Annotated in this window: 52 protein-coding genes, 1 rRNA gene and 2 pseudogenes (1 of these 55 running past the window's edge); 20 read left to right on the top strand and 35 right to left on the bottom strand. The window is 40.0% G+C overall.

Annotated features, from left to right (window positions below; genetic code table 11):
* The 31 genes and pseudogenes from ST42_RS13110 to ST42_RS03155 all read right to left on the bottom strand — a co-directional run.
* On the bottom strand, positions 1–1,573 hold the 5' portion of the coding sequence (locus tag ST42_RS13110) for a DEAD/DEAH box helicase (protein ID WP_082028565.1). 596 nt of this gene lie to the left of the window's left edge; 1,573 of the gene's 2,169 nt are visible here — the first part of the coding sequence; it begins with the start codon at positions 1,571–1,573; the stop codon falls past the left edge of the window.
* Positions 1,574–1,870: 297 nt separating this feature from the next.
* Entirely contained in the window at positions 1,871–2,464 is a 594-nt protein-coding gene (locus ST42_RS03295; RefSeq protein WP_044072293.1) for a sugar transferase, read from the bottom strand.
* 74 nt (positions 2,465–2,538) lie between these two features.
* Positions 2,539–3,828, bottom strand: a complete 1,290-nt coding sequence (locus ST42_RS03290; protein WP_044072269.1) for a DegT/DnrJ/EryC1/StrS family aminotransferase — start codon at positions 3,826–3,828, stop codon at positions 2,539–2,541.
* 25 nt (positions 3,829–3,853) lie between these two features.
* Positions 3,854–4,957, bottom strand: coding sequence for a nucleotidyltransferase family protein (locus ST42_RS03285; protein ID WP_044072267.1), 1,104 nt, complete (start codon positions 4,955–4,957; stop codon positions 3,854–3,856).
* A 7-nt stretch (positions 4,958–4,964) separates the two neighbouring features.
* Positions 4,965–5,741 (bottom strand): glycosyltransferase family 2 protein, encoded by a 777-nt coding sequence (locus tag ST42_RS03280; protein WP_044072266.1) that lies wholly within the window; start codon positions 5,739–5,741, stop codon positions 4,965–4,967.
* Between the two features lie 157 nt (positions 5,742–5,898).
* Entirely contained in the window at positions 5,899–6,582 is a 684-nt protein-coding gene (locus tag ST42_RS03275) for a hypothetical protein (protein WP_044072264.1), read from the bottom strand.
* Positions 6,560–7,744, bottom strand: a complete 1,185-nt coding sequence (locus ST42_RS03270; RefSeq protein ID WP_052488207.1) for an AAA family ATPase — start codon at positions 7,742–7,744, stop codon at positions 6,560–6,562. The genes ST42_RS03275 and ST42_RS03270 overlap by 23 nt, the downstream gene beginning before the upstream one ends.
* 45 nt (positions 7,745–7,789) lie before the next feature.
* The gene (locus tag ST42_RS03265; RefSeq protein WP_231556897.1) at positions 7,790–8,041 is read right to left on the bottom strand and encodes a glycosyltransferase family 2 protein; all 252 of its coding nucleotides are present in this window, start codon (positions 8,039–8,041) and stop codon (positions 7,790–7,792) included.
* Positions 8,042–8,442: 401 nt separating this feature from the next.
* Positions 8,443–9,321, bottom strand: coding sequence for an ATP-grasp fold amidoligase family protein (locus ST42_RS03260; protein WP_044072290.1), 879 nt, complete (start codon positions 9,319–9,321; stop codon positions 8,443–8,445).
* Positions 9,322–9,411: 90 nt separating this feature from the next.
* Entirely contained in the window at positions 9,412–10,428 is a 1,017-nt protein-coding gene (locus ST42_RS03255; RefSeq protein ID WP_044072261.1) for a CapA family protein, read from the bottom strand.
* Entirely contained in the window at positions 10,425–10,850 is a 426-nt protein-coding gene (locus tag ST42_RS03250; RefSeq protein WP_044072259.1) for a serine O-acetyltransferase, read from the bottom strand. Before ST42_RS03250 ends, ST42_RS03255 begins: the two co-directional genes overlap by 4 nt.
* Positions 10,843–11,916, bottom strand: coding sequence for a glycosyltransferase family 4 protein (locus ST42_RS03245; protein WP_044072257.1), 1,074 nt, complete (start codon positions 11,914–11,916; stop codon positions 10,843–10,845). The genes ST42_RS03250 and ST42_RS03245 overlap by 8 nt, the downstream gene beginning before the upstream one ends.
* Positions 11,885–13,063 carry an O-antigen ligase family protein gene (locus ST42_RS03240; RefSeq protein ID WP_156139284.1) on the bottom strand — a complete coding sequence of 393 codons (1,179 nt, stop codon included), beginning with the start codon at positions 13,061–13,063 and terminating at the stop codon, positions 11,885–11,887. Before ST42_RS03240 ends, ST42_RS03245 begins: the two co-directional genes overlap by 32 nt.
* Before the next feature lie 24 nt (positions 13,064–13,087).
* The gene (locus tag ST42_RS13105; protein ID WP_052488204.1) at positions 13,088–14,032 is read right to left on the bottom strand and encodes a glycosyltransferase family 2 protein; all 945 of its coding nucleotides are present in this window, start codon (positions 14,030–14,032) and stop codon (positions 13,088–13,090) included.
* Positions 14,033–14,036: 4 nt separating this feature from the next.
* Complete coding sequence (locus ST42_RS03230; protein ID WP_044072254.1) at positions 14,037–16,499, bottom strand: KAP family P-loop NTPase fold protein; 2,463 nt, start codon at positions 16,497–16,499, stop codon at positions 14,037–14,039.
* Positions 16,492–17,643 carry a polysaccharide pyruvyl transferase family protein gene (locus ST42_RS03225; protein ID WP_044072252.1) on the bottom strand — a complete coding sequence of 384 codons (1,152 nt, stop codon included), beginning with the start codon at positions 17,641–17,643 and terminating at the stop codon, positions 16,492–16,494. The genes ST42_RS03230 and ST42_RS03225 overlap by 8 nt, the downstream gene beginning before the upstream one ends.
* Positions 17,644–17,653: 10 nt before the next feature.
* A complete protein-coding gene (locus tag ST42_RS03220; RefSeq protein WP_044072250.1) occupies positions 17,654–19,540 on the bottom strand; it encodes an AAA family ATPase in 1,887 nt (628 codons plus the stop codon).
* On the bottom strand, positions 19,537–20,706 hold the full coding sequence (locus ST42_RS03215; protein WP_044072248.1) for a hypothetical protein: 1,170 nt from the start codon (positions 20,704–20,706) through the stop codon (positions 19,537–19,539). Before ST42_RS03215 ends, ST42_RS03220 begins: the two co-directional genes overlap by 4 nt.
* A gap of 13 nt (positions 20,707–20,719) precedes the next feature.
* A complete protein-coding gene (locus ST42_RS03210; protein ID WP_044072246.1) occupies positions 20,720–21,562 on the bottom strand; it encodes a hypothetical protein in 843 nt (280 codons plus the stop codon).
* A gap of 21 nt (positions 21,563–21,583) precedes the next feature.
* Positions 21,584–22,684 (bottom strand): Coenzyme F420 hydrogenase/dehydrogenase, beta subunit C-terminal domain, encoded by a 1,101-nt coding sequence (locus tag ST42_RS03205; RefSeq protein WP_231556895.1) that lies wholly within the window; start codon positions 22,682–22,684, stop codon positions 21,584–21,586.
* A gap of 74 nt (positions 22,685–22,758) precedes the next feature.
* A complete protein-coding gene (locus ST42_RS03200) occupies positions 22,759–24,171 on the bottom strand; it encodes an MATE family efflux transporter (RefSeq protein ID WP_394365282.1) in 1,413 nt (470 codons plus the stop codon).
* Positions 24,172–24,324: 153 nt separating this feature from the next.
* Positions 24,325–24,516: pseudogene (locus ST42_RS13415) on the bottom strand (IS982 family transposase); the annotation flags it as partial.
* 414 nt (positions 24,517–24,930) lie between these two features.
* Positions 24,931–25,812: an Rpn family recombination-promoting nuclease/putative transposase gene (locus tag ST42_RS03195; RefSeq protein ID WP_044072240.1), complete on the bottom strand. Its 882-nt coding sequence runs from the start codon at positions 25,810–25,812 to the stop codon at positions 24,931–24,933.
* A gap of 182 nt (positions 25,813–25,994) precedes the next feature.
* A pseudogene (locus ST42_RS03190) lies at positions 25,995–27,080 on the bottom strand (NAD-dependent epimerase/dehydratase family protein).
* A gap of 158 nt (positions 27,081–27,238) precedes the next feature.
* Entirely contained in the window at positions 27,239–27,451 is a 213-nt protein-coding gene (locus tag ST42_RS14550; RefSeq protein WP_370756885.1) for an endonuclease domain-containing protein, read from the bottom strand.
* 516 nt (positions 27,452–27,967) lie between these two features.
* Positions 27,968–29,335 carry a nucleotide sugar dehydrogenase gene (locus ST42_RS03185; protein WP_044072238.1) on the bottom strand — a complete coding sequence of 456 codons (1,368 nt, stop codon included), beginning with the start codon at positions 29,333–29,335 and terminating at the stop codon, positions 27,968–27,970.
* Positions 29,336–29,356: 21 nt separating this feature from the next.
* Entirely contained in the window at positions 29,357–30,046 is a 690-nt protein-coding gene (locus ST42_RS13100; RefSeq protein WP_052488201.1) for a hypothetical protein, read from the bottom strand.
* Positions 30,047–31,720: 1,674 nt separating this feature from the next.
* Positions 31,721–31,828: ribosomal RNA gene (rrf, locus tag ST42_RS03170) — 5S ribosomal RNA — on the bottom strand.
* A 60-nt stretch (positions 31,829–31,888) separates the two neighbouring features.
* Positions 31,889–33,103 (bottom strand): hypothetical protein, encoded by a 1,215-nt coding sequence (locus ST42_RS03165; protein ID WP_156139283.1) that lies wholly within the window; start codon positions 33,101–33,103, stop codon positions 31,889–31,891.
* 85 nt (positions 33,104–33,188) lie between these two features.
* Positions 33,189–33,749, bottom strand: a complete 561-nt coding sequence (locus tag ST42_RS03160) for an RloB family protein (protein WP_044072235.1) — start codon at positions 33,747–33,749, stop codon at positions 33,189–33,191.
* Positions 33,750–33,751: 2 nt separating this feature from the next.
* Complete coding sequence (locus tag ST42_RS03155; RefSeq protein ID WP_044072233.1) at positions 33,752–34,981, bottom strand: AAA family ATPase; 1,230 nt, start codon at positions 34,979–34,981, stop codon at positions 33,752–33,754.
* Between the two features lie 418 nt (positions 34,982–35,399).
* On the opposite strand from ST42_RS03155, the gene ST42_RS03150 reads away from it, so the two are divergent.
* The 8 genes from ST42_RS03150 to ST42_RS03120 all read left to right on the top strand — a co-directional run bounded on the left by ST42_RS03150 (position 35,400) and on the right by ST42_RS03120 (position 44,862).
* Complete coding sequence (locus tag ST42_RS03150; RefSeq protein WP_042517287.1) at positions 35,400–35,627, top strand: helix-turn-helix transcriptional regulator; 228 nt, start codon at positions 35,400–35,402, stop codon at positions 35,625–35,627.
* A gap of 40 nt (positions 35,628–35,667) precedes the next feature.
* A complete protein-coding gene (locus tag ST42_RS13750; RefSeq protein ID WP_156139282.1) occupies positions 35,668–35,829 on the top strand; it encodes a hypothetical protein in 162 nt (53 codons plus the stop codon).
* Between the two features lie 174 nt (positions 35,830–36,003).
* Positions 36,004–37,716 carry an ATP-binding protein gene (locus tag ST42_RS03145; RefSeq protein WP_082028563.1) on the top strand — a complete coding sequence of 571 codons (1,713 nt, stop codon included), beginning with the start codon at positions 36,004–36,006 and terminating at the stop codon, positions 37,714–37,716.
* Positions 37,717–37,726: 10 nt separating this feature from the next.
* Positions 37,727–38,941 (top strand): hypothetical protein, encoded by a 1,215-nt coding sequence (locus ST42_RS03140; RefSeq protein WP_042517285.1) that lies wholly within the window; start codon positions 37,727–37,729, stop codon positions 38,939–38,941.
* An 11-nt stretch (positions 38,942–38,952) separates the two neighbouring features.
* Positions 38,953–39,495 (top strand): condensin complex protein MksE, encoded by a 543-nt coding sequence (locus tag ST42_RS03135; RefSeq protein WP_042517283.1) that lies wholly within the window; start codon positions 38,953–38,955, stop codon positions 39,493–39,495.
* The gene (locus ST42_RS03130) at positions 39,492–43,148 is read left to right on the top strand and encodes an ATP-binding protein (protein WP_042517281.1); all 3,657 of its coding nucleotides are present in this window, start codon (positions 39,492–39,494) and stop codon (positions 43,146–43,148) included. The genes ST42_RS03135 and ST42_RS03130 overlap by 4 nt, the downstream gene beginning before the upstream one ends.
* Positions 43,145–44,017 carry a hypothetical protein gene (locus ST42_RS03125; protein WP_042517280.1) on the top strand — a complete coding sequence of 291 codons (873 nt, stop codon included), beginning with the start codon at positions 43,145–43,147 and terminating at the stop codon, positions 44,015–44,017. The genes ST42_RS03130 and ST42_RS03125 overlap by 4 nt, the downstream gene beginning before the upstream one ends.
* 5 nt (positions 44,018–44,022) lie before the next feature.
* Positions 44,023–44,862 carry an HNH endonuclease signature motif containing protein gene (locus ST42_RS03120; RefSeq protein ID WP_042517278.1) on the top strand — a complete coding sequence of 280 codons (840 nt, stop codon included), beginning with the start codon at positions 44,023–44,025 and terminating at the stop codon, positions 44,860–44,862.
* Between the two features lie 263 nt (positions 44,863–45,125).
* Here the strand turns inward: ST42_RS03120 and ST42_RS13980 are convergent, their stop codons facing one another.
* Positions 45,126–45,386 carry a hypothetical protein gene (locus tag ST42_RS13980; protein WP_052485392.1) on the bottom strand — a complete coding sequence of 87 codons (261 nt, stop codon included), beginning with the start codon at positions 45,384–45,386 and terminating at the stop codon, positions 45,126–45,128.
* Positions 45,387–45,914: 528 nt separating this feature from the next.
* Here ST42_RS13980 and ST42_RS03110 point away from each other — a divergent pair.
* Genes ST42_RS03110 through ST42_RS03100 form a run of 3 tightly spaced genes read left to right on the top strand, consistent with a single transcriptional unit; the run spans position 45,915 to position 48,612 of the window.
* On the top strand, positions 45,915–46,982 hold the full coding sequence (locus ST42_RS03110) for a Fic family protein (RefSeq protein ID WP_042517276.1): 1,068 nt from the start codon (positions 45,915–45,917) through the stop codon (positions 46,980–46,982).
* Between the two features lie 22 nt (positions 46,983–47,004).
* On the top strand, positions 47,005–48,258 hold the full coding sequence (locus tag ST42_RS03105; RefSeq protein WP_156139281.1) for a hypothetical protein: 1,254 nt from the start codon (positions 47,005–47,007) through the stop codon (positions 48,256–48,258).
* Between the two features lie 12 nt (positions 48,259–48,270).
* Positions 48,271–48,612 (top strand): serine integrase family protein, encoded by a 342-nt coding sequence (locus ST42_RS03100; RefSeq protein WP_231556894.1) that lies wholly within the window; start codon positions 48,271–48,273, stop codon positions 48,610–48,612.
* A gap of 248 nt (positions 48,613–48,860) precedes the next feature.
* Here the strand turns inward: ST42_RS03100 and ST42_RS03095 are convergent, their stop codons facing one another.
* Together ST42_RS03095 and ST42_RS03090 are read right to left on the bottom strand one after the other, a co-directional pair.
* Complete coding sequence (locus ST42_RS03095) at positions 48,861–49,439, bottom strand: hypothetical protein (protein WP_197068901.1); 579 nt, start codon at positions 49,437–49,439, stop codon at positions 48,861–48,863.
* Positions 49,440–49,444: 5 nt separating this feature from the next.
* Positions 49,445–49,948 carry a hypothetical protein gene (locus ST42_RS03090; protein WP_044072228.1) on the bottom strand — a complete coding sequence of 168 codons (504 nt, stop codon included), beginning with the start codon at positions 49,946–49,948 and terminating at the stop codon, positions 49,445–49,447.
* 156 nt (positions 49,949–50,104) lie between these two features.
* Here ST42_RS03090 and ST42_RS03085 point away from each other — a divergent pair, with 156 nt between their 5' ends.
* The 9 genes from ST42_RS03085 to ST42_RS03045 all read left to right on the top strand — a co-directional run bounded on the left by ST42_RS03085 (position 50,105) and on the right by ST42_RS03045 (position 57,357).
* Positions 50,105–51,007: a helix-turn-helix transcriptional regulator gene (locus ST42_RS03085; protein ID WP_044072226.1), complete on the top strand. Its 903-nt coding sequence runs from the start codon at positions 50,105–50,107 to the stop codon at positions 51,005–51,007.
* Positions 51,008–51,012: 5 nt separating this feature from the next.
* Complete coding sequence (locus ST42_RS03080; RefSeq protein ID WP_156139280.1) at positions 51,013–51,687, top strand: hypothetical protein; 675 nt, start codon at positions 51,013–51,015, stop codon at positions 51,685–51,687.
* Positions 51,688–51,792: 105 nt separating this feature from the next.
* Positions 51,793–52,365, top strand: coding sequence for a sigma-70 family RNA polymerase sigma factor (locus ST42_RS13095; protein ID WP_082028562.1), 573 nt, complete (start codon positions 51,793–51,795; stop codon positions 52,363–52,365).
* 12 nt (positions 52,366–52,377) lie between these two features.
* Positions 52,378–53,232, top strand: coding sequence for a hypothetical protein (locus tag ST42_RS03070; RefSeq protein ID WP_044072221.1), 855 nt, complete (start codon positions 52,378–52,380; stop codon positions 53,230–53,232).
* Positions 53,233–53,234: 2 nt separating this feature from the next.
* Positions 53,235–53,564 carry a hypothetical protein gene (locus ST42_RS03065; protein WP_044072219.1) on the top strand — a complete coding sequence of 110 codons (330 nt, stop codon included), beginning with the start codon at positions 53,235–53,237 and terminating at the stop codon, positions 53,562–53,564.
* A gap of 15 nt (positions 53,565–53,579) precedes the next feature.
* The gene (locus tag ST42_RS03060) at positions 53,580–54,839 is read left to right on the top strand and encodes an MBL fold metallo-hydrolase (protein WP_044072218.1); all 1,260 of its coding nucleotides are present in this window, start codon (positions 53,580–53,582) and stop codon (positions 54,837–54,839) included.
* A 10-nt stretch (positions 54,840–54,849) separates the two neighbouring features.
* The gene (locus ST42_RS03055; RefSeq protein WP_042517261.1) at positions 54,850–55,809 is read left to right on the top strand and encodes a hypothetical protein; all 960 of its coding nucleotides are present in this window, start codon (positions 54,850–54,852) and stop codon (positions 55,807–55,809) included.
* Positions 55,810–55,848: 39 nt separating this feature from the next.
* The gene (locus ST42_RS03050) at positions 55,849–56,784 is read left to right on the top strand and encodes a hypothetical protein (RefSeq protein ID WP_044072216.1); all 936 of its coding nucleotides are present in this window, start codon (positions 55,849–55,851) and stop codon (positions 56,782–56,784) included.
* Complete coding sequence (locus tag ST42_RS03045; RefSeq protein WP_044072214.1) at positions 56,785–57,357, top strand: metallophosphatase domain-containing protein; 573 nt, start codon at positions 56,785–56,787, stop codon at positions 57,355–57,357. It abuts the gene before it with no gap.
* A 156-nt stretch (positions 57,358–57,513) separates the two neighbouring features.
* Here ST42_RS03045 and ST42_RS03040 read toward each other — a convergent pair.
* Positions 57,514–57,671 (bottom strand): transposase (locus ST42_RS03040; RefSeq protein WP_231556896.1); only part of this gene is annotated, 158 nt, incomplete at its 5' end.

The raw sequence follows: 57,671 nt of genomic DNA, 5'->3' as shown, positions 1-57,671 counted from the left end.
GCTTTTCGCCTGTGATATATTCCCGTTCCAAAGCCTTCACTTCTTGCATCGCACCTTGCGCATTATACAGATACTGCTCCTTGGCATCTACCGCCAATGGCGACCATGGGTCTTTCCTTCCTACGTATATCATTCGCTCATTCACTTCATGCAGCAGATAATATTTCGTGATGCCGCCTTCCGTCTTGCTGACCAACCGCCAATTTAATCGTACATCTTCGTAGGTCTTATACATCCCCTGCATCTTGTCACCGATACGGATGTACTGTCCGGCTCCCATATATCCAGAACCCATTCTTCGCAAATGTGCCGTTTTGCGGAACATCTTCTGCAACTCTGCCAACTGTAAGTTTACTTTGGGCTGGTCATGGCGTGCGATGACTACCATGTCGGTATTCTGGTCTTGTGTGGCTGCCGCATTATCCATGATGTCAATGCTTCTCAGCGACAGGTCTCTTGCTGCGTCAATCTCGCCCTTACCAGTATCCATACCTCGGAACATAGCTTCCCAGTTCCATTCGACAGTGGGCAAACCAAACAGGCGATATAGTCCTACGTTATCAAGAATAGTGCAGCACTCCTTATCCTTTGCCACTCGCAATCCACGACCTACCATCTGTAGATACTTGGCTAATGACAGCGTGGGACGGGCCAACTGTACGAACTCGACATCCGGACAGTCGAAGCCTTCGCCGAACAAATCCACATTGACTAATATCTGGATCTGTCCGTCCTTGAACTTCTCAATATTGGTGCGGCGTTCATTGAGAGGTGTGTTTGCGCTTATCGCCACCGTCCCAATTCCATATTCCATGTAGTATTCGGCAATATGTTCGGCGTGTTCTATATTGATGGCGTACACTATACCTTTCTTCTTGGGCACGAACTCCATCACCGTTCTATACAGTCTTTGGATTGACGGTTTGCAATCCAACACATCCTGCATCTCCGCTATGCTATAGTCTCCGTCAGTAGCACGCTTCTCCAGTCCGTCGATTTTCTTCTGGTCTTCACTGTTGGGATTAAGCGATACGTAATCAAAGTCTGACAGATGGCCTTTCTTGATGAATTGGGCGATAGTATAGGAACAGAGCAGCTCATCAAATAAATCAGTAAATCCATTTCTGTTTAATCGGCAAGGGGTTGCCGTCACTCCGAGTTTCTTTGCCTTGGGGCAGGCGTTGATGACTTCTGCATAGGTTTTAGCCAACGTATGGTGTGCTTCGTCGATTACTATCAATGATGGAGATGTTTCTATTTCTTGATAGTGACGGGTCAGCCATTGTATAGACAGGACCCTTATCTTACTGTCCTTATTGGCTTCAGAATATGGTTCTATTCCGAATGACACCAAGGTGTCCTCAATCTGTGATACCAACTCTCTACGATGGGTGACAATCCATACACATGGATTCTTCACTCTTCGTTCCTCGTTCTTCACTACACTGACAAGCACATGCGTTTTTCCAGTGCCTGTAGGCATCTGAACCATGACAGATTGACGAGTCTTGAACGCCTCTCCAATCCGTTGCACCATGTCGAGTTGATAATCGTAAAGTTGTATTTGATTCATGTTGACAGTAAGTATATGCTATCAATTATTGATTATAGCCATAATATAGATCTTTTTTGTGCATCTTCACAATTCCTATATTTGAATCAAGCGCGTCAAGTATTTTTGTCAGATATGCCTTCTGAGACCTATCAACATTAAGCCTTCTGAGATCTATCAACATTACAACCAATAAAAACTCTTTTTATTCTGACCGACAGCTGTAGTCTCTTCTTGCCTTTATCTATTTCAGGGCTTAAGAAAAATGAGCGATTAACAGACAGCCGGGCATTCCAGTTTGTCTGATGGGTTATCTTGTCATCGTTCAGTAATAATCACTTTAAATGTTTCAAAAATAAGTTTTATGTCATACCAAAACGAACTGTTCTTCACATATTCCAAATACAGTTTTATCTTCTCCTGCATAATCACGTTGATGTAATAATCCTCTGGGTCTTCAGCCTTCTCCATCAGTTCGTTCTCGTTGCGGAACTTGATGCTTGCAGGGTCGGTAATGCCTGGACGAACATCCAACACGTGCATCTGTTCTGGAGTCCAGTAATTCACATAGTGACGCACTTCAGGACGGGGACCGACCAGACTCATATCTCCAATAAACACGTTAATAAGTTGGGGAAGTTCATCAAACTTGTACTTACGGATGTAATATCCGGAACGTGTGACACGAGGGTCACGGCCGCCGATAGTCACCAACGAACCTTTATCGGCTCCAACTCGCATCGAGCGGAACTTGAATATACGGAAATCCTTGTTGTTGCGTCCTACACGTACCTGTCGGTAAAATACAGGACCTTTGGAATCCAGTTTAATCCATATTGCCAATATCAGGAATAACGGACTTAAAACTATCAATCCACAACCAGAGGCAACAATGTCAAATAATCTTTTCATAATTTTTTTCATAAAAAAAAGCTTGAAGACAAAGATTCTGCACCTTCATCCTCAAGCTTTTTAAAGGTTAAGTATTACAATTTAGATACTATCTCTACGAAATTCTCAATCACATATTCCTGATCTTCATCCGTCATTTTCGTATTCAGAGGCAGCGTGATTTCATTCTCAAACATGTGATAGGCATTCGGGAAATCCTTGATGTCAAAGCCCAACTTCTTATAGGCAGTCATCATAGGCAGTGGCTTATAGTGAACGTTCGTAGCGATGCCACGTTCTGCCATCTTCTCAATCACCTTGTTGGCCTCTTCACGTGTCTTGCCCAACAGTCTGACCAAGTACAAGTGACCGGATGATACATGTTCCTCATCATAATGATTCAATACGGCAACATTCAAGTCTTTGAAAGCCTCGTCATAGCGCTCGATCATCTTCTTGCGGCGCTCCAGCAAACCCTTATAACGCTGCATCTGTACCAGTCCGATTGCTGCCACAACATCTGTCATGTTGCACTTATACCAAGCACCGATGATGTCATACTCCCATGCACCGAGTTTTGTCTTAGCTAATGCATCCTTGTTCTGACCATGCAGACTCAGCAACTGCGCCTTACGATAAAGGTTTTCATTCCATGTCTCGCCCTCGATCTCAGGCACGCCACTGAAAACATTATCTGCATTCTTATCCAAATCTTTCACCACTTTCTCATTACCGAAAGGTAGGTTCCAAGACAATGCGCCACCTTCAGCCGTTGTAAAATTCTTCACGGCATGGAACGAGAAAGAAGAGAAGTCCGCTATCGCTCCCACCATCTTTCCCTTGCGTGATGCACCAAATGCATGAGCGGCATCACAGCAAATGGCTACTCGTCCTATCATCTTCTGCAAGTCTGTTTTTGGAGTAAAGATATCCTTCTTGCTCTCCACTATGGCAAACAAGCGGTCGTAGTCGCATGGAATACCAGCCAAATCCACAGGGATGATAGCCTTAGTCTTGGGAGTGATGGCCTTCTCTACAGCTTCATAGTTCATCTCAAGGCAATCCTTCTGCACATCCACGAAAACGAGCGTCGCTCCCACATGTTCCACGATAGAAGCACTAGCCGTATAGGTATAGGCAGGAACTATCACCTCATCACCTTCGCCCACACCTAACAGACGTAAAGCCATCTCAGCACAAGCCGTCTGTGAGTTGAGACAAACCGCTTTGTCTGAGCCTACAAACTCTGCAACTTCTTTTTCCAACTTCTTTGTGCGTGGTCCGGTTGTAATCCACCCGGACAAAATGGCATCACGCACCTCATTTGCCTCTGCCTCCGTCATATCTGGCGGAGAGAAAGGCACATTACGCAATTTCATTGTCATAATATGTATTTATTGATTAAAATGTTTATTCTTGTTTCCCTTCTTTTCGTTTCAAGAAACCATATACAAACTGCCACACATAGCCAATCGTGCTATAGAGTGCTACATGTCTGAATTTCCAGGAATGTTTGAAAGCGTTGCCGATGACATGCAAACGCTCATACCATCGTCCTTTGCCACGATTGTAGATTGATGTGTCGTCGTTCAAAACGCTCTCTATAGTCCTTGCGGCATACCTGCTGTCAGCGAATATCGTCTTGTCATGCAGTTCTACGCCGAGATATTCCACTGCGATAGTATTCAGAACATCCGTAAAGCCATCCAATCTGAACCGTTTGCAAAGCTCATAAAATTCCTTCCACTGTAGTTTGTCTTGATTCGCTTTCATCCAGCAAGCCCAATCCACGATATGATGCAGACGGATTCCCTCCACCAAGAAATGCGTAAGCGAATGATAAAGCATGAACAAACCTTCCGCTTCTATTGGCAGCGTATAAATGTCAGTCCCGTCAAGCCTTTCGAGTTGGCTTGCGTCACCAATCGCATCTATAATGAATTTATGTAGAGCCATATCTGTTCCACCACGTCGGGCAGAAGTGAAAAACCGGTGATTCTCGATTATCAGCGTCTTGTAGATGATGTGCGAATGCTTATACCATCCGTCATCAACCTTCAATCCATTCTTGCGCGCCACATCATTTCCTTGCTTATATACACAATTGCCTTTGTTGTCAATCAAGTAGCAATCAAAATCTCCCAGTTCCCTATGTGTTGGTTTCGGATAATAACGGCTATGCGCCAGTCCTTTGAATACTATTGTCTTTATGCCATGCCGTTTCCACATTTCGGAAACGTGCTTCGCCAATTCAAAATACCTGGTATGCAAGTTTTCCGTCAGTACTGTCTCGGTGTAGATCTTTAATATCTGCTCGCTCTCAGGAAATCCTTTGATATCAGCCCCACTCTTTTTGAGGTTGTCGAATGCATCATAAACCAAACCGCGAATGCCTTGTTTCTTGGCAAGCGCCAACACATCCTGCCAGTCGGCATTGTCGGGAATTGTCTGCCTCCCCCGTCCGTTTATGACTATGTCTGATAGTTGTAATAAAGCTTCAGCAGATGTGTTCATAGAGGTCTTATTTCAGCTTCTTCACATACCACATTTTCTTCCAGCCGTTGCCCACGACATTCATCATGGTCCAGAACGTAGCCATCACGGGATTCATCCCCTCTGCCACATGAAACAAAGGATAATGTGCCCAGATGCGTTTCCACAACGGCTTCGGAGTGATGCTCACCTTGCGGCGGCGATATCTCGCCAAGTTCTCCTTCAACAAATGGCAAGGAGCCTTTCTCACCACTTTCAGCCAAAGGGCAGTATCATTGTTCTTGCGTACATCCTTAATCTGTATCAGTCCTATGCGCTCTCTGTCATACATCACAGCCAAGCATCCTGGCCAGCAGCACATAAACATGGCAAACTTACTCACTTTCTTGATTCCTGACACATACACGCCCAAATCCTTGCCATCCTCACTCATCTCAGTATATTCATGATAAGAGAAAGCATAACCATTCTCCGCCATAAACTTCAGTTGATGTTCCAATTTTTCTGGCAACCACAAGTCATCAGAGTCAAGAAAAGCGATCCATCGTCCCCTTGCTCTGCGCAAAGCATTGTTACGGGTTATTGCAGCCCCAGAGTTCTCTGGATTACATTCATACTTAATACGTTTGTCAGTCTCCATAAAAGGCTTTACCACCTCAAGTGTATTGTCCTTTGAGCAATCGTCTTGAATAAGAAGTTCCCAATTCTGGTATGTCTGCGCTTGAATACTCTTTATCGTTTCTGCTATAAAATCAGCACACGCCCAAGTGGGAGTGATAATAGATACCAATCCGTAGTCTTGCATAATAAAAAATCTTCGCTTGAATATAAAGGGATACAATATGCTGCCGTATGAGCATCAAAGCCCATACAGCATGTCGTAATAAAAATAAAATCAATTTGAAGTTCCCCACCGCAGTATCGCTCTGCGCTTATGCCGCCACTCGGATGGGGATATATTATTATTTACTGTTGTTGTCTATTTTGAAAGAATAGTCATGACTTATTCTATAATAATCAAAGCCAAACTGTTCTATTTGTGGACAACTTATCTGTGCGCCATTTTCGCCAGCCTCCTCTGCTTCCATCAATCGATTTCTGTTGAAAGCATTAATAGCTTTGTTCTCTGTTCGTTTTATGAGGTATGACATTAGACATACCTTTCTTTTCTTCTTGTTTATATACGACGATATTGATGGCACCTCAGTTAAGGTTTCCAAGCTCTGATAGAGTTGAAGCTCAACCTTTTGATATTTTCCTTTGGGGAAAACAACAGTTCTTGTTCCATCTTTTTGGGTCTTTTCAATAGGACGAGATAGATTTTCTATTCCACCTATAGAGCTTGTCACCTCACACAATAGAATAATATTATAAGTGTCAGTATCTGTCAGGATAAAGTCACATCTGCGCTTACCATCAGAGATTTTGGTACCTGTATATCTGCCAATATATGTATCATAATTGACTACACTCAAGTTAAACGGATTGCCACAAAAAGACGCATACCCCTTTTTGTAACCAACAACAAATTGTGTGTCATCCTCTGTAAGGTCAAATTCACTCAAACTTGTTGTGTTTTCATCACATATACATCTTCTTCCTACGCCATAAAACTCAGGAAGGTCATTTTCCAAGAGATTCTTCATTTTGCAGCTGCTTTAATTCTTGGTATTTATCATATATGTTATTGATGTCCTCTGAGAGTCTATCCGTGTTGACGTAGTGAATGTTTTTAACTTTCAAGTCAACTACTCCTCCCGACAGAATCTGGTATACCGAAAGGTCATCATAGTCCACATGTGCACCGTCAATATCCGTCTTGCAGTCGTGAGCCTTCATCAACAGATTCAGAGAATTAATTATATATGGACTATGTGTAGCAAGTACCAATCCTATTTCACGGCTGTCGACCTTTGAATAGAACGCCAATCGTATTATCTCGTTCAACATCTGAATCTGAGAAGTTGGGTCAAGACTCAATTCAGGTTCCTCTATATGTATGTGTACATATTGTGGCATATCTGTAAGTTCCATTTCTGGGCGATACTGAGTGGTAAGGTTCTTTTCAAACAACAAGTCAATGATACTACGCTTCTGAGCCGACTTAAAGTCAAAAGCCTGAGCATAATAGTTCATCATGGCTATTAAAGGCGCTGTTGTCTGTATACCTGAAGACGCATGTCGAAGTTCAAATGAAGAGTAATTTTTGTCTTTAGGCTTAAGTATAAACTTCTTTTGGTTGTTGCCTCCGCGTTCCACATCCATGTCCAAACCTATGTAGTTCAAGTCAAAATGCTTTATGGCATCAGTAGCATTGTCAAATTCGGTAAATGTTTCATTAAAGAAAAAACCTAAATAAGCGTTTTTTGCCAATGTCCCCTGACTTGACAATGGGGCTATTGCACTTCTTGATTCTGCTACCCACACTTCTTTGAAGAAGCATAAGTCCTCGTTGGGTATTATAGCATTGTAAGACAGCTTGCCACCTGAATAACTTACAGAATACGAATTCCCGTTTATAGTAACAACATAATGAATGTATGTATCTGCAGTAACCAGTACACTCATATTATCACGCAACAAATCCCTGAATCTAAAGTTTATAACATTCTCTTCTATATGCGAGTTATGGAAATAAGCTCTTATAGAAAGGCGTTTGAATATGTAGCGCATCAATACAAGAGCCTTCATGAGCGTACTCTTGCCACTTGCTGAATTTCCAATAAATACCGTCAGTGGTTTTATATCGATAACGCCAGTATCTTCAAGAGGTCCTAAGTTCTTTATATGTATTGTTTCGTGAATCATAACCTTAATTATTTAGCAGATAAACTTTAAAATACAAAGTTAAACTTATTTCTTGAACTTTGCAAGAGTGCCATTCCAATTCTTTTGCAAGAGCTTGGTGAAAATAAGAGAAGGATTACATTCATACTTGATACGCTCGTCCGTTTCCATAAACGGCTTTACCACCTCAAGTGTATTGCCCTTTGAGCAATCGTCTTGAATAAGAAGTTCCCAATTTTGGTAAGTCTGACATTGAATACTCTTAATTGTTTCAGCAATAAAGTCTGCACACGCCCAAGTGGGAGTGATGATCGACACCAATCCGTAGTCTTGTATAATATTTATCAACTAATAAGTTTTATTTTTTGAATTTTTTTATGATAAATTCCAAGTAAGCTTTGCACCAATAATTTTAAAATCTAGTCCGTTTGGGGGTTAATCAGCAAACCATCCAGACAATTGCCTGACAATCGCCAGGCAGCCAAATATCTGCCTGTCAGAATATTACAACAAAAAACCAGACAATCTGACAGTTTTTCGGCAATTCTTGGTTTTACTAAAAACCAGCGATATGGGCACCTTTTACTCATATCAACCAACTTTAATTAATTCTGCCAACGGGTAGAAACTGTATTATTCTATTTGAATTCTTGTTCCGTCCGATGGTATCGCACCATATCGCTCTTGGCGGTCACTTGTGCGGACGGAAAGGCCATTACTTATTTCTTTTTCAAAGGGAAATCCTTTATGCTAAATTTCTCACCAAGCAATTTGTTGAATTCAGGAGTATAGAAGTCCATGAAGCCACCTTGCGAAGTGAAAGTCAATTCGCCAAAGTATATTTTTCCGTCTATGTTGTATAGATCAACACGAAGTTCGGGGAAACCTTTTGACAGCTTTTCTGCTATCTCCACCATTTTATCGAAGTTCTTAGGCTTAGGAATGATGTCTCCTCTTAGATAGTCAGAATTGAATACTGAGAATTCTGGGTGTGCGTTCCAGTCCATGTCGTATGTCATCACATGGGCACTATTGCCACCTGCACTACGATCATTGCATATCCAAGTATAGTAGCACTTACCATTAAAGCACCACATCTTATAGTCGGTCAACGATGTTGCACCTTTTTCTAATGGCAACACTTCTTCTGCAATCACACAAGGCTTCATATTCTTGTAATGAGGTTCTGCATGAAGCGCACCGATATTCTTGCGACTCAACCATTCCCCAATCATTTCTATATACTCAGCTTTCTTCTTTGGAGTGAGATCAGCCTTGCGTATAATCTTGTTTGTACCCTTACCGTCACCATTGTTAGCCTTAATGATAAAAGTATCAGGTAGCACATCAAAGTTCACTTCCTCTTTCTTATACCAAGTGGCATAGAGCTTCACCAATGTGTCACCAAGACCTATTTTCTCCACATAGTCACGCACCGTTCGCTTGTCAGCCAATTCTGTCCATCTTGTTGTATCAGAATAAAGCTTCGCCCACAGTATTTTCTCATTCAATGTCTGAGGGTTCTTAAGGTTAAGCGATTCCTTAAACACATAGCGATAACGTATCTTCAACAAAGTCTCTGGAAAATGATTACCCATAAACTCTGTAAACTTAATCAAAGGCCAGAACATAATTCTGCCCGATTTGCTTAATGTTGGATGAAATGCCATATTTTATTGTTTTTATTCTTATTTTAAAAATCTTCTTTTTATAAAATCTTTCAGCAGACTGTTTCCCAATGTTGGATGTTTAATCATATTGTTAATAATATATCTGTGATTGGCTTTTCTATAAGCAGCATAGTTTCTACTTATTTCCGCATGATACTGTTCTGAGTTATCTTCTTTCTTAAGAGCTTCATTCAGGTAGTCAAATCGCCATTCTGCAGGTATCTTCGATTCTTCTACTACAACAGGAGTACTGTCATTCTCGATATGTATATATTCTACACTTGGTTGTTCTGTGTCAAGGTCAAACTTTACTATAGCACCTATTTTTGTAGGCTCCCAAGCCATCTCAAAAACAAAGTTTCCAAGTGAGTAGAATATGTATTTACCATTATATTCCTCATATCCTTGAAGCACATGAGGATGCATACCTATTATAAGGTCAAAACCGATGTCAATCAACCAATGGGCAAACTTCTTTTGTGCTGACGAAGGACGGTTTATGTACTCGTTTCCCCAATGAATGTATAGCACTTTGAATGCGTCCACCGGTAATGACTTCAGTTCTTTTTCTATTTCCTTATATTCTGGATTATACCAATATAAAGGAGCATCCGTAAAATCATCAATACGAAGACACATACCTGTAAATGACACCGTTCTTCCTTGATGGTTCATTACAACAGACTTCTGTTTATTTGCTCCGAAACATTTTGAACCATAACCGCAGATAGCATCAAATGTCTGTTGGTACGCTTCTTTGCCATGCTGCATTGCATGATTGTTGGCAAGACCATACACATCAAAGTGATTAAGATTTTGCAAAACTCTTGGCTGTACCCTAAACACCTCTCCCGCAAAGCCTGCATTATCTGTCACATTTGATGCCACTCCTTCGAAATTGCCAACCCAAAGATCATTAGCTTTTCTTTCAAGCTTACGGAAAGGGTCAAAACCATTGGCTATTCTGGTACCAATACCAAAACCTGCATTGAAATACCAATCGGTTAGATTTATATCTCCTGTGAAATTTATCATCTGTTCGATTTTAATATTTTGGCAGGATTTCCCACCACAACCACATTATCTGGTACATCATGCGTAACTATTGCGCCTGCTCCAACTATAGAGTTATGACCAATTGTTACATTTCCAATAATCTGTGCATGCGTACCTATCACTACATTATCTCCAATAATCGGTAGACCTTTATGCCCAGCTCTTCCTCCCATTGTGACACCATGAAGAATCTTGCAATTTTTTCCAATCCTTACGCCTGGATGAAACACACATCCTAAGGCATCATGAGGAAATACAGTGCCTTTCCCTATCATCATTTGTGGAGGAACATCAGCAGAAAAAATAATTCTTATCCCCCCACGTAGCATTTGGGCAATTACGTTTAGGTGATGATTATACAACCAATGTTCCACCTTGTGTATTGTACTAATCCTATCCATTTTCCTTTATTATTTCTTGATAAAACATTATTGATTCTCTTGCCACATTATCCCATGAATATCTTTCTGCAGTCTTTCTACATTCTTCAAAATATTTATTGGGATCGACGGACAGTTCATTATAAGCCTTCTTAATTGTTTGGACAATAGATTCTGCTGTCAAATCTATCACCCAACCACAATGATTCTCTTTTATTAGTTCTGCCATATTTGTCATTGGTGTCACCATACAAGGACAGCCATAAGACAAAGCCTCAAGAATTGTCATAGGCATACCTTCTGATCTAGATGGCAGAATGTTTATTGAAGCTTTCTTTAATACTTCAGCTTTTTCATTACCAGCAACAAAACCATGATATTTTACGAAATCACCATATTCAAGCAGTAATTTGTAAGTATCATCATACTTATTTCCATAGAAATTAAATTCTAATTTATCTTTCCATCCTTCACATTGCAATTTCTTAACAGCCTCCAATAATACGTCTATTCCCTTACCATAATAGTCAATACGTGATAAGAATGTTATATTCATCTTTTTCTGAACTACACGATTGGGAATTATATCATTAGGAACGTTTACCCCATTAGGCAATATAGTATAGTTTTTATTTGTTCTCTTAAAAACTGACTTTTGGTATTCATTTCCACTGAGATATACTACTGCCTTTGCCTTATGTATAAACCAATTAAACAATAGCAGATTTGCTATTTTCTTTTTCAGCCATCCCTTCTTTGCATTATCTCTTGATGCTCCACCATGAAACACCAATACGTAAGGGATATTCCTTTTCCTCAATAAGTACGAAAAAGTTATCTGCTGTATTTCATACAGAGAGTTAAACACTACGATGTCAGGCTTGTAACTTTCAAGTAAAGTCTTAAATTCTTTTGTTGTAGGTATATAATATATAAATTGTTCATCTACAACAGACTGCTTTGTTGTAATAGCAATCTTCACATTATTATTCAACTTTATTTGGGCTTTTGCCAAACAAGTTACCGCCTCATATATACCATTTAATTTGCCACTTCTACCGAAGTAAGCTATATGCAGAATCTTCATTTTGAGCAATATTAGATAATGTAAATATCATAAACCAAAATGGTAAATATACCATCTGATTAATTGACATAGAAAATATTATAAATATAAACAATGAAACCGTACTTATCAGTTTTATCTTTTTCAAGCGAGGGCCTCTTTTACCACGAATTCTTTTGTAGATGTTATAATATAACATCATCATTAGCAAAAATCCGGCTAAACCTTGTTCTGCAAAACAACACGTTATTGTATTATGATCACCATGGTGTGTTCTAACGTGAAATCCAGGCACTGAATAAGCATGGGATGTAGTTCCTTCTCCCATGCCTAATATACAATAAACAGGGTGAGTTAGCACAAAGTTTACCCCTCTCATTGATATCTCTTTTCTTAGATCAGAAGCATGCCCTAAAGTATCACTATTTTCCGTCTCTCGCATTGTATAATTCTCCAAGGCCTGCTCTACTAATTTGGGAGCAAAGTAGATTGTAAGACATGCTATAGACAATGCCCCTATAATAGCCAAACTTTTATTCTTCAAAAAATTATCCCAAAAGAACCCTATTGCCATTACAGAAAAACATACCAAACCTGTTCGTGAAATACTTGTCGATACTAAAAATAATAAAACTAACATTTCAAATAGAACACCTATACGGACAATCTTTATTCTATACATTTCCCATAATAGTTGTAGATAGAAAAATAGTACTAATAATGTTGTACACATATAGTTCGGATCTTCATAAAATCCTTGATAACGATAATATACGCCCCCAAAATATTCTTTTACAAGAGCTATTAATGCAATAGGTATTATTATATTTACTCCTATAACTAATCTTCTTATCGGTATAGTAATGACAAATAATGTTGCGCCAATGATTATACAAAGCTTTATCCACACACTTAAGGATTGTTCATATGGAGATAGTATACAAGAAAAAAAAGACGTTGTAACAAACGCCAAAGCGATTTTCCCAATTTTCCCAATTCTCCTTCGAAGAAAGAACAAAGCATAAAATAATGAAAGTCCTGCTCCCAAATGAAAAAACTTGATAGATTCATTTAACTGCAAATTATTGAAAATATGTAACAATAACGTTACTGTTATCAATAATGTATAGATACCTGTTTTTCTATTTTTTACTGAAATACTTCGCATTTAAATAGAAATAAATTTTAAAGTTTATATGATTCGTCCGACAATAAGGGCTATTTTCTCAATTAGGGACAACCTGTAATTGCATATAGAAAAGAATGAAGGATAAACATATTCTCTTTTTAGTCTTCTTATAGTTCTTATTGTTGACACAAGTTTCTTTTCTCTTAATAAAGCATTTATAGCAGCTTTAAACAAAAGTATTTTAGCTGAATTCATACTCTTATTATACATATCTGTATTATCTATTTGCTTGGCTATGTATTTTTGTGCTACAAAACATTGTTCTACTTTATTAAATGAAGGATTATTGGAACAACTACTTTCGTTCGATATATTATAGCAATAGCAAACATCTGACAAATCAATAATACTTTGGCATCTATTTACTAATAGGCTGAGTACTAACCAATCTTCAGCCATTACCAAATTGGAATTAAAGCGTATTGAAGGATTATTAAATAAATCAGCCTTATATACGCCTCCCCACACACCAAGCAGAGAATTTCTTTCCAAAATTCTTTGCATAATAGCGTTCTTCGATTTTGAGAATGGTAGAACAAGTTTTCGATTATTATCTCCGCCCAACGATTCTATGTATACCATAGAGAATCTTACTATTTCATATTTATCGAAATATGAAGAACACAATGTTAAAGTATTTTCTAATAACCAGTCATCGCTGTCTACAAATGTAACAAAATCACCTCCAATATTGTCCAACCCTAAGTTTCGGGCTGAACTTACTCCACCATTCTCTTTATGGAAAACCTTTATACGGTTATCACGCTTTGCATACTCATCACAAATATCACCACTTCGATCTGGGGAACCATCATCAATTAACAACAATTCCCAATCGGTAAATGTTTGGGCAAGTATGCTGTCAATGCAACGGTTTAGATATTTCTCCGCTTTAAATACGGGGACTATAATACTTACTTTTGGCATATTTTCATTTTGTCTTATCATTTTATCAAGACACTATATTACGTATATACTTCAGTTTCTGTTCTATCTCTTCATTCGGTCTGAACGTGGCACGAACAAACTTCTCAAAGATAGAATAACTATCAAAGATAGAACATATATTCGTTGCTATACTCTTTGCTTCATATTCCTCTTCGGCAGGAACGTCCGTCTTTATTAGGTATGGCTGAATAAAATCGCAGAAAGTAGCATAATCGGACTCTGTGTTCTGATATTGGATTATCAATTCATCACACATAAGATTGGTATCAATACCAACATATTCATCACCTTCCCTGTAATAACTTCGAACATAACAACCCGATTTAAGGAATCTATTAAAAGGAGTTCCTTTGTGGGATATTTCACCTGGTGATGGCTTTCCATTTATCTCTATGTATTTCACTAACGACATTCCTGCAAGCATTTCAAGTTGGTTCCTTTCAAATAAATCCAATGCAATATCATCTGGTTCGTAATCATCTGGGTATGCATTATAAAAGGAAGCTAATAGATGATTTATCTTCTCGAGAAACTTTCCTTTGCCAATAGAATATTCAAACAAAGATATTAGTTGTTTTTGCAATTCATCCACGTCAACTCCTGTACGTATCCAGTATCTTTCCGACATTATCTCTGTGATACCTTTCTTGGTTAGCCATGGAAGGAACTCTAATAATGCGCACATATAATTGCGCATAACCTTGACATTCTGATACCCATGCATGTAGTAACTCCTAAAGTGCTCATAGAGAGAATTTCTCGAATCTTCTTTCTGCGACCACTCTTGTATGTTTTTTCTTACTTCTTCAACATCGTTTTCTATCATGAGCATTTCAAATTCTGTCGCACCAATGACGTTTTTTGGCAGACGATAGCAGAAATAATTAGCAAAGCTGATTTGCGAACGAATCTCCCGAGATGATTTTTCAGTCTCGCTGTTATTAGGGAACAGCCTCTTTAATAGTCTGTCGCAGGGTGTATTGTTATCGCTTTCATAAACCAACAGTCTTGCTTTGGACAATGTTACAGGACGTTGTTTCAGCAAAGTCATCGGCTTATACATCAATGTGCGATGGATGTCAGGGAATGCGAAGTGTAAAAGCTCTATTCCTACAAAATCCTTGGTGACAAAATCCTTAGTGTGACTAATAATTGATTTCAGGTTTACAGCAAAGACATTGGCAAATCGCCTGGCTTGCCGGAAATTAGGAACATATTCGGTGAATGACAATCCATCAGCATCAAGCAGTTGTCTGATAGACCGTTTTAGTATTGATGCGTTGCTTTCATTGAGTGCGGCTATACGAACAATCTCCTCCATAAATACATCAAGCAATGTTTCATCCTCAAACTTGGGCAAAGAAACTTCCAGATGGAATATCTTCTGAATATATTCCTCTGCGCGTTTTATGTTTTTTGACTCGTTTAATACATTGCAGATATAGTCACGGTCATACGCTACGATGAATACTACATTGCGGAAGTTTGCTGTAATTCTGATTAGCCGTAACACCTCAAACAATTCATTGCCCTCCAACCGGTCAAGGTCGTCAATAAATATGGCAAATGGCTTTGAATCATTCGTTGCTATAGCCTCTTCTATCTTATCCTTAAGCGACTCTAGGGTCTCTTCCCTTTTATTCAACGGGAGTATCTTAGCGAGAAATGTAAGAGAAGGATGGATATCAGCATCAAGCACAATATCACGATATTTCTGGATAGCATCCTGCAACGGCCTGTCATTATATTCAGTTTGATTACTCATCAATGCAAAAAACTGAGAGATGATCTGTTCCTTGTCAGTACATGTCCAGGGATTGAAGGATACCACTCTATAGTCTGCATCCATTTGTTTCTGCATGCTCTTGAGGAATGAAGTCTTGCCACTGCCCCAATTTCCCGAAATGCCGATTGCCAGTGATTCTTTTTTCAAACGGCTCTTTGGCATAAGCGCCAACAGATTACTAACGTAATTATCCCATCCGGTTTCTCTGAGCTCGCAATATACTCCATCCATGCAATATCCCTTTTTGTCATCAGCATAAGTGCCATTTGCGTTTGAATTGCCAAGGGAAAGATATTCCCTCGCCAATGCTGTTATATCAAGGATAAGTATAGCTATCAATAAAATGATCAAAAGAGAACCATAATCGGTATCAATAAAAAATAGTTTAGGAAATATCCAATGATTGTTGGTGAGAAGGTAAACAATGGAAAAACTACAGCTTATACATCTCAGGGTATTGCCTTTACTATGATATACATTCTTGCCTATTGTAGCGAAAAGGCATATTAATGTCAGGGCGAATAGAAAATTGAACCAACCGTTTGTGGTACATGCTTTGTATACATAACCAAACGACTTGCCTACCCATATTTCGCTAACGTAGGTTTCGATATCACTCCTCAAAGCATATAAGCCAGAGAGGAATAAAGTGGCAAAGAGTGAATAATACAGTTTACTCATTCAGCTGAGCTAATAACAAGTCTTTACTTTCACTTCTCTTCTCTTCCAATATGCCATTAACCACTGCCCAATCAATAGGCTTGGAAATATCTATATTGTCGAGTTTGTCTGCATCCAGTAGTCTGTCTTCAAGATGAAAGGTCTTCAAAAGGGATGTAAATCGGCTCATACCTCTTTCTGCGTTTCCTATCACCCAGAAAGGCTTGTTGAAGAGGATTGAGAAAACCATTCCGTGGAAACTGTCAACAACCGTCATCTCTGCATCCATAAATGAGCGAAGCCATGCGGTGACACCGGGGAAAACACAATCCTCGATTCGAGTCTTTACATCTTTTTTTGTCCGGGTTTCTGCTTGGCATTTAGGTAATACTTGAAAAGACCTCAGTTCATTAGCCTCAGCTATATGTTGTATAAAAGCAGCCTTCTTTTCATCAGGATCAAGAATATAATTGAAAAGTGTTCCGCTAGATTTCGGTTCTTTCTCTTGTTCTATCAATTGTATATAATCCTCTTTAGTCAGAAGCATAGTTGGGTCAAGCACATGAACGGCATCTACACCTAAATGCTCTTTGCAAAGCTTAACTCCAGAGTCTTCTCGAACGGTTACGAGATTGAACTGTTGTGCTAAAGCCTTACAGCCTCTAGTCTGCTGTGGAGTAAACTCCCACTTGTCTGTACCGAAAGATGCCGCATAAGCAATGCGCTTCACTTGTTTGTCTTTCACAAAGTCAAGGAACATTGATTTTAAAAACGTGTTGTAACATGGACGCCAACACTGGTCGCTACCTACTACAAAAGCTCTATATCCTCCTTCTTCTGCTTGCTTTACAAATCCATCGTATGAATGAATAGTCTCTGTATGCTTTATGTATGTATTGATAAAGTGATTAGTATTACGCTGAATAATTGCTCTTTCCTTTGCATTTGGCCTATATCTCATTTGGGGATATTTGCTTGGGGAAAGGAAATGAAACGTTTTTACTTTTATATCGTACAATAAACAACGGAGTCCTTTACCAGCCCCTTCCCAATCTACAGTTTCAACTTCGTGCCCAGCTCTAATGAGTGTTTGTTGCAAAGCATAGTTCTGCAACAATCCTCCATAGTTAGCATGAAGTGGTTGAGTCAGTATTCCTATTTTCATATCAATCTCTTTAAATTAATAAATTTCCACCCATATCATACAGACACTCCTGAATTTTCTGTTTTGTTTCGGCATTAAGACCTATATAATGACACATTCTTGCCAAAAGTTTATTTAATCCCCATTCTTTACATTGTATCTGCCCTTCATTATATGAATCACGAACAAAAACGTTGGGATTGCTGTAATAAATATCGCCATTGTACTCAAAAGAGTTGAATTGTTCCAAAAACAATATGGTAACTTCATTAGATGTTCCATCCTTAGTTACTCTCATCTTGTATTCAACAGTTCTTACTTTTTCATAGTCCACAATAACATTCTTATGTATTCTACCAAGTAGCTCTATTTCTTCTATCGTTTTCTCCAACTCTCTACGATAGAAAGGAGTCTCTATGTCATCATGAGAGAAAGGATTTAATAAAAGTTTACGATCATCTTGCAGATGTGCAGCCAATGATTCCAAGCCTAACAATTTAGCATACTTGTTTTGAAATATTCCAATCATCTTGCTTAGGTTACAATAACCTTGTTCAAAGATTATCTGTAAGATTTCGTTTTGAGAAAGGATGTTCTTCAAAATCTTCTCAGCAGCCTTTCGTAGAGCATTCACAGAAGCAGGTATCTCCAACATATAGAGATGAGCTTTTGCTTTTGCTATGTAGCTTTCCTCTAATACAAGTGCTGGTTGAAGGCAACCTGTATCATCTTTCTTTACATAAAGATTAAAGCTTGTCCAGTCATTAGTTTTCCCAAGTTGTTTTATCTCACTCATAACTAGATGGAAAAACGCTCTATCGTGAGTAAATATAAAAGTTTGAAAGCGATTTGAATATGTCAATAACTGTTTTATTACCATTCTACGAAATGGCATGTCAAGACTTATAAGCAAATCATCAATGAGAAGAACGGAAGGAAATTCATCTGTTGTAGCATGATCTTCCAATATAGCTAAACGTAAGGCTAATGCCATACATGTGATTTTCGCTTCATTAAAGAAAGAACGCGGATGTTCTATCAACGCATCATTAGCCAATAATGACGAAGTCATCCTCGCTTTCAGATATATCTTAGGAGATTCAAGTGTTGCGCTATAATTTCTAAATCCAATATACCTGTTGAATATAGCATCACTAACCGTCAACTCAATTTTTGCTTCAATATTAAATACATCTTCTATTATAGCATTTGCTCGGAGGACAAGAAATTGCAACTTATTTTTAAGTAACCTATTAAAAGAAGAAATGCGTTCTTGATAAGCTTTGTATTGGGCAGTTCCACGGTTAAAACTTGAATATTTCTTTTCATTACGTGGAATAACACCATCTGTATTAATAATCCTCTTGATGTATCCCCACCATTCACCAGCATTCAATATATTGGTCGGCGTACCGTCTATCTTTTGATATGGCTCATCAAAATCAATATATGGTAGAATCTCTTTTTCGAATATACTGAATACCTGATTATCTTCACTATTTTTAAAATCAAACAACGAAGATAGTATCTTGTAATTCAAGAAATCACTCGACATGGCAGTTCCACGCATAAAGCGCAGCGTTTCCTCATTAGCAGGATAGTATTCCACATCAGAGTCTACTATGCTTTTAGTTTCGCTATTACCATCATAAAAACTTATTTTTATGTAAGAGCCTTCACGTTCATCCACAAATCTGTTTCTTAGATTTTGGGGATGATTTGCGGTAAAATATTTCTGAGCTTCTGCTTGTTCTTTTGCATAAGCTTGAAAATGAGTAAACACACTCCAATAAATAGAACTTTTTCCTGCTCCATTTTCTCCATAAAGCAGGATGTTTTTTCTATCAATATTTAAAGTGAATGTATTTTTGAAGAACTTGAAATTCTTGACTTCTATTTGATTAATTCTCCAACTCATAAATCCGTTTTGTTTTGTTCTGCAAACCGCATAAATTCCAGCATATAAATCCGGTATTTTGCCATTTCATTTACGATACCATCATTATTAGAACCTATAGCTTTTATCAATTTCTCTATAAGTTCGATCTGCTTATCAGAAGCTTCTTCTGCAAGATAGGAATCAAGCATTATTGCATCTGTATCATGTTTCCACTTCTTTAAAACAGAAAAATTAGCCTTTCTAAAAAGATCTGGCATAATCATTTCCATAACCATCGCATCGCGCACCTGAGAAAGGAAGCTCAATAAACCAGTTAATGCAGGTATATTACTTCCTAGTCTTTTTTCATACACATATACAACTTGAGTTAAACATTCAAGATAGACACAACATTCTTTGTATATATCCTCCCATCGTATTACTAACTTTCTTAGATTTGCTATTGTAACATTACCTTCTAATTTTCCTTTTGTCGTTTTGTTTAGAAGGAATAGTTTACCTATTGATGAGTTTATGTAAAATTCTGAATATTTAGCATCAAAACGGTTGTCATTTTCGAAAAGCAGTACATAAGCTGTTTTCTCAGTACATACAGATGTGGCAACCATCTTTGATTGACAAATTTTTTTTTCGATGTAGACTTTTATACAATTATCCCATTCATGCTGAGTATCTAAATATTTTCTATAAGTCATCACCGTTGCAACTGTTTCCAACTTCATTTTAGAAGGCAAAGGCTTAATGAATGGTGACACCTTATAATTAATTCTTAGGTCTCTACTTATATAAGGTTTGCTATGCTGTAGTTCATGTACATATACAAAATGCTCCTCATTCAGTATATCATAGTAAGATTGACCTTTCGAATCAAAACAAGTCTTCATCTTCTGAAGATAATACTCATCTCTGTCTACGTGATGGCATTTTACAGGTTCGTCAGGGTGAACCACATCAGCTGCTATTACAGGATCATAATATATATACCTATCCTCTTTGCCATCAATCTTTACGGGACGTATCTCAGAAGACGGAACAGTTATATCAACATTTCTCAATAACACAAAATCGCCATCATCTAGGAACTGATCTATGAAAAATATATTTTGAGAAAAAAATAATTTTGATTTTATCTTATCAAAATATTCATTCCTTAAACGCACTATATCATTCTTCTTATAATCCATATTGTTAGTTCAGTTATAAAAATGATTTACACAATTCATCTGATAACTTAACCCCATACCTGACTTCAATAACCTTTCGAACAAAATCTATTTTCTTTTGTTTTTCAAAACTACATATTGCATTTATTTTATTGTAGTTAATCCAAGAAGGATGAGATTTACCTATCTTCTTCCAATTTATTTTCTTTTCTATTGTTCGTGTGATAATGTCAGATATATTCTTTAGGTTGGCTGTACAAACAACAAAATCATCAAACGTCATTTTATCATATGATGTCAATGCATTAGGTTGATTTTGGTAAGTTTTGTTAACCAAATGTCTTGACTTTACTGATTTATTGAAAGCACTAATGTATGTGGTTTCTGGCAACATATGGGCTACAGAATTTCTGCGTAAGCGGTAATATTCAAATAGATCTTTTTTGAATTGTTCTATTTTAACATCAATACCTCTTGTTTTTAGTTGCTTAAGCAACTGAGAAAGCTTAGTTCCTTTACCTTTTTGTTTGTCTATCTTTATATTTATCAGGAAATCTTTTAAATCCTTTATTATATCTTGTATGAAACAATCGAAAGCACCGTAAGGATAGATAAGATATGAGGCATACAAACTGTTTTCATAGTTATCAAAATCAAAGAATCCTTGATTTACCTTTGTTTCAATTGCTATTTTTTTAGTAAACAACTCAAAAGATAAGCTATTATCTTTACTTTTCTCTTCTTTGTATCTTTCAAGCAAAGCGCGATAGCAACACTCCTCAAATTGAATTAGAGAATCATAATCACCACACTGCTTCCAAAATTTCTTATTTGCTGGAATATCGAATGATGTTCCACGATATGCATAACGTTTCATTAGTTCTTTTCTTTTTTCTTATTACCTAAGAAGCAGTTTAAACTGTTCCACAACCATATTCGGAATTACCTTCCGTACAATACGATACGCTAAAGTTTTTATTGAGAATGGTTTCTTTGCTAATCTCTTCACCTTCTCTTCAAAAGAAAGTCCGTCTTCCTTAAAAAACTCGGTTCGTTTAGGAGTTATTGGAAAAGATTTAACCAATGCAGGATTTCTTGTTGTCAATTTATCATATTGAACTTCATACAACTCAACATTTATATTATGCAAAACTTGCTTTCCTTTGTCTGAGTTTACAATGATAGCTGAAACGCCCTTATCGTCATCTATTTCAGGCATCAAAGATTCAATACCCCAGAAATCCCCCAATGTTAAGTCACTACCACTTCTTAGCTGTTTGGCAGGACAAGCATGACAAGAAGGACGCGTATACAAGTCTGCAAGAAATCCTCGCATAAAAGCATTCTTGCTACTTAATTCGATAAAGCTGTTACCGTCTTTATTTTCTATTACAAATGAGTAAGTTTTCCAACCTGTTTTTTTGTCTCTGAACGAGATATTTCTAATATCAGACTTGTTCCATTTCAATGTATGCAGTCTTGTAGTTAGGTATTGTTGCCATACTCCTGGACTTGGTACACTATGACAGATAATCTCAACAGCAAGTAAATTATCATATTCTTTGCGTAGGAAATGTTTAAGTCCTGCTATCTGGCATGGCGTGCCTGTAAACATCACCTTGCGACCTGTTTTCAAAAATTGCTCTGCCTTTAGATAATTATCACCTATTACACTTTGCAAGTACTTTGAACTACGGAATCTCTGCAAATCACTTATATTGTCAATATAATCGTGCTTGACATTCCAATCTTTATCCCAGCAAGCACCGAATACAACGCCACCACCCTTTATTGTCTGTTCGGCCAACAAAGTAAAGATCCCGCCTGATGAACTTTTGAGTCTAATATCATCATCCGAATTCTTTGCTGCATAAACTTCCAACGGAGTACGTGCCTCGTCTTGATTGATTACAGGGCATACCTTCTCACACAAATGACAATCTACACATTTTGAAGTATCTACTTGTGGATAAAGAAAGCCTTCATTATCCTCTGCCATCGTTATGCATTGCTTGGGGCAGCGCTGGACGCAAGCTGAGCATCCGCAACAATCTTGTACGTTCTTTATTTTGATCATTTCTTTATCTTTGCCGCAACCAATTTGTACTTATCAATAAAAAAAAGTCGCTCCGATTCTGTAAGACCAATCAAGAATGATGTTGCCGCAACTGATATCACAGAGACAATAGATACCGCAATAAACTGTATTATGCCATAAGAAATCAGATTGACAACAAGCAATGGAATAATAGCTGCGACTATTGCAACCACAATAATTGGAATATAGACCTTTAATATATATATTCTGATAGAAAGCTTTAATCGCTTTCTTACCATAACTAGCCTTGCTATCTGCGCTAAAAATTCGATACAGAAATGTACTATGAATACACTATATGCTGGTCCTCCCATTCGTAATACGATATATGAAATTGGTAATATCGAAATCATTAAGCTTCCACATACTATATAATATGTCCGTACTTTACCTGTAGCGTTATTAGCTGTAAGAATAGGATTGATAATAGTATAAATAAGCGTGGTGCATATTATCAAACGCAAGAAGACAACGGTATTTTCAGGTACTGTCTTCAACCATATCTGCAATATCAACGGGGTTTCTAACAAGACTGGCAAACTTAACAAATACATCAAGAAAAAAGAGAATCGTGAGCTTCTGAACATCAGTGTATGCATTGATTCAAAATCTTTTTGTGCATAGGTTTTCACTATCTGTGGGTTAAGAGCCGTTTGAAAATTTGTGATAAACATCTGAATTGCAGCCTGTACTTGTGTGGCAATAGCACGGGCTGCATTAACAGCAGGATTAAAAAATACATTAAGCAACATGCTCAATCCTTGATTGAAGGAGATGCTTGACAACCCACCAAACAAATTCCAAGCTCCGAATGATGTCATCTCTCTAAACAAGCTCCAATCCTTGGCGTGTCTATATCTTGATTCATGGAAATGTCTGTGACAATAGAACATATAACATAATTGAATAGACAACTGGACTAAAGAGAGTAATAAAGCGTAAACTATGAGCTTGTCAAAAGGTACAGCCAACAACATAAAAACAATTGCCAATTTTAACACGGCTTCAACTATTGAGATATAAGCAAAAGCAGACATACGTTCGTGGGCAATAATGTCAGCATTGTATGGCACAGACATTATTGAGAATATAAATGTTAATGCTGATGCTTGAAGTACCCAGAAGGCTGCTGTCATTCGCTCTGGCGGTATTGTCATCTTGTAGTATAAGAACCATAAGCCTACAGATTCAATTAGTAACACCGTGACAATAGCAATAAGAACATGTATTTGTAGAGACAGGCTGAATATCTTATTCAAACTCTTTTCGTCACCTTTGCCTAGTTCAAATGTAATATAGCGTTGAGTTGCTGCCGACATGGAACTGTTTAAAAAGCCAAACATGCTCACAAGGCCTCCAACTACATTATATATACCAAAGTCTTCCACTCCTAGTGTATTAAGTATCACTCGGGAAGTATATAACGATATGCCCATTATGAAGAACATTCGTATATACAGAAGCAAAGTGTTCTTGGCTATTCTAGAGTTGCTATTAGATGTGTGAGTCACTTTTATATGTTTAATTACCTGTTGGCGGAATTAATTTAGTGCATACTTAATTCTGCCAATGGGCTTGTCGTTAATGAAGTTTACGTATTGCAGAATGGTAAGTGCACTAATTTTGCCAATGATTCTGGCAAACAAACCATTCGTTATTTTCGCGTAGTTCCTGATGACCAGGAACTGGTCTGTAAGTTGTGAGAATATTGTCTCAATCCCTCTCTCAAACTTGTATTTGGCTTAAACCCAAAGTCTTGCTCCAGTGGTGTTGTGTCTGCATAAGTCACTGGCAACATAATGAGTCGCAGTTAAATTGCCTCCTTACGAATAGCATTAAGCAAGTCGTTAAATGTAAACCATCAATACAGCGTACCCACTATTTTTCAGTGGGTTAACCGCATCAGTATTTTGAATAAAGGCTGTACTTACATGATGCCTTGTAGTATGTTTATTCCCCATACAGATCCTTCATAAACGCCATCTTTCTCAGGTCTTTTGCCGATGGTCCTTTCTTGCCTTGCAGAGCAAGGTCGAACTTCTTGCAGACTTTCAGCATGTTGACTTTTGTGGTGTTGCCAAGAATCTGACAAAGACGAATAGCGTCAACGGTATAGTTTTGGAGGATAAGGTAATCATTTATAAAACTTAAAGTTTAGTTATCTCTTCCTGTGAAAGGCCTGTTGCTTTCATTATAGCGTCAATAGGCATATCCATTTCAAGAAGTTTTTTTGCTATTTCTACAGCTTTGTCTTTTTTGCCTTCAGCACGACCTTTTGCAAGTCCTTTTGCAATACCTTTCTCTTCTGCATTATCCAGCGAGTTCTTCATGTCGCGATAAGCTTTAAGACTGTCCTCATATTCACGAAGTTCTGTTTTTGAGAATCTTGCGATTTCAGCCTGATTAAACAAACGACTAAAGACTTCTGTCTGGAGATACCTGGGTTGACGGTCAAGACGCGAGAGGTTTTGAAGAACATAAATCCACTTGTCATAATTGGTCTTCAGTTCTTCTATACTCTTTTTGAACTTGGCTATTTCAACATACTTAAATGTGAGTTTATCGTTGAACACTTTATGTGTCTGCTTGTCAAGCAAGCCGATGTCGTGATTGATTGTATCTTGTGCAAAAGCAGAATCTGTCATGTCGTAGTTGAGTAATGCAACAACATAAACATGCTTGAGTTCATAATTCCATACTTCTCCTTTTTTCGCTTGCTCAAGAATAGGGAATGTGGCATAATATAGGGAACGGTCTTTGAAGTATTTCTGACTGGCATTCTGCATCTCAACGATAAACTTCTCGCCTTTTTCATTCTCACAATATACGTCGAATATAGCCTTGCGGTCTGTACGTACATCACCAACATGCTCACTATTAAGGAATGTCACGTTCTTTACAACTTGTTCACCATCAAACAGAGAGTTGAGAAAATCAATTAACAAATCCTTGTTGGGATTAGTGCCAAAAATTCGCTTGAAACCGAAATCGGTCAGCAAACTGATATATCGTTCTTCTGTGTATCGCATAACCCTAATATTAAATTTGTATTATAACACAAAGATAAAGGATATATTCAATATTTACAAGAATATTGGCACAATTTTGATTATTGAGTGTTGTTATCGGCTTTACCGCTTGCCAGAGCATGAATGTTGAATTATTCTCGACTAACGCCAGCGATTGTAAGTTGTACTATCATGAACAAGAATTAATTGTTGTAATAACGAGCGTACCATTCAGCAAAGCATCTCAATCCTTCTCTTAGACTTGTGTTCGGCTTAAACCCAAAGTCCTGCTCTAATGGGGTTGTATCTGCATAGGTTACTGGAACATCTCCTGGCTGCATCGGTACAAGTTCCTTGTGGGCTTCAAAGTCATAATCCTTTGGCAATACTCCTGCACGAACCAATTCTTCTTGAAGGATAGTAACGAAATCAAGGAGGTTTTCTGGAGAGTTGTTGCCAATATTATATACTTTATATGGAGGAATTGGCAGACCATCTTCGCCATTCTGCTTTTCAGGTGCATGCTGCGTGATACGGACTACACCTTCTACGATGTCGTCAACGAATGTGAAGTCACGCTTGCAATTGCCATAGTTGAAAATCTTGATGGTTTCGCCTTTCACCAGTTTGTTGGTGAATCCGAAGTATGCCATGTCGGGGCGACCTGCGGGACCATACACTGTGAAGAAGCGAAGGCCTGTAGAAGGGATGTTATAGAGTTTACTGTAGGCATGTGCCATCAACTCGTTGCTTTTTTTGGTTGCAGCATAAAGGGAAACGGGATTGTCAACCTTGTCGTCTGTTGAATATGGAACTTTTTTGTTGCTACCATAAACTGAAGAAGAAGAAGCATATACAAGATGTTCAACTTCGTGATGGCGGCAAGCTTCAAGGATATTATAGAAACCAATGAGGTTGCTCTGAATGTAAGCGTCTGGATTAGTGATACTGTAACGTACACCAGCTTGAGCAGCGAGATTTACTACAACAGCGATTTTGTTTTCGGTGAAAATCTTTTCTACGGCTTCTTTATCAGCGATTGATGCATGAACGAAAGTCCAGGAACCTCCTCGATCCTCCCTGTTTAGGGAGGATGCTATATTTTCGATCTCCTTGAGTCGTTCGTATTTGATGTTGACATCATAATAGTCTGTGATGGAATCAATACCAATCACTTTGATGTTCTATACGTCGTGGAAAAGACGTTTTACAAGGTTGCTGCCAATAAAACCTGCAGCACCTGTTACAAGAATTGTCTTGCCTTCAAGATTTATGTTGTGTTCTACCATAAAGACCCCCTCATTACCCCTGTTTAGGGGATGGTCCGGAGGGGAGCGGAGGATTTAGACCCCCTCGATCCCCCTGTTTAGGGGGAGGATGGAAGCCCCCCTCAGTCCCCCTGTTTAGGGGGAGGAAGAGGACATTGGGCTAACTGTCTGGGGGAGGGTTATAAGTTTTGTTTTATTTTTGTAATGACATAATCGGGGTTAAATAAGACTTCTTGGTTTGTGAAACGTATGACCTTGAAGCCCTGGTTTTCTAACCATTCTTGTCTGATAGTATCGTAGAGTTGCTGTTCGTCAGTGAAATGGTAACCGCCATCAATTTCGACTATCAGTCTGCTTCGGCGGAATAGGAAATCTACTATATAATCACCAATAATCCCAAATCGGTCATTAGGGCTTGCTTGTATTTTGCTTTTTTAGAAGAGTGGATTTTGTTTGGCTTTTAATGAGTAATAGCGAGCTATTGCGAATTAAAAACAAGCAAAAGACGCCTTATAAAAAGCAAAAGACTGCAAGCAGTTATTAAAATTATACATTGAACGGACTAATGACCGTTTTGGGATAATATGCTGTCTGATGCATCTCTGCCCAAATGCTGATGCTTTAACCATTGACCAGAAGACAGATTCTGCCTCAGTAGCATTTTGGCGGTTCTTCTTCGCATTCTCCTTAAGAAGTTCATACTCCAAAGGATCTGCTGTCATCCATTTCCTATCCATAGTTTGAGACCCCCTCGGTCCCCCTGTTTAGGGGGAGGGAGAAGACCCCCTCGGTCCCCCTGTCTAGGGGGAGGAAGAAGACCCCCTCAGTCCCCCTGTCTAGGGGGAGGGGGAGGAAGTTTTTTTCGTTTGTCTTGTAAGCCTCCCTAAACAGGGAGGTTTGGAGGGTCTTTAGTCACGACGGAAAATGTCACGTGTATAAACTTTCTCTTCTACATCCTTCAAACAGTCGTCAAAACGGTTGGCGATGATGGCTTTGCTTTGAGATTTGAATTCATCAAGGTTGTTGACTACCTTGCTGCCGAAGAATGTAGTGCCGTCTTCAAGGGTGGGCTCGTAGATGATGACTTCTGCACCTTTAGCCTTGATGCGCTTCATGATGCCCTGGATTGCAGACTGACGGAAGTTGTCACTGTTTGACTTCATAGTCAGACGATAGACGCCGACAACGGGAGCCTCTCCCTGACCCTCCCCTGAAGGGAAGGGATGGCCGTACTGGTTGTTGTTGGTATAGTCGTACCATCCGGCTTTGCGCAATACAGCATCGGCGATGTAATCCTTACGTGTGCGGTTAGACTCAACAATAGCAGACATCATGTTCTGAGGAACATCCTGATAGTTGGCAAGGAGCTGCTTGGTGTCTTTCGGCAAGCAGTAACCGCCGTAGCCGAATGACGGGTTATTATAATGTGTACCGATACGTGGATCAAGACCTACGCCTTCGATGATAGCCTTGCTGTCCAAGCCCTTTACTTCTGCGTAAGTGTCGAGCTCATTGAAGTAGCTTACACGGAGGGCGAGGTAAGTGTTAGCGAAAAGCTTAACGGCTTCGGCTTCTTTCATACCCATAAACAAGGTGTCGATGTTTTCCTTGATAGCTCCTTCCTGCAAGAGGGCAGCGAATGTCTTGGCAGATTCTTTCAGCATCTCTACGTCGGTTACTGATTCAATTGCCTTATTCTCGGCTTCAAACTCCGGTTTGTCGATAATCTTGGGATAGCCTACGATGATACGGCTTGGGTAGAGGTTGTCGTACAAGGCCTTGCTTTCACGCAGGAACTCTGGGGAGAAGAGGAGGTTGAACTTCTTTACTCCCTTCTGTGCGTATTTCAAGTAAAGATTGCGAGTATAGCCTACAGGGATAGTACTCTTGATGACCATAACGGCACCTGGATTCACTTCCAATACCAAGTCGATTACTTCTTCCACATGGGTAGTGTCGAAATAGTTCTTTACCGGGTCATAGTTAGTTGGTGCTGCGATAACCACAAAATCGGCATCTGCATAAGGAGAAGCCTTCCCCGTCCCTCCCTGAAGGGAGGGGGACAAGACTGCATGGAGATCAAGTGGCTTTTCTGCCAAATACTTTTCGATATAGTCATCCTGAATAGGTGAAATCCTGTTGTTCAGCTTTTCTACCTTTTCTGGTATTACATCTACTGCTGTTACATGATGATGTTGTGATAGCAATGTAGCTATACTCAGTCCCACATAGCCTGTGCCGGCCACTGCGACTCTGATGTCTTTGAAATCACGCATATTTATATTTGATTTAGTTTCTTATTCCGCTATTTCGAAATCTTCGTTATGCACATTGCTGATGGCAACGGCATAACCTCCAAGGTCCATCACAAGCTGGCGGTCGCGCAATATTCGTACGACATATCCTTCTTGTCCTGCCATGATTCCTGTCAGAACACGGAGCTTCACGTGTTCCCTTGCAAATTTCACAAAAGGATCACGAAGGAAAGTCACACGTTCCGGTTCCGACTCCATGACTTTCATGAACGGCTTCATGACGCTGTTCTTGATGGATGCCGGTTCTCCTGTCATGCAATTGTTTACAAGATGGTATCGTGGAAAATTCTTCTGGAGGAAATTCTTTAGGTCTTCAGTTTCGCCCTGCAAGAATACGAGGCCGCTTACTGAAGGTTTCTCTTCTTTGACTACACCTTTGCCATTTGCTTTGCGCTTATAACCAATGGTGCGGTGAATGAAACACTTTGGAATGAAATCGCCTTCCCAATTGCCTTCTTCAAGTATCTTGTCGAACTTTTCAGCTGCAAAATGCTGGATAAACAAATATCCCCATGGAGCCTCCGGTTCTTCGTTAATGGACATTCCTCCTACTTTTGAAGCCGATTTTTCATCAGCCCCAACAACGTGGATGCCCTTTGGTAAACACTTGTTGTTATACATATCGTTGTTTACGTCGGCTGTAGAAGAAGGAAACGAGCAAACCTGCGTCATTTTCTTTATCTACTTTATGTCACTGTTAGCTGCCATCACGTATGATGACGATGCTATTATTACAATAACATTGCTCATAAAATCACACCTTAGAAGTACATATTGTCCAGTCCAGTAGATGAAAACAAAATTCGTCAAGTAGTCTTGGCCATCTTACTTTCTTACTACTATATGGCTTTGTGTCTCTATCAATATTATGTCTGCATCTTCATATCCATATCTCATAATGAGAGATAAGATATCGGGTGCAAAGTTACGCTTTTTCTTGCATTTATTATCATTCACATTATAAAACTTTTATGTTTTCATTGATTTTGTATAGCTATGTCTATGATTACACGCTAATTAGTAACAAAAATGCGACATAACTTTATATACACAATGCCACTGCCATCATTATATTCTTCACTTTCATCATTCTTCCTCAAACAATACCGCATTAAACCCAAATCGGTCATTAGGCCGTTTAATGTATAATTTTAATAACTGCTTGCAGTCTTTTGCTTTTTATAAGGCGTCTTTTGCTTGTTTTTAATTCGCAATAGCCCGCTATTACTCATTAAAAGCCAAACAAAATCCACTCTTCTAAAAAACAAAATCCATGCAAGCCCTAATGACCGATTTGGGTTAAACTATACTTCGGCTGTATAAAGTTTTTCTTTCCGTCGTTCGTTCCACGCTATCTTACTGCAACGTGGTAAACAATATAAGGAATCCAAGGTTTTGGCTAAAAAATCATCTCCGCAAAGCTTGCATTTTCGAATAATTTTAAATTTTGCTGCTGGCATAAGTATTTGATTTTTCAGTTAGTTAAATGGCCAAGGTTCACCTTATCGCTAATTAAGGGGACGGTAAAATCCGATACAAATTTATAAAATTTATGCCCAGTTTTCAAGAATCCTTTATAAAAACCTGAAAATAGAAAAAGGGCGCAACTCATTGAGTTACACCCTTTATCTATCTTTTATCTACGCTTATCTATGAGCGTCTCATTTGACCTCCTCGAAAACGACTTTAACTGACTATCAATGCGTTAGCACCGGATGTTGCATACATGTCGCAAAAACGGAAATAGCCATTGATAATCAACATGTTACAAAATCACTACAAAGGTGATGAATTTCTCCCCGAATAACCAAAAGGAAACACAGAAAAAATCACAAACTTGTCACATTTTCTTGATTTGGATTGGTTATGGAATGCGAAAATTACAATGAAATGGTAAATGGAGAAAGACATGCCACATAGCTCTTCCTATAATTGTTCCTGATTTTTACATTGGAATAATATCAAGCCCTACTTCATTGCATATATACTTTTTTAAAAAGCACCTTGGGAGTTTACCAACGCTCCCAAGGATTTTTTTGAAGACCTTATTGATTAATGAGGTTCCTTATATCGGGTATCAAACCGACAATATCCGTTACTACTGAAATTGCCCCAAAGGGTGTAGGAGTTGCAAGAAACTACGCAACGTCCGCAATTAAGATTACTACATTAACAATAACATTCCACGCGAGGTGGATGGTCTTGGTAGAACTTGCCTTCTTATTAAAAAGGCAAATCTACACTCCGGTTTTCTTGATATCAAAAACTTTCATAGTATAAATATTATTTTTAATAAGCATCACTTAAGTTTAACGTCATTGATCCGCTTTTTTGGACGAAGACTATATTGGGCAGTCACCTACTCTCCCGATTTTCAGTACCATTGGCGCAACTGTGCTTAACTTCTCTGTTCGGAATGGGAAGAGGTGGAGCCACAGCACTATAACCACCGATAGTCTTTAATCTACAATATGCTTCATCGATACTTTTGTTTGTATTTCATGCGTTTGAGTTTTATTTGTCAATACGTTTATAGAAACTGCCGATTTGGCCATCTGGTAAAATGTCAACATCATAATAGTCTCCATTGTAATAATATGCCATATTCCCTTTCCGGAAGAATCTGTTGTCTGGATGTTCGTCTTTATATGTTTGATACTCATCATTCAGAGCACCCAAAACAATATCCATGGTAGCTTTCAAATCCTTTTCTGCTAATTGAAATTTACTTCTTTCACCAAACTGATTCTCAACAGCAAGCTCTTTTACATGGCGAAGGTAGATGTGTAGAAACGATTCAAAACTCATATACAGCAGATGTTTACCAACCACATTATAGCGATGTTCATGAAAGCTTATAATCTTTGAAAATAACAGAGCTGCTTTCTCCGGATAAGACTTTACCAACTTTTCAAAACTTAATCCCATACTTTGCAGTTCTTTATCAGCTATGCCAAAACGATTAGCTAATCTATTTTGGGACAACAGCATCAGGTCTGTTTTGTTCTTTTCTGTCAGCTTACCTGTATCTTTTTTCCATAATAGCCAGAAATACCCGACTTCTTGATTTACAATTGCTCCGTTCTCATCAAAAATTTCCTTTCTTTCTTTTTCTGTTAGTTTCTCGCGTTCCAGCACCATCTTATAGGCTAGGTACTCATTATGTTCTTCTGGAGTCAATTCCATTCCATCTGCAATAAAATGACACAAGGCTCCATACATAAAAAAAATATCGTCACCATTGCCTTCACTCTGAAAGGGAATCTCCAGTACCTTAGGATTACGCAAAAGTGAACTTCCATAAGTGTTATTTTCTTCTGATGCTGGTCCAACTAGCATTTCAACTATATCCTTTGTCGGAATACCATCTTTAAGCAATTGAGTATATAGCGTTTCATCTAACTCTCCCAAAAGTTCTTTTGCTTTAACATTGGATATATCATTAAGAGCCATTCTGTCTTTTTCAAGTGCCATTCTATCTTTCTGATAATACACAAAAACTACCGTCAACGACTCCCCATATACTTCCGCAGATTCTTGGCTCAAAGTCAATGTTGCAACACAATCCTTTGCACCAGCATATTCATATATTTTCTCTTGAGTAAAACCATCGGCCGATTTGTATAGCTTCATACCGCATCTTTCCGCCATTTGGTTTTCAAGAAAATCTATTTGTTGCTTCAGCAAAGATAGTATATCTTCTGAAGAAATATCTATATTGTTGTTCATTTCCATTGAATTAACCTATAATTTCAGTAATTAATCCTAGTCTGAAACGAATCTATCATTGAAAGTAACCTACGCTTTTAGGCTACTATCGTGCATTTTCTTTCAACATCTCAATCAACTTGTAAATACCTGTGGATGGATTCTGGAACTCATGCAATTCCTTTGCTCTAGCAACAGCAACATCCGTTTTGTTGTTTAAGAAAGACTTTTGTGTGTCGGTAAAAGCCGATTTGGAATAATTCTTCCACACGGGAGCGCTTTTCTTTAATTCTTTGATGAGTGCATCCGTTTCGATTGCTGCCTTCTGGTCTTTGGCATGAAGTAGCAACCATATTTCAAAACAAGGATTGCTTAGCAGCATTTCTGCCTTGCATTTGTGAAGTTTCTCGTTGATGGCCTGCACATCCATGTCGTACATGAGGAATGTGTGCACCTTATCCCATTGTGAGATTTTGAGCTCCTTTGTACGCTTCTCAACCAACGATGGCGTGATCTTTGTGCCTTCTATGTGCGAAATGATTCTGATGGGTGACTTATACCACGATTTCAGAAGGTTGATATAGCAGACCTCTGTCTCGCCCTCGCAAATGACAAGGGCGATCTTTCGCATTCGCAAAGATGGTGACGGTTCTCTTTTGCTTGCCATAATCAACCTTCCAATAATTGTTTGATACTTGATACCGATGAATCAACATAAGGTACTGCATCAAAGCGCCCTTGTATATATCCCTTTTCGGCATCCATATTCTCACGGAAATCCTTGAAGTCGTATAATGAATACACTTCCGTTGCGCCTTGCTCCGACTTGTTGACAAATACAATCTGGTCACGCCTCAGTCGTTTGACACCGATAAGGTTCGTATTATGGGAAGTGAACAATAACTGACTACTCTCTGAGGCATGAATTAAGTCAAGAATGAAATCAGCCAGACGGGTATGCAATCCCATGTCAAACTCGTCCATCATAATGCTCTTCTTGTTCTTTACCACATCCAAGAGTCGTATCAAAATCTGGAACAGTTTTCTTGTACCGTTAGATTCTTCCATGTCCATGTCGAACATGATATCCTTTTGGTTACGATGGAAGGTCTTAAAGCGAAGCACATCCACCAGCTTGTATGACAATTCCGTTTGTCCAGACACAACCACAGGAGCCGGCATTTGCTCTTTCCTTGCTTCAATATCTGTAATATCCGTATCACATATTTCAAGTGCTTTGAGTATTACTTTCTTGTAGGCATTGAAACTATCCAATACCATTATGTCGTTCACATTTACGAGTCCAAGAAGGATTTGGTTCATGAAATAGCGATAAAGCTTTTGGGCAATCTCTCTGTTCATTGAACTGGCTCGGCTCAGGAACAGATTCTTTTCACTGGTATTGATTACCACATCTGAAGGCTTGACCATCACGCCTGTACCAAAGCTATACTTTCCATCAGCATTACGAACAAATATCTTTGCTCGTCTACCAACGGGATAATGGTACAGACTCTCACTTATGATGCGTTCACGAGTCAGCTCAAAAGCGTATTCATACTCCACATCCTCACAGACAAAATCAATAAGGAATTTGCTGGGCTTTTTCTGCCAACCATCAAATTTGAAAGGTTCAAAGTTGAATGTCACCCCTTCGTTATGAAGATGTGACTCCAAAATCATTCTACAGCAAAAAGTAATGGCTTTCAGAATATTCGATTTGCCAGAAGCGTTAGGCCCAAACAAGCCAATAGTTTTAAGTACGGGCACACCGTTCCACTCCATCACATTATGGCTTAACTCCCGTGCAAGAGCTGTATTGATGTTTCCTGCTCTGAAGTCGATTCTTATTCTATCTCTAATAGAAAAGAAATTCTCAAATTCGATTTTTAATATCATTACATGTCTGATTTTGTAGGATTGCTGCAAAATTAGCGGTTAAAGTTGAATCAACAATGGCTTTGAGGCGATTATTAGCTTTATCACCTTCATTATTTAACATTTATCAACCGAAATATATAGTTTGATGTGGTAAAAATTGCAAGAACCATACACTTGCTTTTGCAAACCTTTATGGTGCTTAGAGAAAGCGAGTGCGTATTTCGCCTTGTTAATGGTCAAGCATTTGACTAAATAGTCAAATGCTTGACCATTTTATAAAAATATTTGAGCAAACAAGTTAATATTTCACCTAGTTTTGGTAACTTTGCAGCCAAAGACTACGAGCCCACAACAATCATATACTGTTGATAGCTCTCAGTGCTTGATAGCGAAAATGAAAATAAGACATTCAACGATTATTTGACAACAACTTCAAATGGCGAAACTTAATAGGATTAGAGTCGTTCTTGCAGAACGCGATTTGAACAATAAATGGTTGGCTGATAAATTGGGCAAAGACCAGGCGACAGTATCAAAATGGATCACCAATACCACCCAACCAAACCTTGAAACGATGATGCAAATTGCAAAAGTCCTCGAAACACAGGTAGATGATTTGTTGCGATTTGATGAGTTGCCAGAGATTGATACAAAAGTAGAGTAACAATTGATTTTTTTAGCATTAATATGACTTCAAAAGAAATATGAAGCTAAACAATAATACCGAGATGCAGAGTATGAAGGATATAGATTCTCTGTCCACTCTAGACAACGAGCAGATGTTTGCGGAGGTTGCGGGGATGATTCGGCAGACACGGCAGAATGTCATCCGCATTGCCAATACAGCTCTCATCGAACTCTACTAGAAGGTCGGTGAATATCTTTCACGAAAAATAGCTGATGCAGAATGGAGGGTGTCCGTCAACTTCACCGACAAATAGATGCTCCTCCAACAGAAGATGAGGGAAATAGAAGATGAAATAGATCAGTTGGATAGTAACACCTAATTGACATATCTAGAAATAAAGACCGCAACAATAATGAATAAATTCACCATACAGCAACTCCAGCAGATGCGCGAATCCGAAGACCGCGTTGAGTTCAAGGCGGGCGAAGGAGGCAACATTTCCTACGATGGTCGAGGCAAGACCAATCCGAAGGATCGTCGCCGTTGCATCCTTGGTTATGTCATCGCCCTTTGCAACGAAGGTGGCGGTCGCCTCGTAATAGGTATGCACGACAACTATCCGCATCGTGTCACAGGCACTCGCCAGGCACATAATGCCATCGGACAGCTGGAGTCGGACATCTATCGTGACACAACCATTCGCCCTGAGATTTATGAACTCTATGATGAAGAGAACCGTCGTGTACTTGTGATTGAGGTTCCATCACGTCCTATCGGCAAGGTCTTCAAATTCGAGGACGTTCCTTTGATGCGTGTTGGCGAAGAACTAAAGCCAATGTCCGATGCCATGTATCTCAAGATACTCCAGGAGTCAGAGCCAGACTTCTCAGAGAAGATCTGCGAAGGACTCTCGCTTGAAGACCTTGACGAAGAAGCCATCCGTGTGATGAAGCAAGGCTATGCCCAGCGCTGGAACAAGCCTGAATTTGTAAGTACACCAACATTGCAGGTACTCCATGATTTCGCCCTCATGAATAAGGGTGGTCAACTGACCAATGCTGCCCTTATTCTTCTTGGTAAGTCAGAAGCAATACGCAAGCATTTGTTTTGCAATCGCGTGACTGTAGAGTACCGCCTATATCACTCTATGATAGAATACACTGCACGTCAGGAATTCCAAGAGCCACTTGTACTGATGGTAGATTCTGTCTGGAACTACATCAACCAGCCTGCCAGCAATCCATTACAACACTATAATGACGGATTCCGCATTGGCGACATTCCCACATTCAACCGTGATGTTGTCCGAGAAGCAATCCTCAATGCATGCTGTCATCGTGTGATGTACATCCAGAGCGATGTGGTAATCAAGCAATATCCCGACCAACTCATCATCACCAATGCTGGAGGTTTTCCAGTCGGTGTGGATGTGGACAATATCCTTACGGTCAACAGTATGCCACGTTGCAAACTCATCACCGAAGTTTTGCAGAAGGCAGGTTTCATCGAGAAGAGCGGACAAGGCGTTGACAAGATGTTCTACCATTGTCTGATGGATGGCAAATGTTTGCCTGATTATTCTCTGACAGACGAATGGCAGGTATGCTTACGACTCCCTGGCGAAATCAAGTACCCAGCCTTCATGCTCTATGCTCGTGAGTTGCAGAATGCCCGGCCAGCGAACAACAAACTCAACGTCTTCGACCTCCTTGCCCTCTTCCGTGCTTCGCAAGGCGATAGCCAACGCTATACGGACGAAGTGACACTACGCAAACTTATCGACGAAGGATTGCTCATCTCAGCACAGGATGGTTATAAGTTGTCTGATAGGTATTATGAAATCGTCAAGAAAACCACAGTCAATGTAACTGGACAAAAAGATGATACGATAAATGTCCAATTATTAGATATAAATAAACTAACTGAACGTCAAACAGTTATATATAATAGCATAAAAGAGGGTGTCCAATTAAATGTCCAATTAAACACTACCGATTTGTCCAATAAGCTTAGCATTGGATTCAAAACCATGCAACGAGAATTGAAGGTTATAGAAAACTTAGGGTTAATCGTCAGAGTTGGTAGTAAGAAAACAGGTCATTGGGAAGTGATTAATAAAGGGTAAAAAAGAGAATATGGAGAACCGTTCGCATTTTCGTTCGCTGGACGAACTCATCAGGGGGCTCGATAGGGAGAGAGCCTTATTGAAGGAGATGTTTGCCAAACGCAAGACGTACTCTTTCCGCTATGATATTGCCCGTGAGCTGGCATCCAAGAAGGAGGAAAGTCTGGAGTTCCTCCGCAGAAATGGTGTCATCAGGGATAATGGCGAGTTTGTGGAACTGGAGGATGTGTATCTGAAGTTCTTCGAGGAAGTGCTGGAAGTGAATGAGGAAATCAACGTGGCGAGCGTGAAGCAAAGCATTGACAACCTTAATGAAAATATCGAGTACTATTTGATAGAGAAGTCGCCAGCGAAGAAACACTCATATCTGACGGAGGTGAAGCGCATCCTTCACACTATTGCCCTGAACATTCTGAGAAGTGTGATAGATCTGAAGAGAAACATCGACAGCACTTACAAGAATGAACCGACTCTTGCTGTCAAGAAAAAAAAGCTGGAGCATCTGGACGAGAGGAGAAAGGACATTGCAGTCTTCATCAAGGAGTGTGAGAAGGTGATTGATGAAAAGCAACCGACATTCTTTCTGGAGGCTATGGACGTGCAGTTGAAGGAGACAGTGACGAACGTGAAGTATCAGATGAATGAGGCATATCACAACCTCATTGAGCTGGATCGCCAGATAATCAATTATCTCAATCTGATAGTCTACCAGGACCATCTGGTCAAGAAGGTACAGAGGCTGAAGTATCTGAAGGACCAGTTAATACTGGATACCAATACCAATATCAGGTCTATGCTGAATCAGACAGATCCAGTCTGGATGGAACCAAGACCGAAGTATACATTGAAGGTCTCGATACCTATGCTCCGAAACACGGATGAGGGACTGAGAATACTGCATAAAGTGGCAGCCGGTAAGGGCAACAGCAGACTGAAGAAATGTGAGCTGGCAGAACCATTGACTCTTGAAGACATGCAGGCAGAAGCTCAGGTGCTGCAGACTGTGGATGCTTCGGAAGTGAAGAATGCTTTCATGGCCTCGAGCGACAACCTGTTTCATTTCGTGATGAACTATGGTAACTACAGTAAGAAGATGGATGAGGAAGATAAACTGGTACTGTTCTGTCAGATAGCGACACAGTATCTTGATGAGTTGACTGTGGAAGATAATTACCAGACAATGGGGAACATAGAGTACCCTCTCATTTATTCAAGACAAAACTAAAAAGGATTCGTATGCGATATACAAAAGAAATATTCGATATCCTTAGTCGAGGAGGTTTCATCTCGCAGAATAGTGTCTCACAGCAGAAGACACAACTATATGATGCGATTGAGGATGACTACAATGAGTATCTGGAGTACTACAAGGGCATCGGTTTCATCCTTGAAAGTGGAAATAGCTATTATTACTTCACTCGTACAGAGAACAAGGTGGACTTGGAGAACAAGATCCAGCGTATGGCAGAATGGATAGATCGTGTGGACTTCCTGAAGGTGTTTAACTCCACCTTCGGTCCTGGATTTACTTTCCGCAAGTCGAACATCATGGAGCAGTTTGCCAATGACATCGAGCTGAAGGAGAAATCCGGAGGACTGTATCCGGAGGAGAAGAGTCTGGAGAATAAAGTCGAAAGTCTGGTGAAGGACCTTGAGAAACAGGGATTCGTGGAGATGGAGAACGAACTGGACGGCACTTACAAGGTAACATCGGCTTTCCATTATATCGAAGAAATGATTGATTGTCTCACCATTTATGAAACGGAGGATGAGCAATGAGAGCACTAAGGAAAATTGTCTTCATCAATAGCGCGAACATACGCTATGCGGAAATTAAGCTGGACGGAAATGTACACTTCATTGGAACCCAAGGTGTGGGCAAGAGTACGTTGCTGAGAGCTATCCTGTTCTTCTATAATGCGGACAAACTGCATCTCGGTATTCCGAAGGAGATGAAGTCGTTTGACGACTTTTATCTGCCGAACCCCAACTCTTATATCGTGTATGAGGTGGAGCATGAGCACAGGCCTTTTACGGTTTTGGTGTTCCGCTCTTCGGGGAGAGCATGCTATCGTTTCATAGATGCTCCATTCGAGAGAAAATGGCTGGTGGATGAGTTTGGTGACGTGACATCGGAGTATAAGGTCATCAATTCGCGTCTGGACAAAAACATCTACATGAGCAAGTTGATTGACCGTTACGAGATGTTTAGGGAAATCATCTACGGCAACTACAAGGTGGCTGGCAAAGAGTTCGGAAACTTCCAGCTCATGGAGGCGAAGAGCTACCAGAACATCTACCGGTCGATACAGAATGTGTTCCTTAATTCAAGGTTAGATGCCGACTTCATCAAGGATATCATCATCCGATCGATGGAGGAAGAAGAATCGAACATCAATCTGGCCTATTATCGTGGGCAGGTGGCCGACTTTGAGCAAGAGTATAAGGATATTTCGTGCTGGTTCAGGACCAATGCCAAGGGGGAATCGGCAGTGAGACTACAGGCTGACAAGGTGATAGCCTGCTACCATGACCTGCTGTATCAGAAGCAGCAGATTGGGGAGCTGTGTGGCGAACTGAACTATGCGGTCAGAAATTCGCGTGAACGTATTCCGTTGGTTGAAGAGAATACGGAGAAACTGACAGCCGAAAGAGAGCGCCAGCAGAAGCTGCTGGGAGAAGTAAAGGAGAAGTACGAGACTGAGAAATCAGGCCTGAACAAGCAACTGGGCGTAGCGGATGACAGAATCAAGTCTTGCAAGGCGAAGAAGGAATACTATACTAGCATAGGTATTGATGAGATAATCCGCAGATGCAATGAGGGACCTTTGCTGAAGGAACAGCTGACGGCTCAGAAGGAGAGACTCAATGACCTCACGTGCCAGTACAATGATATTGCCAGCAAATACAAGAAGCTGGTGGATGGTGTGAAGTCGGAATTGGACGGCTTCAGGCAGTTGCAGGAGAATAGGAAGAACAATATCCGCACAGAGTCTCTCTCGAGAAAGGAACAGCTGATGGATGAAAGAGACAAGCAGAAGAGAGAGATTGCAGCTTCTTTTGAAGAAAAACTAAGAGTTGCGGAGAGCCAGATAGATAGCATCAAACTGGAGAGACAGGAGTGTGAGAAGAGCCTGCACGCTTTGCTGTTCTATGCTCCTTACAAGGATGTGATGGATCTGCATCTGGCTAAGAAGGTTGAGCTGCAGAAGGAGGAGGTGAAACTGGCTGGCGACATCAGAAGTCTGGATGCCAACTTGAAGCAGTTGCAGACTGAATATGAAGCTATTGTAAAGGACATAGAGTCTGAAGCAAAGGCAGAACTGGAGCGAAAGGCTCAAGAGATGAAACAAGTAGAGACGAAGATTGCCGAATTGGATAAGATGCTCGAGTGTACGAAAGGTTCGCTCTACGAGTGGCTGGACGGCCATGTGACAGGATGGGAAAAGAACATCGGAAAGATCATAGACGAGAAGCAGGTACTGTATCGTACAGGATTGCATCCCGAAAAGGTGGATACTGCAGGCAAGACACTCTATGGGGTGGAACTGGATCTGACGGAACTGCCGATGAGTGTGCGCAAGCCTGACGAAATAAAGGCAGAGAAGCAGAGGCTGGAAGAGCAGCTGAAGGCTATGAGGAAGGCGTGTGCAGAAATTGAAGCGAAGAAGGTAGTGGAACTGGATTCGCAGAGAAAGGCCTACACTCCCCGGGTGAAGGACATGCGTGAACGAAGGTCGCTTTGTGAGGCTCAACGGAATTCTATCCCAGGAAAGGTGAAGGCTCTGGATGTGAAGATTCAGGACCTCCTGAACAAGACAGAGGAGGAGAAAAAGCAAAAGAAGGCAGCTCTGGACAAGCAAATGAATGATGTGAGCCACAGGCTGATGGATGCAGAGTCCGTCATCACGAAGACCAGAGACGACAAGGAGAAACAACTGAAGACTGCCCAGAAGTTGTTTGAACAGGCTGTGGCTAAGGTTGAAGGTGAACAGAAGGCTGCTCTGAATGAGATAGAAATTGCAGTCAAGGCAAAGCAGACTTCGACTGAAACGGAGATCATGCGCTTGCAGCAACAGGAACTGAATGAAATGAAGGGAAAGGGTGCCGATACGGGTGCTGTGGAGAAGTGCAAAGACACCATCAGCGGCATCGAGAAGGAACTTGATTATATAGAAAACAATCGCAAGTTCGTCTATAAGTATCAGTCTGATAAAGAAGAACTACTGGATAAAGAGGATGAGTTCAAGGTTTTGAAGAAAACTCTGCAGGAGAAACTCGGTCAGCTGGAGGACAAGTACGAACTGAGGCGACAGGATTACGACCGTAAGATTGCTTCATTGAATAAAGAGATAAGCGGGTGCAATGAGCAATTGCAGAAGATAAAACAAGGTCTGGGGAAGGCAGATGACTTTGTTGGCAATTCGGATCTTTGTCCGCCGATACTCAGGGATGTGCCAGAGCGTAAGACCCTGAAATCGCCTGAAGAGGTGGTGTCGGATTTGACCGGCATCATCGTTTCGAGACACAGGAAAGAAGAACAGTTCAAGCAGTCGGTTGTGCTGTTCAACGATAATTTCACGTCCAAGAATACCTTTAACTTTAAGGTTGTGCTGAAGACTGTGGAGGATTATCTGGACTTTGCTTCGAATCTGGATGACTTCATCCATAACAACATGATTGAGGTGTACAGGAACAGGACGAGTGAACGCTACACTGAGATTCTTGCGCGTGTCTCTTCGGAGATTGGAGCTTTGACCAAACGCGAGTCGGAAGTGGTGAAGGTGATTCAGGGTATTAACAAGGACTTTGATGCTCAGAAGTTTGTGAAGGTCATCCGGCAGATTTCTATCCGATCGAAACCGTCATCGGACAAGATGGTTCAGCTGATGAAGCGTATCAAGGAGTTCCATGACGAGAACCAGTTCGCAATGGGTGAGGCAGACCTGTTCACCACCGATAATCGGGAGGATGTGAACAACAAGGCTGTGGATCATATCCTGGACCTGATGAAGTATCTGAATGAAGATACGAGCAGGAAGAGTATGACATTGGGCGACCTGTTCGATTTGGAGTTCCGAGTGGTGGAGAACGATAATGACACACAATGGACATCGAAGCTCTCGCATGTGGGTAGTGAGGGAACCGATACGTTGGTGAAAGCTATGATCAACATCATGCTGATCAATGTATTCAAGTCACAGGTCAGCAAGAAGTTCGGTGATTTCAAAGTGCATTGCATGATGGATGAGATTGGCAAGCTGCATCCACAGAACGTGAAGGGTATTTTGGGATTTGCCAACTCGAAGAACATCCTGTTGATCAATTCTTCGCCTACTACATATAATGTTTCAGATTATCGATATACCTATCTATTGGACAAGGATAGTAAGTCGAGAACTATTGTCCGTCCGTTAATTACTCAGAAATGAAAATAACCAGAAGTTTGATAGACAAGCTCATTGCCCTGAGTAATGGCGAATCATTGCCTGCCTGCAGATTAACGGGAGAATGGGTGAATGAACTAGTCAGAGACGGTATTCTGGTCAGTTCTTCGAGAGGTAGCAAGAGAAGCTTGAAGGCTGTAGACAGAGAGTCGTTTGTGAAGGCCTTGGCGAGAATTGACGAGCGTTTTGCTGACCTCAAGAAGACGAGAAATCTGCTGATGGATGATGGCTCTTCTGGAGGCGCTTTGCGTGCTTCTCAGGCTGCGGATTCTGGAAATTCGAAATTGAAGATGAGGAGGTCTTTCCCTGGGTTTCTTGTTAATTCTTATGAGGCTATTGATGCTCAATTAAATGGCAGGTCATGTGTTATCCTACCAGAGGAAGGAAGCTGTGTGTTCGTGTCGGATTGGGAGCGTTTTGTGATTCCGTCTGACGTGATAGTAGTGGGCATCGAGAATCCAGAGAATTTCAGATTCATACGTCAGCAAAGGTATCTGTTTGAGTCGTGCCTGCCAGGGAAACAGCTGCTGTTCGTGTCTCGCTATCCCCAATCGTGCGACCTCAGGAACTGGCTTATGGGAATTGGCAATCCGTATGTCCATTTTGGCGACTATGATCTTGCCGGTATCAGGATTTTTATAACTGAATTTCATCGCTATTTGCCAGATCGGTCATCGTATCTGATACCTTCGGACGTGGAAGAGAGGCTGAGGAATGGTTCAACGGAACGTTTCCAGGGCAACTATTACGAGAACCGTCATTTGTCTTCTGATATCCCTGAACTGCAGGCTTTGATCGACCTGATTATGAAGTACCATAAGGGGTATGACCAAGAGGGCTATATAAGTTTTTAAATACTATGTTTCTTTACCAAAAACTCATAGATCGTTCCACTCTGCGTCAGGGATTCCAGATTCCGGTGGAGTTTCATCACCTGCTGAAGGCGATGCCTGGGGGTATGCCCCAGCATGGGGAGACACGTAACGTAAAGGTGTTGATTGATGGTGTGGGCTATGATGCACAACTCAAGAACCAAGACTTTGACCGCACGAAGTATGATGGACATGCGGACGTAATACAGATAAGGTACAGCGAAGGATGCGCATTAGTGAAACGATTGCGAGAGGTATTCTCTTCGACCTGGAACTATGTGGAAAGCATCAAGAACCTACCGAAAAACATCAATCGAAAGTTCACCATCCGTATACCCAAGGAACATCAGGAGTTTCTTGCCCTTAGCACTACGGATTTACCCGACGTCTTTGTGGCTGATTGCATCACAACGACAGTCAAGGCAGAAGTGAAGACTGAAGTGAGCACGATGTCGGAACTCAACTTTGAAACCTTCGAACCGCGTGAAGATAAGAGCGTTGGTATCAAACAAGTTACTCGCTTGCAGAAGGTTAGACTGCTTGACCGCTCAATTGGAGATTCCCTAAAACTTCTCTACGACTATCGTTGCCAGATGACAGGCGAGAAGGTTGGCGATGAATACAACGCTCAGGTGGTAGAAGCCCATCACATCATCCCCTTCACTGAGAGTATGAACAACGACACCTCGAATATCATCATCCTCTCGCCCTCATATCACCGCATCATCCACAAGGCAAATCCATCATGGGATAGTAAGAATTTGGCGTTTATCTTTCCTAATGGATTGATTGAGAAAGTGAAGATAGATAAGCATTTGAACATATAACAAACATGAACGAAATACATAAATATATTGACGTTGAAGCATACGAACGTGTGGCAGAGCCACATAAACGTGAAAGAGCCTCGGCTTGGCGTACCGCTATTGGTCTTCAGGACGTGGGTTGACACCATGTATCTGAATATATAAAAGAAGCAGCTGTAAAATATATCGAAGGTGACATCAGCTAAATGAGTGGTCATTCCCAATTCGGGAAGGACCACTCATCATTATTTATACTCACACGCGCGTAAGCTATTACAATACCATCAACGCCTAACGTTCTTTCTTTTATCCTTGTCATTCCAAGGAGAATGACTATTACTTCCACCGCCTCCTGTACCTACACGAGCTTGAGCTGGGCCATCCATAGCTGCGATGAGGACTGCGCCAAGGAGTTCTGCCTGTTTTGCATTGACTTGTTCTGCGGGATCGAATGCGCCATTGACAAGTTCGTGGATGGTAAGCTCGCCATCATCAAAGCGTTTTACATCATAGTAGCCAACATTAAAAAAAGGCAGAATAAGCACATAGAAAACATGAGCCTATAAAATGCAAATAGCGTGTAACTCATTGAGCTACACGCTATTTGATAGTGTTTTGTTATGTCTTTACTTATTGGTCTCATTTGACCTCCTCGAATATAAACAGTATTGTGTATCAGTGATTTACAAACACGCGTGAACGTTTTGGGAATCTATTAAGGGCAGTTAAGGCAAACAAAAATAGGAAACAATAAGACGATTAGTATATTCAGCAGAAGGTATATAGATTTGTTTATTGTTATCTATAGATAGCAAATTTTAAAATCTTGTTTGGTCAGATTACTCATTATAATATATACGCACACGCACGATACATTGCATCACAAAAACAAAGTACCACAAAAATGCTGGATGAAATAGCACAAGAACAACGAATAATGCTAAAAAAGGTTGTCGAAATGCACCTTTTTGTGTATTACTTTACTATTATTTGATGGAATTTTTGTAACTTTGTAGTCTATAAAGGTTGATGACATAAACCTTTTAATGTAATTTCTTGCAAAAAGCGCATGTATGAAAAGTATAGAAAATGTGATGAATGAGTGGAACGCTTTGCAGCCTTTGTCTGATAGAGACAGAGAGATGCTAAGTCGTCGATTCACTATTGATTTCAACTACAACAGCAACCATATTGAGGGTAATACACTGACTTATGGACAGACAGAGATATTGCTCATGTTCGGAAAGATTGTTGGCGAGGCTGATGTTCGTGATGTACACGAAATGACTGCCAGCAATGTTGGTCTAAAAATGATGAAGGAGGAGGCTCTACTTAAAGAGACTCCTTTGACGCAGCATTTTATACGAACATTACATAAGACCCTCTTGCGTGAGGATTACACAGTATATCGCACACTGCCTGGAGGTGTTCAGACGAGCTACGTCATTCATGCCGGGCAATACAAAACTCGTCCAAATTCCGTCATTACCCGTTATGGAGACCGATTTGAGTATGCTACGCCCGAAGAGACTCCTGCTTTGATGAGCGATTTGGTAGATTGGTTCAACGATGCAGAAAGATCTGGAAAGTTCACTCCAATAGAACTTGCTGCAATATTCCACTATAGGTACATTCGTATTCATCCATTTGAAGATGGCAACGGGCGTATAGCCCGATTGATGGTCAATTACATCCTCACTCGCCATGATTACCCTATGATAGTGGTACGTAGCCGTAAGAAAAAAGAGTATTTAGAGGCGTTGCATCGTACAGACCTGACTGTTGGTGCAGCACCTTCACTTGGCGCACACGCCTCAAAGCGCGACATTCAACAGTTTCTTACTTACTTTACTAACCTCTTTATTGACGAAGTGTCTTACGACATACAGTTCCTGACTGAGCGTGGAGATAATGTATGGTGGTTTGATGGCGAACGTGTAAAATTCCGTAGTGCAACCACCAGCATAATACTGAATCGCATGTATGAGCAGCCGAATAGCACTATACCTCAATTGGCAGAGGCTGCCGGTATCAGTCTTACAGCGGTAAACAAGCAATTGCGACTCCTTACAGACAAAGGCTATATAGCTCGTACAGAGAAAGACAATTCTTGGAGGCTAATTATCACCCCATCAGTATAAAACACAAATCACGTATAAACGTATGATTCAAGGAAATACTTGGTACGACTACTTAAACGAACTGAAGCTCTTCTTGTGTGACGTTGCAAAGTCACGGTGGGCAAGGTATTTGTTCTACCCATTAGGTGTGTTTGTCGCCATCATGTACATGACAAGTCAGGCAGGAGCACACCCATATTCGTTCTTCAGTTATGTATGCGATTTTGCAGGTTGTATTGTAGTCATCATATTATGTACTATGGCTGTTCTATCTTGCATCTTCACCGCTGACTATCCATATGATAGACTAAGGAGAAGAAACAAAGATCGGGATAACCAGCGAATAATTGCAGCATTTCGGAAAGAGTATGATAAAGAGACGGAGCTGCGCATACAAAGAGATAACGAGTTAGTACGCCGACAGGTTATCGTAGAATGCCACAAGCAACAGAAGGCTCAACTGGACGAGATCCGCACGAAGCAGAAAGAAGAACTGGATAATCTGCAAAGTGAGATAGACCAGAAAAAGAAGGAATTGGAATTCTGTAAAAGCCGATACGAGCTAGATTATCAGAATCTTGAGAATGTCCACAAGAAATCGGAAAACGAAATCGTCAGATTGACACAAGACATTACGGAGAAAGAGAGAAGTATCGAAGACCTTCAAACTCGACTCGTTGAATCGCAAAGCTCCTACAACATTCAGATTGAAGAACTTAAAGCTCGACAGGCTGAAGAATTGGAGCAGTTCAAGCAAAAAGCTATTGATGAACTCCGCAGTGATGGATTCTATTTGTTCAAAAAGGCGACAGAGGCGTTAGAAGAATCACGTGAAAGAATCTTACGCGAAAACTCAGAAAGAGTGAAAGTTGTAACAACATATGCTGTGATGGAACTCACCCAATTCGGATTCTCCCCAGAATCATACGCATTCATTCAGCACAAGGTTTGCACCTTTGCCGAAACTGGTGGTAAGTTCGACAAGTCAGAACCAAGCCCAATTTTGAATCCATTCAAGGATGAGTTTGCCAGAAAATATGGCCGTAAGAAGAAGATAAACAAAATAGGCAATGTTCTTACGACGCTGGACATTGCTCACTACACTCGCAATATCGCGTTTTATCTTGATTTTAGACTTGAAGATGTTGCCCGATTCACAGCCTATTTGTTCAAAGAGTGGTACCCAGATGGAGACTTCCTTAGTATTACAAAGGCTGCTGCGAAGTTACCCGATAGTGGATTAATCAAAATTCAGGAAGATCTGGAGGGGTATATAGCGGAGCAAGGATGGGGGTAGAAAAATTCGCAAATGCCATGGGAACTGATGCGAGAAGAAACTTTTATGCATCTTGAGAAGGAGGACAAGCCATCTTTGCTTGCCTCTGTTATGATAGCAATCCTTTCTACCTGTGCTCAGTTGGAACGTGATAACATCACATTTCGACTGAACTCAGAAAGAAAGCAGTATGTAGAGAAAGGCGGTAAACTCGGCAGACCTACAGGTTCCACCAAGTCCCAGGATAAAAAGAGGGAAGAATATAGAGAGGTTATCAACCTCTTGAATAAGGGGTATGCCATCCGTGATGTTGCAAAACTCACAGGAAAAGGAATCGGCACTGTTCAAAGAGTCAAGAAGGAATTTGTGGCTTGACGCACGAAACCTTGGAATGGAGCCGTGAAACACAGTATCATAATATAGTGGTCAAGGGTATAGCGACGTGCTATGCCCTTTGTCATAAGCCGGGGTGGTGTTTCACCCCTGTGTTTTTTACCAGATTCGTGAAACGCTAATATGCTTTCAAAACCAGATTGTCGAAATAACAATGAGGTTTCCAAACCAGAACCCTGATTCGGGGTCGCGATTTACGATGATTGATGTCTCCTAAGAACAGCCCCCTATTAGTTACAGAGTTTCATTCTTAATCTTTCAAAATCTTCAGGCATATGTGCCTTTATGTATGCCAGTTTGTAACAGATCATTGCTCTGTTTCGAAAGAATTTTCTATTCGAGAGGGAATGTTGGCGCAATTCTATCTCATGTAACACAATCTTTATAGCCGAACTATAGCGTTCTTTCTCTTCATCAGAAAGCGAATCTATGTAGGCAAGAATTTCTTCTTTCTGCTCCTTCCACAGTAACATTCCATGTGTATCACAAAGGATTTCCTTTACCCTCTCCATTTCTGTGAACCTTGGATAGGTAAAAGGCTGTATCTCCTGTACTTTCAGATAGGTGTAGATATACGGATTGACTGCCAATCCATGGCTTAACGCTATGGCTGCTGTTAATTCATCCATATTTTTAGGCTTAATTCGGAGAAGGTCATACTTGTCCCATTCGGATTCCATCATGAAGATGCCGTCTGTGTCTGCACGTTGAAACAACTCAAACGTAGCAGCATCATCGAACGGAAGATTGTTTGTATCAAACTTATCAGCAATGAAGGCGAGCATCTGCTCTGCCTTCTCTTCTGTCATTCTTTTCATGCGCGTGTTCTATCTATGATTATATACAACTTACTGAACTTTACTATTGGGCGACCGAGGTATGTTGATATGTTATAGCCATTTGTTTTTGCCCAATCGACAATTTGGTTCCGGTATTCTTCTGGATAATAGATTGTCAGTATTTTTTGTGCAATCATCTCGCTCCATGTAAGAGGAAGGCCAATCTTATTGATGTCTTCAACCTGTGCTATTTCAAGAGCAACAGCAGTAGGACTTTTAACGAAATCTCCTTTTTCTGGTGTTGGAGTCACCACAAAAGACTGTTTAACACCATCAACGAGTGATTTTATGGCTAACATATCCTGAGCAAGTTCAAGTTCAGCAATAAAGTCCACCTCTGTATCTACGAGTTTGTGGAACAGATTACCATCCTCGTTGCCAAGTTGTTTCAGTCCCCAGTGGGCTTGGAAACGAAGAGTCTCAACGGCACTCTTCTTTGCATGTGCCTCTGCTTTCTTCTGATTCTTTTTCTTTGTCATACTCTGTTTGATTTTGTACGTTACTATTACATAATACGATGAAAAATCTTCAAAATCGGTAATTTTACCACCTTCTCTGCAAAATTTCCGCAGAACAAACGCAATTTCTTCGTGTTTTTGCCGTAATTTCTATAAATTTGCAGAAACTTTTGAAACATGATTAGTAAAACATATCTCAGATATATTTGGCTGCTTGACACTATCAAGCGATCAAAATACCCTCTCACCTTCGAGGATATTGCTAAGAGATGGGAGGGCTCTCCATATGCCTATATGGGCGGTTTACCAATACGCACCTTCCACGAACACCGTAAAGGTATCGAAGAAATGTTTGGAGTTATCATAGAATGTGATAAATCGAAGGGTTACATATATTATATAAAGAATCCAGAAGTCCTGATTCAAAATCCTTATGCTCAACTTTTATTGCGTAAGTATAGTGTTCCCCAGGACTTCACAACCTTCAATATGATGCGTGACCGTATCTTACTCGAAGAGATACCTCATGGTACAGGTTACTTTGACTCAGTTGTAGAGTCTATGAGGACTAATACGGAACTTATAATTGACTATCAACGTTATGAAGGGCAGCGAGAAACGCTTACGATGCAGCCTTATTCTATGAAGGTGTACAACAGAAGATGGTATGTACTTGGCTATATAAAAGAAAAGGAATCCATCAGACATCTAGCATTGGAAAGATTTCTTGACCTTCATACTACAACTAACAAGTTTGAATTTCCCAAGGACTTTATCCCCCGAAAGTACTATGATAATGTTGTGGGAATTTATGTGAATGAAGATCTCCCTGTCGTAAATCTGAAGATAAGAGTATATGGTGTACAGATGGAATACATGAGAATGTTACCACTCCATAAGTCACAAAGTGAGGTCAAGTCACGCTACGGTGAGTTCGCTGAGTTTACCTACAGAGTCTGTCTAACACCAGAATTAAAGTCAAAGATATTGGCAATGGGACCGAACGTCGAGGTGTTGGAACCATTGGAATATCGTGAAGAGATAAAGAAGGAAATAAGTTTAACATTAAATAGATATTGAGAATTATGGCAGAAATGGCAATAGGTTACGGTAGTGAATATCAGTTGTTACGTTATCTAGGACATCATAGAAGGTTCTTGTTTCAGAAGATAAAAGATGTAATACACACTCAAGAAGAAATAGAGTGGATTGATTATCCGGTTGATGAAAAACGGTTATCTATGGATGGAGAATTGAAGGACGTAGAGTGTTTTAAACTACTTCCATGTTATAAATCTATATGCGAGGCATGGAAAATGTTTTGGCCCCAAAGAGGAAACTCTCATAATTGGGATGGCATCTTCAAGGTAGGCAATATATGGTATTTCGTAGAAGCAAAGGCTCATCTTGATGAAGCGTTCCAGAATTGCGGAGCAAAAAATACTGATAGCCGAAAAAAAATAATAAACGCCTTTGAAATGACATGCGGCAATAAAGATCTTGCTAAGAAATGGATCGAGTCAAACAGTTATCAACTTGCAAATAGAATGGCATTTTTGTATTTTTGCAAAGAGAATGGGATTGATGCAAAACTCTGTTATATAAGTTTCCTCAATGGATTTAAAAAGACGCCAAGGCTTAATGTGGAAAATGCAAGTGATTGGGAGAAGATTTGGAACGAGGAATACCATAATTTGCAATTGACAGAAGAACAAAAGAAGAATATATTCCATGTTTATATAGACTGCAGTAAAGGATAAAATCATCTTCTTCTGCGCCGTTTTTGCCGAACAAACGCCGTTTTTGCCAAATTTCTACTTTCTCATTCGTATATTATTATAGAGACACATAAATTCTATAATACAATGAACAAGAAAATTACAAACCGCGTTTGTCAGTCTTTGGATTCATATTTGGTAGAAGTAAACAAGCATCCACTTCAAACTGTCGAAGAGCAAACTGAGCTCGCCCATCGCATCAAAGGAGGTGATGATGAAGCTCTCGCTCAACTCATTGCCGGCAACCTTCGTTTCGTAGTAAGTGTTGCAAAGCAGTACCAGAACAGAGGTAAGTCTATGGAAGAACTTATTGAGGCTGGTAACAAAGGACTTGAACTTGCTGCAAAGAAGTTTGACCCACAGCGAGGTTTCAAGTTCATTGCTTATGCAGTTTGGTTCATCAGGGCGAGCATTCTCGCATTTCTTGAGACTTCAAAGAACGACTTAAATCTATCTGATCTCACGAAGGAAGATAAACAAGAGATGGTTTCAAAAATGTCCAACGAACGTGATAAAGAGATACTTACTAGATGGTTTGGTCTTGTCGATTCACCAGAATCACTTGATGACATCGGAGAAAGCTTAAATCTTACGACTACACGAGTTCAGCAACTAAGAGACAGGGCTATTGCAAAGCTCAATGCTCATAAGGATAAATAAAATTACCAGGTTATGGCAATAACATTCGACATACTTAAACCTGAAGCCAAGATATTTCAGGAATTGAAGAAAAATCCATCTTGGTGGGCAAGATTCAAGAACGACTCTTCTCTGTACATCGAAATACGCAAAGACAATCAAGTCAACGTGTATTTTGAGGGTGGTAGCGTTGCTCGCATACACTATTGTAGCAAGCATAAGAAGTTACAGGTCTTTACTCATCACAAATACCTTAACCTCCCAGCTCCATCAAAGAGTAATGCTTATATTGAATGTAGTGGCATTATTGATGAACCGAAAGAGACAAATTCAGAAATCCTCGTGTGCGATAAAGTCATAGAGAGAGTAAAGACATGCTACTCTCAAAAACATGCTATCAATGGCATTGTTGATAAAGAAAAATGGTCTGAAAAGTTTATTCAGGGCACATTGATAACGCAGTCGTCGGATTTTCATCTTGATTCAGAGTTTGCCTACAATGATGCAACAGACAAGAATAGAATTGACCTTATTCGCTGTGACAAAGGAGTAATTACATTTGTAGAGTTAAAGCGTATTGCTGATGGTAGAATGCTTCACAAGACAGATGAATCGCCAGAAATTGTTGATCAGATGAACAGATACAAGGATTTCATTACAAAATATTCTGTTGAACTCCTTGCCTACTACCAAAAACTCTATGATGTGAAGGCAGAATTAGGATTGCCAGTGCCACAGATTCGCCCTTTTTCTATCAATCCTGAGCCTCATTTACTTATCTTTGATAACTGGACAAAGGAAACAACTGGAAGAAAGATTCACCGTGAACGTCTCATTGACATACTGAATAGAGAGAAGATTAACTTCAGCATACAAACTGATTTATAAGCATGAACATAGTAACCACATGTATAGGTGAACTTCCCGAAGAATTGCGAGAAGCTGCCATAAACGAGCAAAGAGAACGTCGCAAAAATGGTAATATCTATTACCCGTTCCTGTCTGATGAATGCGTAGAATCATTGAAAAACGAGGTTATGCTCACAATCTGGCCAATGGAGAACGGTTTTATCTTCACGATGGATGACTGCCATGAATTTGTCGAAGTGCCAGATTCAGAATGCCCATTATCGGCAGAAAGGGCTAAATGGTATCTGGAGCACATGCGACCTTGGACAAAAGAGGTAGAAGACATGTGGTTTGAGACAGTAGCTGACTAAATAACAATTCGCAACATGAATATAAAAGTACATAGAGGACTTGACCAGATTGGAGGTTGCATCACAGAGATTTCCACAGAAACTTCTCGTGTGTTTATAGACTTCGGTCAGAACTTGCCTGGCAATGGCGAGCCAACAACTCCCGAAGAAGACGAAGCGTTGGTGACACGGATATTTGCTCAGAATAAGAAGCAGCATGAAGCTGTATTCTACACTCACGGTCATGAGGATCACGTCGGATTGTTTGAATACATTCCCGAAGATGTTCCTCAGTACATGAGCGAAGGAACCAAAGGATTGCTGGAGATTAAGTATGATGTCCTATACGAAGGCGCAGACTTAAAAGTCAACGAACTCCTTGAAAACGAATGTGATTCTCAGGAGTATAGCGACGCTTTGAATAGGCTCATATCTGCTGATAACAAATGTAAGTTGCTCAACAAGATTGAGGTATGGCAGCGTACTTCACCACGCAAAGATCCAGAAAGCATCTGCATTGGCGACATCAAGGTAACACCTTTCTTTAACTGCCACAGCATCTATGACTCCCACATGTTCCTCATCGAAGCTGACGGCAAGCGCATCTGGCACATGGGCGACTATCGCGAGCATGGCTACATGGGCAAGGGACTGATTCCTACTCTGAAGAAATATGCCACTGACATCGATGTGCTTATCACAGAGGGTACGATGCTCAAACGTGAAGACAAGTGCATCCATGAGCATATTGCATCGTACAAAATGCAGAATGTGATGAAAGCCTTCAAGTATGTCTTTGTCCTTGCAACTGCCACTGATATGGAGAGACTGGCAAGTATCAAACAGGCTTCAACCGATGCGGCAAAGCCCCTTTGCATCTGGTCTTTGTTTATGAAGAAAACGATGGCATACTTCACTGAGCGTGAATCAAAACAGTCAAAAGGTTTGTTCTCGTTCGAGCCATTGTTCTACAACGATCGACTGCTGAAGAAACTGAAGCAGACAGGTATGACAATGGTAGTAGGTACATCGCAGATGGAACGAGTAAAAGGATTGCTCGACAAGCTGCCCCAGGAAGAAACACTCCTCATCTATTCATCATGGGATGGGTACTACAAGGATCCTGAGCAGGTAAAGGCCGACCCAAAGTACAAGGAGTTTCGTGACATGTTCCCCAACGTGGTAGACATTCACACCTCTGGTCATGCCGACCGCCATACAATCGAGAAAGTAATCAAAATCGTTCAACCTAAGGAAGTTATCTGCATACATAAGGAGGCAGATGCGGAATTGTAATGTTTAAGATATGGCAAATATTATCTATACAAATTATTTTGAACAGATCGACCTATTTCAAAGACTAAAGAAGGAAGGTCGGATTGTGAATACTCCTTTCCGAAATTCGGTTTCGGAAAACTCTTTTTGTTTTGAAGTTGGAATGAAACCTTCCAACACAGAAGAATACAAGGAGTGTTTGCTTCAGGCAATAAAGGAAGTCTTTGGAATCACCAATGAATCTTTTGACGAAAAGTTTAACCAAGCTATAAATGGAGCAGGCCAGGAATGGAATGAGCTCAACGTTTTCCACTCATCTTCACTCCTTGCCTTACTGTGTTTTTACAATGTCAGTGAAGAGAATCCTCTTTCTGTAGAAATTGAAGGCAAGACATGCAAGTTTACAACGAGTGAATTTGAAGTGTCTAACATCATCGGAAAGAATATAAGGGGCAGGAATTATTCATCCCATATTGACGTAAAGCTTACTGGAACATATGAAGGTAAGTCTATCTCATTATATTTAGAATCCAAGTTTTCTGAGTATGTCAACCAGAGGGGAAAAACATCCTTCTCCTATACGGATGATTATAATAATATATACTCTAAGCTGCAAGGCAAGATAGATGATTTGGATATTATCATTGGATGTGATGAAATAACATTGGTTCAGACCAATAACAAACGACCAGCTCGTTATTGGCAAGGTATCAAACAAATGGTATCACACTACCTGGGAATGAAGAATTGCAAAGATGAGAGAGAACTCATTTATCTTGGAGAAATATTATATGATTTCCGTCCAGCCATATACAAGCCGAATGACTTCTTCGGAGATTATGAAGACATACACAAGCAACTTGTAGATGCGTTAGAAGAAATAGAATCACAACCACAAACATTTAAAGTGGGAAAGAATATACTAACATATCAAGGTGTATTCAGAAACTATAATTTGGATGAACGAGTGCGTGAACTCTATGATCTATAACGTGTTGCTTGAAATATTCTACTTTAATATAGAACGAAAATGAAAATAAGAATAATTTTATTGGCTCTCTTTTGCACCACGATTGCACATGCTCAGTCAGTCATTGATCAGGTATTTAAGACGATAGTTCCTGAGACAGAAAGAGCATTCTACAATTTTCAATCAGTTGATGGACAGACCAAAATCTTAGGCTATGGAAACGGCATAAGCAATGTGTATGACGAAAAATGGACCACGCTGGAAATTCACAATGCAGGACAAGAGGAACTTAATACTGGTTATTATTACTTGACCAGAAGCTATCAATATGACAGCAATAGAAAAACATATACTACCACTGCCTGGGAGAAAGCTGACTATCCAAACAAATCGGCAAAATATTCCTATAATATTTGGACTGACAATTATAACAAATTCTATAATGGAGAGGCTAAAACTTTATATTATCTAAGGGGTGTAAATCAACAGTTTCTTAGGTCTCACTCTGTTTCGACTTTTAGTGATAGCTATACAGGTATAGCAGGACAATTAAGTCGAGTAAGTCATCAATATACTGCCTTAACAACAGAATTCAATTTGGTTGATTGGGATGGTAATATTTTGTGCAGAATAGATCCACCATATTACATAAGTAGTGGTTATTGCCAAGCAATAGATGTTAAAGATAAGACATATTTAATTGTGACAGCATACTATATGTATCCAAAGAACGTTATTAAAGATTGTGATACCTATAGTACTGTAGAATATGAATTGTCTTCAAAGGAGGTAGAGCCTGGTTACTATCATTATTTTGTCTATGAGTATGATAGCAAAGCAAATGCTATACAGATGATAAAGACAGATAAGTCATTGGCTAACAGAAGAGAAGTCGCTCGTTATGATGCGAACGGAGTAAAATTGAATAGTCCACAAAAAGGAGTGAATATTATACTATATTCCGACGGCACTTCAAATAAGGTGATAGAAAAATAAATGAAGATTCTTCAAATATCCGACACTCACACTAAGCATCAGCAACTAACATACCTGCCAACTGCTGATGTTATTGTGCATTGTGGCGACTTCACGGAACAAGGCACAGAGGAAGAGGTTCTTGACTTCTTGAATTGGTTTATAGAATTGCCTTACAAGCACAAGATATTCGTCACCGGAAATCATGATTTGTGTCTATGGGATGCTGAAGGTATAGAAGACCTTCCCGACAATGTTCATTTCCTTCAAGACAGAAGTTGTGAAATAGAGGGTATTCGCTTCTTTGGATTGGCATACAATCATTCAGAAAAGTTCATTCCAAACGATACCGACGTACTTGTTACACATGAACCACCAGTAATGATACTTGATGAATCGTCAGGAATCCATTGGGGAAATGCACCTTTAAGAAACAGAGTACAAGAAGTTATGCCTAAGTATCATTTGTTTGGTCATGCCCATGATGCTTTTGGAACAGAGAAGCATGATAGCATTGTGTTTTCAAATGCAGCAATGTTAGATGACAATTACAATATACGGAATAAACCAAAAGTGTTCATTCTTGACATGTAAAATTATACCCCAATTCGGGATAAAATAGTGATTAGTTGCATGTGAAGACAGATACACGAGTTCTCTTCTCATGCCATCAGACATGGGCTATATATAAAAGAATCGAAAGAGATTATTCTGTCCTTAGAACAATGTAAGTTGCTTCGTGTCTTCGATTCAGTATCCATACAATGCCTTTGGCTTGTTGTCAAAGAAACAATATGCTCCCAAGGCTGAAATAAGGTTCATGATAAAGTTGCTTACAGATCTATGGCGTGAATGTACAATCTGTGCCGTATTCTTCAGCATGTCGTTAATGGTTTCGATAATGTATC

The sequence above is a fragment of the Prevotella pectinovora genome, assembly GCF_000834015.1.
Taxonomy (GTDB): Bacteria; Bacteroidota; Bacteroidia; order Bacteroidales; family Bacteroidaceae; genus Prevotella; species Prevotella pectinovora.
Note: the sequence above shows the minus strand (reverse complement) of the source record. Positions and strands in the feature narration are given on the sequence as shown.

Bases quoted from the DNA above. Each gene is read 5' to 3' on its own strand.
- ST42_RS03295 (WP_044072293.1), bottom strand. From the start codon at position 2,464: ATGAAAAGATTATTTGACATTGTTGCCTCTGGTTGTGGATTGATAGTT.
- ST42_RS03290 (WP_044072269.1), bottom strand. From the start codon at position 3,828: ATGACAATGAAATTGCGTAATGTGCCTTTCTCTCCGCCAGATATGACG.
- ST42_RS03285 (WP_044072267.1), bottom strand. From the start codon at position 4,957: ATGAACACATCTGCTGAAGCTTTATTACAACTATCAGACATAGTCATA.
- ST42_RS03280 (WP_044072266.1), bottom strand. From the start codon at position 5,741: ATGCAAGACTACGGATTGGTATCTATTATCACTCCCACTTGGGCGTGT.
- ST42_RS03275 (WP_044072264.1), bottom strand. From the start codon at position 6,582: ATGAAGAATCTCTTGGAAAATGACCTTCCTGAGTTTTATGGCGTAGGA.
- ST42_RS03270 (WP_052488207.1), bottom strand. From the start codon at position 7,744: ATGATTCACGAAACAATACATATAAAGAACTTAGGACCTCTTGAAGAT.
- ST42_RS03260 (WP_044072290.1), bottom strand. From the start codon at position 9,321: ATGGGTAATCATTTTCCAGAGACTTTGTTGAAGATACGTTATCGCTAT.
- ST42_RS03255 (WP_044072261.1), bottom strand. From the start codon at position 10,428: ATGATAAATTTCACAGGAGATATAAATCTAACCGATTGGTATTTCAAT.
- ST42_RS03250 (WP_044072259.1), bottom strand. From the start codon at position 10,850: ATGGATAGGATTAGTACAATACACAAGGTGGAACATTGGTTGTATAAT.
- ST42_RS03245 (WP_044072257.1), bottom strand. From the start codon at position 11,916: ATGAAGATTCTGCATATAGCTTACTTCGGTAGAAGTGGCAAATTAAAT.
- ST42_RS03240 (WP_156139284.1), bottom strand. From the start codon at position 13,063: ATGCGAAGTATTTCAGTAAAAAATAGAAAAACAGGTATCTATACATTA.
- ST42_RS13105 (WP_052488204.1), bottom strand. From the start codon at position 14,032: ATGATAAGACAAAATGAAAATATGCCAAAAGTAAGTATTATAGTCCCC.
- ST42_RS03230 (WP_044072254.1), bottom strand. From the start codon at position 16,499: ATGAGTAAACTGTATTATTCACTCTTTGCCACTTTATTCCTCTCTGGC.
- ST42_RS03225 (WP_044072252.1), bottom strand. From the start codon at position 17,643: ATGAAAATAGGAATACTGACTCAACCACTTCATGCTAACTATGGAGGA.
- ST42_RS03220 (WP_044072250.1), bottom strand. From the start codon at position 19,540: ATGAGTTGGAGAATTAATCAAATAGAAGTCAAGAATTTCAAGTTCTTC.
- ST42_RS03215 (WP_044072248.1), bottom strand. From the start codon at position 20,706: ATGGATTATAAGAAGAATGATATAGTGCGTTTAAGGAATGAATATTTT.
- ST42_RS03210 (WP_044072246.1), bottom strand. From the start codon at position 21,562: ATGAAACGTTATGCATATCGTGGAACATCATTCGATATTCCAGCAAAT.
- ST42_RS03205 (WP_231556895.1), bottom strand. From the start codon at position 22,684: ATGGCAGAGGATAATGAAGGCTTTCTTTATCCACAAGTAGATACTTCA.
- ST42_RS03195 (WP_044072240.1), bottom strand. From the start codon at position 25,812: ATGCGATACACAGAAGAACGATATATCAGTTTGCTGACCGATTTCGGT.
- ST42_RS03185 (WP_044072238.1), bottom strand. From the start codon at position 29,335: ATGCGTGATTTCAAAGACATCAGAGTCGCAGTGGCCGGCACAGGCTAT.
- ST42_RS13100 (WP_052488201.1), bottom strand. From the start codon at position 30,046: ATGACGCAGGTTTGCTCGTTTCCTTCTTCTACAGCCGACGTAAACAAC.
- ST42_RS03165 (WP_156139283.1), bottom strand. From the start codon at position 33,103: ATGAACAACAATATAGATATTTCTTCAGAAGATATACTATCTTTGCTG.
- ST42_RS03160 (WP_044072235.1), bottom strand. From the start codon at position 33,749: ATGGCAAGCAAAAGAGAACCGTCACCATCTTTGCGAATGCGAAAGATC.
- ST42_RS03155 (WP_044072233.1), bottom strand. From the start codon at position 34,981: ATGATATTAAAAATCGAATTTGAGAATTTCTTTTCTATTAGAGATAGA.
- ST42_RS03150 (WP_042517287.1), top strand. From the start codon at position 35,400: ATGGCGAAACTTAATAGGATTAGAGTCGTTCTTGCAGAACGCGATTTG.
- ST42_RS13750 (WP_156139282.1), top strand. From the start codon at position 35,668: ATGAAGCTAAACAATAATACCGAGATGCAGAGTATGAAGGATATAGAT.
- ST42_RS03145 (WP_082028563.1), top strand. From the start codon at position 36,004: ATGAATAAATTCACCATACAGCAACTCCAGCAGATGCGCGAATCCGAA.
- ST42_RS03140 (WP_042517285.1), top strand. From the start codon at position 37,727: ATGGAGAACCGTTCGCATTTTCGTTCGCTGGACGAACTCATCAGGGGG.
- ST42_RS03135 (WP_042517283.1), top strand. From the start codon at position 38,953: ATGCGATATACAAAAGAAATATTCGATATCCTTAGTCGAGGAGGTTTC.
- ST42_RS03130 (WP_042517281.1), top strand. From the start codon at position 39,492: ATGAGAGCACTAAGGAAAATTGTCTTCATCAATAGCGCGAACATACGC.
- ST42_RS03125 (WP_042517280.1), top strand. From the start codon at position 43,145: ATGAAAATAACCAGAAGTTTGATAGACAAGCTCATTGCCCTGAGTAAT.
- ST42_RS03120 (WP_042517278.1), top strand. From the start codon at position 44,023: ATGTTTCTTTACCAAAAACTCATAGATCGTTCCACTCTGCGTCAGGGA.
- ST42_RS03110 (WP_042517276.1), top strand. From the start codon at position 45,915: ATGAAAAGTATAGAAAATGTGATGAATGAGTGGAACGCTTTGCAGCCT.
- ST42_RS03105 (WP_156139281.1), top strand. From the start codon at position 47,005: ATGATTCAAGGAAATACTTGGTACGACTACTTAAACGAACTGAAGCTC.
- ST42_RS03100 (WP_231556894.1), top strand. From the start codon at position 48,271: ATGCCATGGGAACTGATGCGAGAAGAAACTTTTATGCATCTTGAGAAG.
- ST42_RS03095 (WP_197068901.1), bottom strand. From the start codon at position 49,439: ATGACAGAAGAGAAGGCAGAGCAGATGCTCGCCTTCATTGCTGATAAG.
- ST42_RS03090 (WP_044072228.1), bottom strand. From the start codon at position 49,948: ATGACAAAGAAAAAGAATCAGAAGAAAGCAGAGGCACATGCAAAGAAG.
- ST42_RS03085 (WP_044072226.1), top strand. From the start codon at position 50,105: ATGATTAGTAAAACATATCTCAGATATATTTGGCTGCTTGACACTATC.
- ST42_RS03080 (WP_156139280.1), top strand. From the start codon at position 51,013: ATGGCAGAAATGGCAATAGGTTACGGTAGTGAATATCAGTTGTTACGT.
- ST42_RS13095 (WP_082028562.1), top strand. From the start codon at position 51,793: ATGAACAAGAAAATTACAAACCGCGTTTGTCAGTCTTTGGATTCATAT.
- ST42_RS03070 (WP_044072221.1), top strand. From the start codon at position 52,378: ATGGCAATAACATTCGACATACTTAAACCTGAAGCCAAGATATTTCAG.
- ST42_RS03065 (WP_044072219.1), top strand. From the start codon at position 53,235: ATGAACATAGTAACCACATGTATAGGTGAACTTCCCGAAGAATTGCGA.
- ST42_RS03060 (WP_044072218.1), top strand. From the start codon at position 53,580: ATGAATATAAAAGTACATAGAGGACTTGACCAGATTGGAGGTTGCATC.
- ST42_RS03055 (WP_042517261.1), top strand. From the start codon at position 54,850: ATGGCAAATATTATCTATACAAATTATTTTGAACAGATCGACCTATTT.
- ST42_RS03050 (WP_044072216.1), top strand. From the start codon at position 55,849: ATGAAAATAAGAATAATTTTATTGGCTCTCTTTTGCACCACGATTGCA.
- ST42_RS03045 (WP_044072214.1), top strand. From the start codon at position 56,785: ATGAAGATTCTTCAAATATCCGACACTCACACTAAGCATCAGCAACTA.